Below are 43,949 nucleotides of genomic sequence, written 5' to 3'. Positions count from 1 at the left end.
TCCATGGATAAAAGGATGCCACCGTTTTGTTCCGTCGTTTCGGCGAGGACCTTGCGGACATGATCATTGAGACTGGCGGCCAAAAGAACTTGATACCGTTCATACAGATTTTGCGAATGACGTTCACTGGTTTTAATTCCGCGTTCATTCAAGGCCTCTGTCAATTCTTTGACCGTCAGATGGTGCTTGAATCGTAGCTCACCAACCAGATATGCTTTACAATGAACTGCATCCCCAAAGGGGATAGCGCTGGAGGAGCCGGATGCGATGACCCGCATGTCCGGATCTGTGAGAGGCCCATGCGATTACGTATGGGCCTACTCGATTTATGAATGGGCTCCTCTTTGTCTCTTATGATCGCTATCCCGGTCGCACAGGAGAGTAGCGTATCCTCGAGTGCAAATGGATCGATGCAGATGGATTGTGTCTGGCCGTGAAGACGGAGGCCAACCCGTTTGGCGAAATCACACCGGAAGAGTACGAGAAGATTACGGGGAAAGAATTTCCGACACAGCAATAAGCGCCTGCTCATAGCACGGCGTTTTTATTATGCCCCCACGCTGCCGTGGGGGCTATTTCATTTGAGGAGGATCAACTCATTGAAAGATTGGATTTAGTTTTGAAATCAGCCTTCGCGGCTGCAGGAGGGGCGGCGTCATTTTTGTTCGGGGGCTGGCCGGCGCTGTTGAATGTGCTGCTGACTGCCGTGGCGATTGATTACGTGACGGGCGTCATGGCGGCCGGGGCCGAAGGGCGGCTGCGCAGCAAGATCGGAATGACAGGCATTGCGCGGAAGGTGTTCATTTTTCTTGTCGTGGCCGTTGTTCTGGAACGGCTATTGAAGCAGTTAGGGGATAAAGCCTAATTTTCTTTTATTGGGTTCAAGCCAAGTCAAAACCCGGCTCATCTCATATGATATGAGTACCTAAAAGAGAGGAGGTTGGCTTATGAGCGGTGTTGTTGGAGGGGTTGGAGGTTCGTGTGGCCTCGGAGGTCTCTGGACTTCAACGGGGGTAATCTTGGTTCTGTTTATCTTGCTTGTAATTATTTCTCGTGCATGTATCTGGTAAGATCACTGGCAAGACCTGCGTCTAGAGAAACCATTGGTTTAGTTAAGGGACTTGTCATTACCGCCTAATTTTTGCTTTATGGGCTTTAGCCAAATCAACCTTGAAATTAACCCAATATAATGGTGATGTATTTGATAAAGAAAAGAATTAAAATCAGCCGATAAGAGGATTGGGTGCTTGGGCCTCTCAGTATCCGTGCTTATAGGTCGTCTTTTTAATGCCCTGCTGGCGGAGCAGGGCTCTTTTTGATTTTCCAAAACGGCCACGTGCATCGGCGAATCAGTAGCCGGCCAGCTTATCGGCGGCAGTGCATACGCCCATGTCCAGGCGGTCGCTGAGGAGTAACACCGTGAGCTGTAGGAACATGACTCCCTACGGCTATTTTTACAAATATCGAGACCATTTTCTTCTGTCAAATAAGCGTTTATCTCGCACTTGTCTCCTTACGTATCAGCCTCTGCTACCGAGAGTCAGGGCGGAGCGGATGGCTGGGAACTGGCCATAATGAATGACTTGAAGTATTCCATGGGCTTGAAGCTCTGCAAGGCATGCGACAACCTGTGGATCAACGAAGACGAGCAATTCCTCTTCCCTGGCCGTCGTCCAAGTGGATAGCCGGCGGACGTCATCGTCAACATAGCCAGGATGGCATAAGAGCTCGGTTATTCCTTCCGGGATTTTGCGTAGCAGGCTCAAGAGGTGGGGGACGCCTGTCTAACTATCGTAGGTATACATAAATAGTTCATCTGTGACCCACGGAAGCTCAGGGTCTGGGCGACTGGAGGACAGCCGCAAAGGAAGTTCTTCGTACTGCACGAGCTTTTTAACCAGAGAATACACGACCGGATTGTCCAAATGAATATGGTGGTGCGAATCGACATGCGTAGGGCGGAGCCCATGCTTCAGCATTCGACCGTATTGGGTATAGAGTTCACGTGCAATATCTCGAAATGTCCATTTCGCGTGATTCCCGTGAACGGAGCCTCCATCGCGAACAAGGGAGGGAACAAGAAGAGGATTCGTCGCGGATGTTCCATATGTTAAGTTGAAATGCAATCCCACTCCTAATGACGGAGTAGCTTTCGCCAATGAAACGGCTTCAAGGAAGCCTGGGGTATTAACCATTAAAGAAGCGCTGCTTACTGTTCCGAGACGATGTGGTTCCATAATTCCGCGATTAATGCTGCACGACAGACCGAAGTCGTCTGCATTAATAATAATGTACCGAGGCAATTCAATCCCACCTTACTGTATTTTCTAACTAATAGTAAATACATCACGGGAGCAATCGTTAGTGTATTTATCCTAAGTGAATGAAATGCCCCGGATTACTTTACTCCGAGGCTTTTTTCTTGCAGGTATATGCGGGGTGGAGCATGGTTCGACGGGTGCTCCACAAAAATGAGTAATTACCAAAAATGTCTTTCACAACAATGTCTTCTCCGTTTTTTGCACACGATCAGCACTTTCTGCCCTTTTTTAAGAATAACTTTGATTGCTTTACGATGACGTCTCATTTAAGCCACCTCCTTTTCTAAAATACAATATGAGAAAGTACTTCAAATGATTGGACCAGTATCACGACCAGTTAATTAGGGCATACCTATTATGGTTCCTTGCCTCCTTATCAGTGGGCCGTCTGTGTACGGCTATGATCGTCTTTACCCTTATGTGCCCAAGGGGAGAAAAGCAGTATATGAAGCAGCGGCAAAAGCAAGCGGATTGAGTTTAAATGATTTTATCACTAAGGCCATCGAGGAGAAGATTGAACGCGAAGGCCTGGAAAGTCCGTAATAAATGAAAAGAGCCTGGGGCATAGTCCCGAGGCTCTTTTCATTACTCATCCCCTCATGGTAACATCTACCTACAAGGAGTGACGATGGAACTGCCTGCCCTGACCCGATGGGATATTGAACATAAGGAGCGAAAAAGGAACTGCCTGCCCTGAGCAGACGGGATATTGAACATAAGGAGCAATAGTGGAACTGCCCGCCCTGACCAGACGGGATATTGAGCATAAGGAGCGAAAAAGGAACTGTCCGCCCTGACCAAATGGGATCTTGAGCATAAGGTCATCAATGGTTACTGCATGAGCGGGAAAAAGCCGTTGAGCCGACTCATAGGAAATGGATCGACCCCGGTTGGAGAGGCAGATGTGATGTATAATACATCTAAACGAAGGGGTTCCTGCTTAGTTTTGACCTTCCTCCCGCGTTGTTCCCTTCGTAGAACGTTGAAGATGCAAGGGGGTAGGCGGACATGAACCTGATTCGGAAGCCTCGTTCTTTTCATATCGCTTTGTTTTGGCGGCATTTTGCCATTTACTTCGTTATCATTCTCATTCCTGTCATTGTCGCCTGCGCGTTGGCCCACTTCCTGGTCGTCTCGCTGATTGAGAAGGATGCGCAGAAGCTGAATAACGTTGTCTTAAGCCATTTTTCCGAACAGACGGACACGGCCTTGAATGGCTTGAAAACGAATATGATCAATATGCTCAGCACCTCCAATATTCGGAGTTTGTTAAGGGACGAAGCGTCCGGGGACCGTCAGCGGCGCATGGAGCTGATCCACTCGTTGCGGGAGCAGTTAATGAAGCTGCAGTCCGACGAGCTGGTGACGAGGGCGTATCTGTTTTTTGTTCATCATGATTTGGTCATTGACGCGGATACGTATACGGATAAGGCGTATTATTTCGATTTCCGCTATCCGATGAATGAGGCGGAGAAGGCCGCTTATTTGGCCCAATTTACGAATAAAAAAATGATGGAGTTCACGAAGCCGGACAGCAGCAGCTTGTCGGCTCTGATGAGCTATCCGTTCAATACCCCGCTTCCCGATGTGTACCTGGTCGTGGATGTGGACGGCGACAAATTGAAGCATCTGATTCATATCCGGGAGAGCTGGGTTGCCGGGACAGCTATCCTGGGGAGCGGGGGAGACCTCCTCAGTCAGAACGGGCTTGTTGCGGACGGGATTCGCCGCCTCTCGCTGCCGCTGACGGACGGAACATCCCATTTTCTTATTGCGGAAGATAAAGCCATTTCCTTGGTGAAATCCCGGTTCGACGATTCTTCTTATTACTTGAGTCTCGTGGATCTGCCCACTCTGATGAAGCCTGCTCAGGTGACGCGGCTTATTAGCTGGCTCTTCCTTGCCTTTTTCGCGGTCGTGGGAAGCTTGGTCTCATACTATTTAAGCCGGCGGGTTTATCAGCCTATTGCGGAAATCAAGGAAGGCCTGAAATCCCACCGGGCGGCTGAACCGCCGCAGCTAGGCGAGGGGAACGATTATGATGTGATAAAGCGCTATTCCCGGCTCATTATCTCGGAAAATAAAGAGCTGTCTCAAAGGGTGACCGGCATGCTGCCGATCGTGCAGGAGCATTTTGTCACCAAAATGGTGCAAGGCGAATACAGAGACGCTCTGTCCATCGAGACGTACGCCGCCGAAATTGATTTCGTGTATGCGAATAAAGCGGCGCGGACCGTGCTGGCCATTGCCCTGCATTTCGATCCGCAGGTGTATGGGCCGCTGTCGGAGACGTCCAAATCATTTTTGATGGCGGAGCTGAAGGAGCGCATCATACAGCTCGTCCCTTCACCGACGTGGATCTGTCAGATGAAGCCCGATCTGCTGGCCTGCGTCATTCACAAGGATCCGCTTCTGAACCTGAGCCCGGAGGAGGATGCGAACATTATCAAGGTTGCTCTCCAATTGTATGCCAGCTATTTCAGAGCGACGATCGGCATCGGGAGCACGGTGCATGGGATGGAGGAACTGCACCTGTCTTATGAGCATGCGGTCTTGATGCTGCAGCGCCGGGGGCTGTATGCCGATGTGGAGATCTGCAGCGGACAAAGCACGTGGGATGCGCCCCCGTTCGATACGTTTTTGAGCGTACAGGAAGTGAACCGGATTCTGAACCAGCACAAAACACGGGAATATGACAAGCTGCTCCAATCGGCGTGCGACATGGTGGAGGAAGGCGTCCGCCAACGGGCCACGGCCAGTCAGATCAAATATTTGTGCACGGATATTTTGAACACATGGGTGCGTGCCGTAGAGACGGATCGCAAAGATTTCAACGTGCCTTTTTACGCGGGATGGTTCGAACGAGTGAATGCCTGCATGACGGTGGAAGAAGTCAAGCGCTGCTTCCGGGAGTTCCATGGACTGCTGTTCGAGTCGGCCCGGCCGGATGAACGCTCCCGCAGGTTGACCGATATTTTGGCCTATATTCATGATCACTATGATGAAGAATTGTCGATCGAGCAGTTCGCCGCGTCGATGAACATGTCGGCCGGCCATTTTAGCCGCATCTTTAAGGAGGAGGTCGGGGAAAAGTATGTGGAATATATCGCCAAATACCGGTTGACCAAAGCGAAAGAGCTGCTCCTGCAAACGGATTTGAAAATTGACGATATCGCCGCAAAAGTCGGCTATTGGGGCCGGAACTCGTTCATTCGCATGTTCCGTAAATATGAAGGCATTACCCCGGCGAAGTACCGTGCGCTTCATCAGTAACACGCAAGAGAGACTCCTTATTTTCCGGAGTCTCTTTTTTTTCGTAAAAGGACGTGGAAAGCCCGGCTGGCGCGGCATCCGGGAAAATGAAGCCCGGTACAAATACGGGCGCTTTACGGGGGCGGGCAAGGTTCCTTATAGTTAGGCCATCTCTCCATTTTTTTGTAAGCGCTTACTTGAAAGGAGGAAGGCCATGACGAAGAAGGCCCGATTCTGGTATCTCGTCAAAAAACATAAAGTGCTCTATCTGCTGATGCTTCCGGGAATTTTATACTACATTATCTTCAAGTATGTACCCATGTACGGCATCATTATCGCATTTCAGGACTTTTCCATTGGCAAAGGGATTCTCGGCAGCAAGTTCGTCGGGCTGAAGCATTTCATTGAATTTTTCTATGTCACGCCGGACTCCTGGAAGCTGATTCGGAACACGATCATGCTGAACGTGTACGATCTGCTGTTTCATTTTCCGTCTCCGATTATTTTGGCGATTTTGTTCCATGAGCTGCGCAACAAATGGTTCAAAGGGTTTGTCCAGAGCATCAGCTATATGCCCCATTTCCTCTCTACGGTCGTTATCGCGGGAATTCTGGTTACCTTTTTGTCGCCGACGACCGGGGTGGTCAATCACCTGCTCGCGAAGGTGTTCGGGATGGAGCCGATTATGTTCCTCGGCCTGCCCGAATGGTTCCGGGCCATCTATGTCGGGTCCGAGATCTGGCAGAAAATCGGCTGGGGCACGATTTTGTATCTGGCTGCCATTGCCGGCATTGATCCTACGCTGTATGAAGCGGCCAAAATGGACGGAGCGAACCGGTTCCAGCAAATCCGGCATATTACGCTGGTCGGAATGCTGCCGGTCATGATCGTCCTGTTCGTGCTGACGCTCGGCCATTTTATGGAGACGGGATTCCAGAAGATTCTGCTGCTGTACAACTCCATGAATTATGAGACATCGGATGTTATCAACACCTTTGTCTACCGCCGGGGGATTCTGGATGCCGATTTCAGCTTCGCGACGGCCGTTGGGCTGTTCCAGTCTGCGATCGGACTCGTTCTGGTCGTGACGGCGAACCGGATCGTCCGCAAATATTCCGAGACGAGTCTGTGGTAGAGGGGGGGATTTCGTGAAAATCAAAGCCAGTCTGGGTTCCCGGATTTTCGACGCCATTAATATCATGCTCATGGTTCTGCTTGTCATCATCATGATGTATCCGATGGTCTATGTGTTCTCGGCTTCGATCTCCGACAATGCGCTGGTGGCCAGCGGAGAGGTGCTCCTCTTCCCGAAGCGGGTGACGCTGGTGGCGTATGAGCGGCTGATCGCCAACCCCGATCTGTGGATCAGCTACTGGAACACGATCCGCTATACCGTTGTGCAGGTGGCGCTAACGCTTATCGTGACGGCGGCCATGGCCTATCCGCTATCGAAAAAATGGCTGCCGGGCCGGCGGACGATTCTCCTGTTGGCCGCCTTCACCCTGTTATTCAGCGGCGGGATGATTCCGACGTTCCTGGTCGTGCAAAAGCTGGGACTGCTCGATACGATCTGGGCGATCGTGCTTCCGTCCCTCATCTCGACATGGTACTTGTTCATCATGCGGACGTTCTTCGAGGCGCTGCCCGAGGAGCTGGAGGATGCCGCCACGATTGACGGCTGCAATTCCCTTCAGGTGTTATTGCGGATCGTGCTGCCGCTGTCGATGCCGGTCATGGTTACCATCGGCCTGTTCACGGCGGTGAACCAGTGGAACGCGTTCTTCGACGCGCTGATCTATCTGAATGACCGGAGCATGTACCCGCTGCAGATTATGCTCCGGAATATTCTCATCGCCGGAACGAATGTGCAGGGCGAAGGGGATATGAATCATCTGGAGACACTCAAGTACGCCATGATCATCATCGCTACGCTTCCGATTTTGTGCGTCTATCCGTTTATCCAGAAATATTTTGTGCAGGGCAGCATGATTGGGGGCATCAAGGGCTAGACGGACCGGGGAGTCCGGAAGGCAAGGAGAAGCTTGGAAGGATGAAGATATAGGAGGTTCGGACATGAAAAAGAGACCGATCGCAATGATGTTGACTGTCGCGCTGCTTGCCATCGTGGCTGCGGCAGGCTGCTCCGCCAAGGACAAAGAAGCTTCGCCGGGCGAAACCGCCGGATCGGATGGCAAGAGCCCGATCCAATTTTCCTGGCTGGCGTATGACCGGGTGGAGGGGAAGGTGCGGCAGGATTGGGAGATTTTCAAGGAGATCGAGGCGAAGACCGGCGTTAGCGTCGATTTTCAAATTGTCAGCCAGGAGGGACTCACCGAGAAAAGACAGATTATGATCGCGACGAACTCGGTCACCGATTTCATTCAGGTCACCACCCAGGAGGGGCGGGATCATGGACCTGACAACGTATTCCTGAATTTGAGGGACTATCTGGAGCAGGCTCCGAATTTGAAGGCGTTTTACGAAAAGTATCCGGAGGCCGCGGCTGTCGCCACTGGCGCGGACGGGGGCATCTATACGGTGCCCGTCATTGAAGGGGATGCGGAAGGCAAAGGCTTCAACTTCATCTGGTATGCCCGCAAGGACATCATGGATCAGCACGGGCTGAAGGCGCCGGAGACGATGGATGAATTTTACCAGTTCCTGAAGGTGCTTAAAGAAAAAGAACCGGACTCCTACCCGCTTATTTCGAACGGGATCGTCGGCGACACGGGATTGTACACGGTATTCGGCCGGGCGTTTACCGGCATTCAGGGTTTCTTCAACATCGATCCGGCCACCGATAAATATGCGTTTGCGCCGTATCGCGACGGCTATAAAGAGTCGCTTATCTTTTTGAATAAGCTGTATGCGGAAAAGCTGCTTGACCCGGAATATTCCCTGCTGACGCAGGCGCAGTGGGAGGAACGCATGCTGAAGGGCAAGTCGTTCGTGACGTATTTCTGGAAAGCGGACTTGGAATCTCTGACGGAAAAGGGACGCAAGGCAAGCACCGCCTCATTCGAACTCGACGCGATTCCGCAGGTGGCTGCAGACGGCATCAAGAACTACCAGTTCTCCCGTCCGGTCATTGGAGCGATGGGGCGCGCGATATCCGCCAAGGTCAAGGATAAGGAAAGGGCGGTCCAGTTCCTGGATTATCTCGTCAGCGAGGAGGGCTCGAACTATTTGTCGCTCGGCATTGAGGGCAAGACGTACACGATGGAGAACGGGAAGCCGGTATATATGAAGGAATTCGGCACTTCCCCGTTCAATACGCTCCGCAAGGATTGGGGCGTATGGTATGACCTGATTGCGCTGGACAATGCCAAGTCGCGCGAGGTATGGGAACGCGGGTTGAGCGACAAGAGCAAAGAGATCAACAAGATGTATGAACCGTACATCGTGCCGGCGCCGAAGCAAATCGTGAAGACGGAGGAAGAGCTGGAGCTCGAAAAATCAAAGCTCAACAATCTCAATAAATATTTGGAGCAAAAATTGACCGAGTTCGTCACCGGCAAAACGCCAATCAATGACGAGACGTACCGGCAATTCCTCGATCAGGCGAAGAAGCTCGGCGCGGATGAGCTGCTCCGCATGTATGATACGGCTTATACCCGGACGTACGGCAAGAAATAAGCCCGCGCCTGGAGAGCGCGGGAACGAAGGAGGAAGCGCTATGGGAGCTGGAGAAGCATTCAAGGTCATTGATACGGATGTTCACAATGAGCAGGACGATTCGGCCCTGGTGCCCTATTTGCCGGAGCCGTGGAAGTCGAGGGTCGCGTCATCGGGCATCGGGTATGCGGGCTCCGGCTATTATTCGCCGATCGGCGTCATGAAGAAGGACTCGATCCCACCGGGGGGCGGCAAGGCCGGCTCCGATCCCGACCTCCTCGTCAAGCAGTTGATCGAGGGGTACGATATCGAGTACGCCATTTTGACGGGAGTCGTCTATAATATCTCGGCGACCCATGACCCGGATTATGCGGCGGCCATCTGCTCCGCCTACAACGACTTCCTGATTGCCGAATGGCTGGGCAGGCATCCGGCGTTCAAAGGCGCGATCGCGGTGTCCACGCTGGACCCGCATCTCGCCGCCAAGGAAATCGATCGTGTCGGGGATCATCCCGACATCGTCGAAGTGATTATATCCAGCGCCGCGCGCTGGCCGCTGGGGCACCGCTTCTATCATCCGATCTATGAAGCGGCCGAACGGCACGGGCTGCCCGTCGCGATTCATCCGGGGGCGGAAGGCGGGGGAAGCTCCACCGCTCCGACGGCAGCCGGCTACCCGGCGAGATACATCGAGTGGCACACCTGTCTCTCCCAAATGTTCATGGCCCACCTGGTCAGCCTTGTATGCGAAGGGGTCTTCGTCAAGTTCCCCCGGCTGAAGGTGGTGCTCGTCGAGGGCGGCATTGCCTGGCTGCCGCCGCTGATGTGGCGGCTCGACAAAAATTACAAGGCGCTCCGATCCACCGTGCCGTGGCTGGCGAAAATGCCGAGCCAATATGTCGCGGAGCATTGCTTCCTGACGACGCAGCCGATCGAGGAGCCGGATAACCCGCAGCATCTGGTTGACCTGTTCAATATGTTCGATGCGGAGAACATGATTCTCTACTCCAGCGATTATCCGCATTGGGATTTCGATGCGCCGGACAGGATTCTGCGCAAGCTGAAGCCGGAAGCCCGGCGCAAAATCTTTTACGAGAACGCGAAAAAGCTCTATAACTTACCGTAAACGGAGGCAAGGTGTCATGGGGGTACATTATGTGCTGGATACGGCGGATGTTCCCGAAGGCGGTCATGCCGTCGTCCAGGTGGAAGGCCGCGAAATCGGAATTTTCCGGATCGACGGGGAGTTCTATGCGCTCCATAATTATTGTCCGCATCAGGGGGCGCCGATGTGCTCCGGTCTGGTCTCCGGCACGAATCTTCCATCGGGCGTCTATGAGTACGAATACAGCCGGAAGGGCGAGATTTTGCGCTGTCCGTGGCACGGGTGGGAGTTCGATATCAAGACCGGGAAGTCGCTGTTCAGCGACCGGACGCGGGTGAAGACGTATGAGCTGGAGGTGGCGAACGGGAAAATCGGCGTCGTGCTGGGGAAGTAAGCGCACGGCGTCTCGTTTGCGCCTGGCGCGCCCCGGGCGGCTCATTGCCAGACGGCTACAAATGATATAACATATATGTTATATCAACAAGTAAGGATGGATTGGAATGGGCTATGATTCTCGTTCGCCATTATATGTGCAGGTGCACCGGTACATCGAAGAACGAATTCGTCGAGGCGTGTTGAAGCCGAATGACCGGATTCCGACGGAAAAGGAACTGATGGAGCAATTCAAGGTCAGCCGGATCACGGTAGTGAATGCACTTTCGGCTCTTGTCAAGGATGGCTGGATCTACCGCGTTCCCGGCAGAGGAAGCTTCGTCGCCAATGACCTGCCGGCCGAGCTGAACGGGGAAGCGTCCGAAGCGGCGGCCTTGGCCGTTCCGGCGGAAGGACAGCCGAACCGGACCGAGCCTGTTCCGGGCCGAACGATCGGCTTTGTGATGCCGACGTTGGAGGATTATTTCGCGATGCGTCTCATCAATGCGGTTCAAGATACGCTGCGGACGCACGGGTATTCGCTCGTGATCGCATTAAGCGGCGGCTCCAAGGAGCGGGAGGAGCAGCAGATCCGCGATTTTATCGCGATGGGCGTCAGAGGCCTGCTGCTGTTCCCGGCCGATGAAGAAACTTATAATGAAGAAATTTTGTCGTTGAAGGTCAACGGCTTTCCGTTTGTGCTGATCGATCGGTATTTGCGGGGCGTCGAGACGCATTTTGTCTGCTCGGACAATCGGGCCGGAGCCCGGATGGCGGTCGATCATCTGTGGGAGAACGGCCATCGCCATATCGCGATCTGCACGAATGCGTATCGGGAATGCGTCAGCGTGCATGATCGGATCTCCGGGTATATGAGCGCCTTTGAACGGCATGGCGGCATGATCAACCCGTCGCTTATCGTGACCGGCTTCTCGCTCCCTGCCGGGGAGGAAGGGGACGATTCGGAGCTGGCGCGCCATATGAAGAGCGGGATCGCGAGCGCGTATATCGCGCTGGACGGGAAGCTGGGCATCCGGATGACGCAGATGGCGAAGCGGTTCGGCTTGCGGGTGCCTGAAGATATTTCGATCCTCACCTTCGACAATCCGGAGAACGATGAAGATGAGGAGAGCTTTTTCACTTATATTTATCAAAATGAAATGGAAATCGGGCGGCAGGCAGCGACGATTCTGACTGAGATCATCGAGCGGCGGGAGACGGACGGCGAGTACCGCAAAGTCATTCTCCAGCCTGAGCTGATCATCGGCCGTTCGACCGGGCCTTGCTTGCGTCCGAATCATGCGCGCCCCTAAAAAAATCGCCAATCCCGTGAACGAGATTGGCGAAGCTTGCTTTTGCCGTCGGATTCATGGCCTTCAAGCGGTCTTCATATTTGCACCAAGGTCAGCACGGCGAAGAAATGGGCGACCGAGCCGGCTAACACGAATAAATGCCAAATCATATGATGAAACGGAAAGCCCCGCCACACATAGAATACGGTGCCCGCCGTATAGAGCAGCCCTCCTGTAACAAGCAGGGTCAACCCGGTTCCGGGCATTGCCGCCGACAGCGGGTTCCATGCCATTACGATAAGCCAGCCCATGGCGATATAGAGAAAGGTCGACAGGAAGAGAAAGCGCTTCGTGAAGAAGGCCTTGAACACGATCCCGGCCACGGCCAGCGTCCAGACGACCGCGAACAGGCTCCAGCCCAGCATCTTCGGCAAGGCGATGAGGACAAACGGAGTGTACGTTCCGGCGATAAAGACGTAGATCGAGGCGTGATCGAACGTCTCGAACAGATCCTTCACCCGGCCTTCCGGAAAGCTGTGCACCAAGGTCGACGATGTATAGAGCAGCAGCATGGAAATGCCGTAAATCGTAAAGCTGACGACGTGAATCGGTTCGCCATACAATGCGGCGAAGACGATAAGCAGGGTCAAGGCGGCAACGCTAAGAACGGCGCCGATGCCATGGGTAATGGCGTTGGCGATCTCTTCCCCCCGCGTATAGGTATGGGTATTGGCCATAAGCGAATCTTCCTCTCTGCCCGCTGGTATTCGATACCTTCATTGTATAAGACGACAGTGGCGTCTGCAAATCCTTGCGAACGGCTTTACTTATTTTTTAACGATCCAAAGATGGATATGTATGTTGTTAGCGGAAACGTAGCGTTCAGGCTGGATACTCTGGAGAGGAGGACATGGATGAGCAGACTGGTTATAGGAACGGCAATCGGTTGTGCCGCAGCGATGGCGCTAATAATCATGTATTCGTACATCGGAGAGTTCGCCTACTTCATTGGAATCGGAGCGATGATCGGAATGATTAGCGTTGTGCTGATGAATCAGCGTGGGGAGGTCCATGCGAAGCAGCGTCAAGCGATGCGGCGGCAGGAATGGATGGAACGGAACCGGAGCCGCGTGGAGCAGGAATCGGCAGAAAAATAAGGAACAGCGCCCCCGCCCTTCCGGCAGGCCATTCGGCGCTGTTCGGCTTTCTTATTCGGCACAATCTGGGTGTGCGGCTTGCGTGTCCACGTGTTGCGGACGATGTCGGGGTTGATGCCGCCGGAACGCTCGATTTTGCGGCGTTGGCGTTTGGCTTTGCTCATGGGAGCAGCCTCCTTTACAATATACATAGAATAGGAAGAACGAAAAAATCCTCCATGCTTCAGAGTAACTCACTTTGAAAGGCAATTCAAGCAAAATGGCAGTCAGATTCGCAAAAGGAGCGTTAGGCCATGATTATGCGTACACGGAATGGGGAACGGGTTCTTATTCAACAGCATGACCACGGATTTATTTCCGGAGAAGCGGCAAAGCATTTCGATCCTGCCTTGGCCGGGGGAACGGAGCGCTGGGAGGAGGTCGTATTGGCCGCCTACGAGCATGATCGCAGTTGGATCGGTCTCGATCATACGCCGGTATGGAACGATGCGGATGCGGAGCCTTTTACGTTTATGGATTACCCGATTGTGCCGAAGCTGGCCTTTTATCGGATTGGGCTGGACGAGATCGAACGGATGAATGCGTATGCGGCGCTACTGTGCAGCCTGCATTTCGTGTCTTTCTTCCGTACGGAGGAGCAGCCCGAGATTATCCAGTTTTTGCGGCATGAACGGTCTCGTCAGGCGCGGATTCGCGAGCAGCTGGGCGGGCTTGACGATCAAGCGGTGACGGAGCATTTTCGGCTGCTGCAGTTCTGCGACGATCTCTCCTTATATGTCTGCCTGAATGAGCCCGGGACAGCCAAGGAAGACGAATTTCCTTGGTACCAGGACGGCTTCGAGCGGACGGAGGCGTTCAATCCGGAGACGGGGACCCAGCTCGTCGCGGAGTGGGCCAGCGAGACGGAGGTGCGGGTCACGCCGTTCCCGTTCATCGCGCCGTTCACGACGAAGCTGCGTTCCAAGACGGTGCCGGACGCGCTGGTGGAAGCGATGGGCATCGGCAAGGCTTACCGCCAGACCGAATGGACCGAGCAGACGTTGAGTTTTATCCGGTAAGAGGGAAGTCTTTTAATGGAATGATCGTTTTCTTATGAATACGGCTTAATGACGGCAAGAACCCGCTGCTATGGGAGGACGGCAGAGGGTTCTTTGTGTTTAGAAGAGGTTCGGCTTTCTGTTCGAATCTATTTTTCCAGTAATAAGGAAGAGCTTCAACCAGCGGCCCTTGTATAGATGGATGAGTTAAAGAGAAATATAGATGAATATGGAAGCTTCAGCAGTTTAGACTGCGGCGTAGTCGTCCGGCGCGACTTCGCCCGATCGCCGTGCTTCGATCGTGAATTTATTGTACAATAAAGGAAACTCTACCTGACGCGCGGACATGCCTGACCTGATCGCCGGGTATTCTTGTCTTCGGCCCGATAAGGGGGGGCGTCCGAGGCTAGTGTGAAGCGTCAAGTTCTGTTTCTATTGCGACCCGACCGGTGTGGTTCATCAGCTTACCGGGTACGAGGTCATCCATTCCACGGAAAGGAAGGAGAAACACCGATGAACAAAGAACAAATGGAGCGAATTCATACGGGAAAGGGTTTTATTGCAGCGTTGGACCAGAGCGGAGGAAGCACGCCAAAGGCGCTGCTGCAATATGGCATTAAGGAAGACAGCTACTCGAATGACGAAGAAATGTTCGAGCTGGTTCATGCCATGAGAACGCGGATTATTAAAAGTCCGGCATTTGATTCTAAGTATATTTTGGGCGCCATCTTGTTCGAGAATACGATGGATCGCAAGATTGATGATCAATTTACCGCCGACTACCTATGGGAAAAGAAAGGGATTGTCCCTTTTTTGAAGGTCGATAAGGGACTGGCCGAGCTGGAGAATGGCGTTCAGTTGATGAAGCCGATCCCGGATTTGAACGACCTGTTAAAGCGGGCGGTGGATAAGCATATTTTTGGGACAAAAATGCGTTCGGTGATTAAAGAGGCCAACGAGGATGGAATTCGCAACGTCGTCGAGCAGCAGTTCGACATCGGCAAACAAATCTTGGCGATGGGGCTCGTGCCGATTATTGAGCCTGAGGTCGATATTTACAGCAAGGATAAGCAGCAATCGGAGCAAATCCTGAAAGATGAGCTGCTCAAGCAATTGTCCGCTCTCGATAAGGACGTACGCGTGATGCTGAAGCTGTCCATACCGACCGAAGATAATTTTTATCGCGAGCTGATCGAGGAGCCGCATGTGCTTCGGATTGTCGCTTTGTCGGGCGGTTACGATCAAAGGGAAGCGAATGAAAAACTGGCCCGGAATCACGGCTTGATCGCCAGCTTCTCGCGCGCCTTGTCGGAAGGCTTGACAGCCCAGCAGACCGACGAAGAATTCAATGCGACGCTGTCCCGATCCATCCAAGCCATTTACGAAGCATCCATAAGCTGATGCTTGCCAGAGAGTTATCCTATTAAGTGTAAACACGCCTATCCAGGCGTGTTTTTTTCGCTTGCGGGCTCTAAGGAGCGGGAGCTGAAGCATCGGGTCAAAGGTACGTTTTTGTTGGAACATTCCTAAATCCAGACCGTAGTAGTAAGTATAGAGTGTTAACTGCTGGACCTTATTCATCTAACTACGTTAATTATAAAGGTGGGGGTGGGAACATGTCGGAACGTTTTTGGAAGAAGCTGTTGAAAAAGGGGTTCTCGGTTGAATTGGATCGACTCCCCCAAAATAAGCAGGAGTTTTTAGATGAAATTGAGCGCTATTGCATCAAAGAAAAGGTGACTTACGAATTTATCGAACGCGATAAACCGGCGATTATTTCGATAGACAATGTCGTATATCAATGCCAGGTGGAAAACGCGGGACGCCCCGGTTTTGTGCTCCATTTCAAAGAAATGTAAAATAGAACGCATCCTAATATGGCTGCGCCAGACTGTCTACAAAGTCCCGTCGATAGTTATTTTCTTAGGATGGGTGGGGTCGGGGAAGGCAGAACAGGTTAGGTTAGGGCAAGTTGGTCCGCGCATGAAGCAAGCTGTTCCCCGCATGAAATTGCTGCACAGGCGCAGCATTTTTAACCTCAAGAGGCTAAATTCCGAGAAAATCCTGCAAAATTACATTATTTCGCCATTTTTGATGCTATTTATGCCTTGCCGTAGGGTAATTGCTGTATTTTTGCAGCAATCCTATTTTCGCATCCTCGTCTCAATGAAATTGCTGCATTCTTGCAGTATTGGCGGAGCAGATGACTAGAGTGGCGGGAGAGACTGCAGCTTTAGAGGAGTGGATCACCGGAGCTGCGGACGTTCTGGGCGGGAACGATGGAAGAAAGAGAGGTATTTGCGAACTTATCGGACCTTGAAGGGCGTTTCGGAGCGGTTGCACGCCCGAGCGGATCATCACCATCCGCTCGCCGCGGCTGAATGATGAATTTTTTGCGTTCTGCCGCAGCAATCCGTGTCTGCCGGACTTCATCCCGCTTCATTTCTATCCGCATGACCATATCGAGGAGGGGGCTTCCCGCCGAACCGCGCGCTCCGCTGCGGCTCCCGTTGCATCCGTACCGCCAAATATTGGAGGAGTTCATGGGGACTCTTCCTAATCCGGATGATTTGCGGGATATGCTTGCGCAGGTGATGAGGCTGCTGGCCGAGCAAGGGCTGTCTGACAAGGAATTGGTTCTCACGGAATGGAATTCGGCCGCCTATCGGGGAATTGACGATGACACCGTGTATAAGGCGGCCTATCTCGCCAAAACCATTGTCGACAGTCTGACGGAGCCTAATACGGCTGCGCTTTTTTTGTGTCTAAAAGGATGAACCCGCTGCCCAAACAGCCGGCCCTACTGTTTTTGTTCTCCTCTTATGTGAATATCCGATAGGGCCTCGAAGCACAATTTGGGCTGATCCATCATGAGCATATGTCCGGCATTCGGGATGAGATATAAATTTTTGTCTGGAGCGGTTATCTCCGCAAAATAGTTCTCGGCAATGACAAATGGAGCCTGCCAATCGCGGCCGCCCAATAAATAGTAAACGGGCACCTGATACTCTGCGGCTTCCAAGGTCAGATCAAAGTCGGCTAAATAATCGAACAGTTGTTGATTGGTCTGGAATGCCTTTTTAAAGGAAGAGATATCGGACAGCTTGAAAATCGGACTTGTCAGAGCGGTTAGCCAGATCCCGAAATCGATCTTTAGCGCTAACTTATACTGGGCCTGAAGCTTTCGCACCGCGTCGCATTTTTGCAGAAAAGCCCGGTCAAACACGATTTTGCTGCCGGGATATTCCCCTATTTTCGCCAGCTTCTTCAGAGATTTTTTGTCGCCGGCCTGTTCGATCATTTCTTTCACCTTGTTGTAGCCGACCTGCTCATTTTGAAGCATATTCACGACCTGCGCGGCTCCGATATAATAGGCCACGTCTTCGGGGTGACGCCGAATATATACGGACCCCAACACACTTCCCCAGGAGTGGCCGAATACAACGATTTTTTGCTTGTTGTAGTTCTCCTTCAAATAGCGGATAACCTCGGATACATCCTGAAGCATCAAATCTATGGTAGGAAGCTTGGCGGGATTTCGAGTCAAGGTCTTTCCCGTTCCGCGTTGATCCCAATGGACTACCGTATAGATTTCCTCCCATTTTTCCTGAAAGACCCGCGTGAACAACGATTTCGCTGCTCCGGGCCCCCCGTGCAAAAACAGCATGACCGGATTATCGCAGCTTGCTCCCGAGTGAAACAGAAATTGATCGATACCATTGATCGATACATACTCGGTGTAAAAAATCTCCCTTTTCAACCTGTTTTTCATCTGATCACCCTCCAATTAGACATTATACTGTCTATTATGGAGGTAAAATTTGGAGTGCTCAAGAAGAATAAGCTATGATATACCTTAAGAAAAAAATGACTGGAGGCAGAACCCGATGATGAAGCCGCGGATTACGGTACTAACCTTAGGTGTGGCTTCAGTTCGTCTGAAATGGGCAGGGGGGCGCTGCGTCTCATCTTTTCGAAGGAGAGTTCATCTCTCTAGGGGGAGCGTAGACGCTCTTTTTATATGTGACAATTATGAAAACAATTTCAAAATGACGTCATAAATAATTAGATGCCGCCAATATGCTTTTATATATTGCGTATTATATGTTTATATTATACATTAATTCGTAAGGATAAAATATACAACTTTGTTTTTGGGGGAGTCGAGATGAATCAAGAACTGGGTAGCAGCGGAATGGGGAGGATAACCGTGATCACGAAAAACAAGGAAAAAACTCAATTAGCCAATGTGCATGTGGACGAATCTCACCGAAATATGGCGGTTGCCAAGCTGGTGGAGTCCGCTCTCCTGAACGGGGAAGGACATCTCACTTCGACAGGCGCGCTGCAAGTGACAACAGGTAAATATACGGGACGTTCTCCGAAGGATAAGTTCATCGTCAGGGAGCCGGGCACGGCTGACCATGTTGCTTGGGGAGAAGTGAATCAGGCTCTCACCCCCGAGCAGTTCGATTCGCTGTATAACAAAACGATCAACTATATGAAGAGCCGCAATCTCTTCGTGTTCGACGGCTTTGCAGGGGCAGACCGGGCCTATCGCCTGCCTGTCCGCTTTATCAACGAATACGCATGGCAAAATTTATTCGTTCGCCAGTTGTTTATCCGTCCAACGGCAGAGGAATTGATGTCGTATGAACCTGAATTTACCGTGATTGCGATGCCGGGCATGAAGGCGGAACCGGCTGTAGACGGCACGAATTCCGAGACGTTCATTTCCATTTCCTTCGAAAGAAAGACGGTCCTCATTGGCGGCACGCACTATGCGGGCGAGATGAAGAAGTCGATTTTCAGCGTGCTGAACTATTTGCTTCCCTTCCGCGGCGTCATGCCGATGCACTGTTCGGCGAATGTAGGGGAGGCTGGAGATACGGCGTTGTTTTTCGGATTATCGGGAACGGGGAAGACGACGCTGTCGGCCGACCCGGATCGCCGCTTAATCGGCGATGACGAGCATGGCTGGTCGGATACGGGCGTATTCAACTTCGAAGGCGGCTGCTATGCCAAATGCATCGGGCTGACGCAGGAGAAAGAGCCGCAAATCTGGAATGCGATCCGATTCGGCGCTGTGTTGGAAAACGTGTGGATTGACGGCAGAACCCGCGTGGCGGACTACAAGAATAACGCACTGACGGAGAATACGCGGGCCGCTTATCCGATCGATTATATTGAAGACTCGATCATACCCGGAACCGCCGGTCATCCGAATGTCATTATCTTTTTGACCGCGGATGCCTTTGGCGTGCTGCCGCCGGTATCCAAGCTGACCAAGGAGCAGGCGATGTATCACTTCCTGTCCGGCTATACCTCCAAGCTGGCGGGTACGGAACGCGGCGTAGCCGAACCGGAAGCGACATTCTCGACCTGCTTCGGCGGTCCTTTTCTTCCGTTGAGACCGAATGTGTATGCGGAGATGCTCGGCGACAAAATCACGAAGCACGGCGTGAAGGTTTATTTGGTCAATACAGGGTGGAGCGGCGGTCCTTACGGAATTGGCGAGCGGATGAATCTTGCGTTCACAAGAGCCATGGTCAAGGCGATTATGAATGGAAGCATCGAGAAGGCCTCCTTCGCTCCTCATCCTGTATTCGGCATGCTTATCCCCGATGCGGTTCCGTTCGTTCCCCAAGAACTGCTCGATCCGAGGAACGTATGGGCGGATAAAGCGGCCTATGATCGCAAAGCGAAGCAGCTCGCGCAGCTCTTTGCCCAAAATTTCGAAAAATTCAGTGGTATAGCGGACGCAATCAAGCATGCCGGCCCGCGGTTGTAGCTGCCGTAAGAAGGGGCTGTCTCCGACGTCATGACAATGACGCAGAGACAGCCCCGATTCATTTCTATGCAAAGAGACGAAGGCCGGTGGATATTGTCATACGTAAAAGGGCGGCGACATATCTTGAAATGATGTTTACCGGTCGGGAACACGATAATTTTGACGGCTTGAACTGCTGCATCACGGTGTAGCCGTCGAGGAAGGAGGCAGTCAGGATGTGTTGTCAGGAAGATGGCGTGCTTGCCGTCGGTTCCGGCCCGATTCTGCACTCTCTTGTTGAAGCATGGTATGAATCCGGATTATCCAAGCTCGCGGTCTGGGTCATCAACCCGGACCCTGCAGACCCGGCTGAACTCGAGAAGCTGCGGGGGCATGCGCTTCGCAGCAACCCGGACGCTTCGCTGCATATTGTTGCCGCAGCCGAAGGCGAGGAAGCGGAGTGGAGGCCGCTCATTCAGCCGTATCGTTTTATTTTGTATGTGTCGCAGCATGGCGATGTGGAGGAGCTTCGGCGGCTTCAGCAAGCCTGTATCGAGGAGCGGAAGCCGATGCTTCCTGCCGTGGCCTTGCAGGGAAGAGGGATGGCCGGCCCGCTGCTTCAACCTGACGGGGAGGGGCGATGGGACTCGGCATGGCGGGGCATCCATTCGTCCATGTTCCCCGTGGAGCGGGACCCGCAGCGCTTCCCGGCTGCGGCTGCAGCCGTGTTATCGAATCTTCTCGTGCATCAATGGCATAAAGCGGTGGCCGAAGAGAACGAAACGGACTGCAGAAATCAATGTTATATCCTGGACCCGGACACGTTAACGGGACTCTGGCATCCCATCCGCCCGCATCCCCTTGTCTCCGGGGTGGAGACGGCCCGTCTGGCGAAAAATATCGAGGAGAGCCTGCAAACAAGTCATGAACCGGCGGATCCGGGAGAATGGTTTTCTTATCTGAGCCGCTTGACTTCTCCGGCAACCGGTCTCTTTCATCTATGGGAGGAGGCGGATATCATCCAGCTTCCGCTGGCGCAGTGTCTTGTTCAAGCGGTTGACCCGATGTCGGAAGGGCCTGCGCAGCTGCTGCCGGCTATCATCCGCGGCGGGCTTACGCACGAAGAAGCGCGGCGGGAGGCGGGACTGGCGGGATTGGAGGCCTATGCCGCCCGCCTGATGCCGCTGCTGTTCCCCGGCTTGCTCTCCTCGCAGCGGGAGGATATCGGCATCGGGGCAGGATGCTCCATCGCCGAAGCGGTGGAACGGGGGTTCAGAGCTTGTCTAACCACGGCATGGAGCAGGCGGATGCGAATGCTTGCGGATAAGCCGGCCGTGGCGCGCATCGAATGCGGGCAGATCGAAGATGTCCGGTGCCGGTATTATTTGCAAGCGCTGCGCATGACAGAGGGAGAGCCTCAGCTTGCCGCCGGCGAGCCGCTGCTCGGCTGTCCGGTCGTGTGGGTTCATTCCGGTTCGTCATGGTATGGCAGCCCAGACCTTGAGCTCACTTTGGCTCTTCGCCATTCCTTGCTGAAAGCATTGACGAAGACGGAGGGCGTGGCCGCTTCTTCTGTCATGTGGAAGGAGGAGAAGGCGCTCCGCATCACGGTAACCAATAGCGATCCGCCCCAGCATGCGCCGCGGATATTAGCGGCCGTTCAGAGATTGAGCCGGCGCCAGCGGCGCCTTGAGGTGTTCGATATGCGGAGCGAATCTTTTCTGGGCACGGGACCGTTCGTAATCTATGGAGTGAGACTCGGAGAGGAGGAATCCCCTTGAGCACTGTCGTTGTCATTGGGGAGGGGATGCTTGCGGACATGGTCTGCCGACGTCTGTCCGGCTTCGCCGTAGCCCGCCGATTGGATTTCAGCGGAGGCATTCCAGAGGCAGAGCTCGCGTTGGTGCTTCAGGATCAAGACAACTCCAGCTTGCATCTTGAAGCGGATGCGGCGCTGCGGCCGCTCGCTATTCCTTGGTTATGCGCTTATGTCTTTTTGGGAGAAGGGGTGATAGGGCCGCTTATGCGTCCGGGAACGGCCGGATGCTTTCAGTGCGCGGAAACGCGGCTCTCTTTGGCGGGAAGCAGCCGCAAAGAGGTGGAGGAAATGTTGATGAAGCTGGTCGCGCCGGATTATGTTCCGGAATATACGGCTGAGATATCCCCGGCGGGATTTCGTTATATGGCGCATATCATCGCGGCAGAAACGGCCAAAGCGCTGCGGGGCGGCACAGCGAATTCGGAAGGACATATTTATTTAATCAACTTCGATAATTTGAGCAGCACCCTCCATTTTGTCCTGCCCAATGGGACTTGTCCGGTCTGCGGCCGCTTGCCGGATGATTCGCCGGAAGCGGCTGAAATAACGCTGAGGCCGTCCCCTAAGCTTGATAACAGCTACCGCTGCCGGCCGCTTAACGAGCTGCGGGAGAGCTTGCTCCGGGATTATTGGGACAGCCGCATCGGAATGTTCAATGACAAGAAATTCGATCTCGTATCCGCCTTTGCCGGCGCGGCCGTCAATCTTCCGCTGGGCTATTATGACGAGGTGACGGGAGGCCGTTCGCATTCGTACGCGGATAGCCAGCTGGCAGCGATACTGGAAGGGTTGGAGCGATTTTGCGGCACGACGCCCCGCGGCAAGCGCACGGTCGTGATCGACAGCTATACCCGACTTCGGGATACGGCGATGGATCCGTCCAGGGCGGGGTTTCATGCGAAGGAGCAATTCGAGCTTCCCGATTTTTCGTTCACGCCATTCGATCCCGAAGCTCCGATGGAATGGGTGTGGGGCTATTCGTTCCTGCAGGAACGCCCCATCCTTGTTCCCCATCTGTTGGCTTATTACAGCCTGGGCTACGGAGGAGGCTTTGCATATGAAACCTCGAACGGGTGCGCGGTCGGAGGAAGCCTGGAGGAGGCGATTTTGTACGGGATTTTCGAAGTGGTCGAGCGGGATTCCTTCCTGATGACCTGGTACGCGAGACTGCCTGTTCCGCGGCTCGATCCCGACTCGTCGGGAGACCGCGAGTTGTCGATGATGCTCCATCGTGTACGGGCGGTCACGGGATATGAGGTGTTGCTGTACAATACGACGATGGAGAACGGAATTCCGAGCATATGGGCGATAGCGAAGGGAAGGGCGGAGCATCACGTGAACCTCGTCTGTGCCGCGGGCGCTCACCTCGACCCGGTCCGGGCGGCGAAGGGGGCCATTTACGAGCTCGCCGGCATGATCCCGGCGGCGGAAGGGCGCTGGAAAAAGCGGGGGCCGGAAGCGGAAGCCATGCTCCAGGATTCGTACCGGGTGCAGCAAATGGAGGATCATGCGCTGCTGTACAGCCTGCCGCAAGCCGAGGAAAGACTCCGATTTTTGCTGGACGAACATCGCCCTGTCCGAACCTTCGCCGAGGAGTTCCCTTCCGTGCAGGCGCATGAAGATTTGCGGGATGATTTGGAGCAGATTCTACAGGTGTTCCGCAGCCTTCAGTTGGATGTGATTGTCGTCGACCAGTCGTCCAGCGAGACGCTCCGCAACGGGCTGCGCTGCGTGAAGGTGCTGATTCCGGGAATGCTGCCTATGACGTTCGGCCATCATCTCCGCCGCCTGGAGGGCCTTGACAGGGTCCTGGAGGTGCCGATGAAGCTCGGGTATGTCAATCGCCGGCTGACGCCGCCGGAGCTTAATCCTTATCCGCATCCGTTCCCGTAACCAATGGCGGAAGTCCCTCTGGATACCTGGAACTCTGCTTCATGAATAGCCAGCCATGGCATGCTTTTTTGTGTGCGGCGGAGCCGCTTATGCGGAGATTCATCGCTCCTCCGCCTCCATCGCCAGTCCAATGGCCCGCATCTGATTGACGCCATGCGTCATCTCTTCCTCCGACAGGCGGGGGAAAGTTCATCCAGGCCGCCAGCGTGCGCTGCTCCAGCAGGTTGCTCGGATGCGGCTCGTACAATGTCTTGGCTCTGGCGAACAACGGGGTCAAGGCTGGAGGCAGCACGGCGTAGCCGATGCGCACATGGGGAAGCAGCGTGCTGCTGAAGCTCCCGACGTAGATGACGCGTCCCTCGCGGTCCAGCACTTTGAACGGCTCCAGCGATTTGCCCCGGTGGCGGAATACGCTGTCGTAACCATCTTCCAGGATAAGAGAATTCGCTCGGCGGCCCAGACCAGCAATTGCTGCCGCCGTTCCAATGTCAGTACCGCCCCGGTTGGATACTGGCGGTTCGGCGTAACCATAAGCAGCTTGGCCTCCCAGTCGTCCGGAATAACCCCTTGCCCATCGACGGGAGCATGGATACAGATTCCGCCTGCGGCTTCAAACGCTCTGGCCGCTCCCGCATAGCCCGGATTCTCCATTACAACCCGGTCTCCGGGGTTGAGCAGCAGCTGGGCGGCCAGGGCGATCGCTTGCATAGAGCCATTGAAGACCGCGATCTGGCTCGCATCGGCCGCGATACCACGGGCCCGCCTTATATATTGGGCAATGCTGTCCCGAAGCCCGGCATCCCCCAGGCTGGAATGGCCGACTTGCTGCTGCTCGCTGCCGGCAAGCATTCTGGCCTGCGCATATAAGCAGCGATTCCATTCTTTGATCGGGAACCATTGCGAATCGGGGCCGGAGGCCTGAAAATCGGCTATTCTTCTCCGTTCCCCGCCGCAGCCGGCCGCATTGTCTTCCCTCCCGTCCGGCTGTTCGTTCAGCCGCTTCCCCCAGTCGGACAGCCTATAGATATCCTGACGGGATAATTCAGCCCGCCCCGGCTCCAGCGGCTGGAACGTGACGAAGGTTCCGCGCCCCACGCCGCTCGTCACATACCCCTCCGAAGATAGCATGTCGTATACTTCGTTGACGGTCCCGCGGGACAGGCCATACAAATGCGGCCATTTCCCGGCTTGAATGCAGTCTTGTACCGGTGACGAGCACTCCCGAGGCGATACAGTCGCGAATGGCAGAATAGAGCGCGAGACGCTTGGACGGATACTTCCGGGTGTACATATGGTAGGGGATATGAAAGTGCATGTCGTGATCCTTTCTCTAAATGGTCTAATAAAATGAATGTAAATTGGCTCTTTTTCCTTGTCAATAAGTGGAGTAAGCTGGATCCTAATAAAGAGATGTCATGGCGAAGCCGGAGGGAGAAGAGCGTATGCGCAGAAAAGAATTTGAAGTGATGGACAGGGCCGAGACGGAACGATTTTTACAGGAGATGAGCTTCGGCATCCTGGGAACGATCCATCCGGATGGCTGGCCGGAGCTTACTCCGCTTAATTTTGTCTACCATAACGATTGCTTGTACTTTCACGGCAGCGCCGGACAAAAAATGAAAAATATGAAAGCCGACCAGAGAGTGACGTTTGCCGTAGCCAAGGAATACGCCATCGTGCCGTCCTATTTTACGAATCCGGAGCTGGCGTGCCCCGCGACCGCTTTTTTTAAGTCCGTGCTCATTAAGGGGTATGCGGAAATATTGACGGATCTTGCCGAAAAAGCGGAGGCGCTCTCGGCGTTTATGCGCAAGCTTCAGCCGGAAGGGGGCTATGATCCGATTGATCCGGAGAACCCGGCTTATACCGGACAGATCAAAAGCACCTCGGTTGTCCGGATCACGGTTCATGAGCTGTCGGCCAAGTACAAATTCGGGCAAAATATGAAGCCGTCCGCTTTCGAAAAGGTGACCGCCGGCTTGCTTGAACGGGATAAGGGGTTGGACCGGGATACTGTGGCCCTGATGGAAGCCTTGTGTCCGCATCATCGAAAAAATGGCGGCAATGAAAACGAAGCAAGGCGAGAATAGCGGATAGCGCGATAGAAGGAAGCATAGGACCCGGCAGGGAATCCGATTGGGACGGATTGCTCTTGCCGGGTATGTGCGTTGCGCAGTCATCCGTATCCGGGTCCGCTGAAGCACGTATAACAAATCTTAAATATGAAGTCCGTCGAACCAGAAAGAGGTTCAATCTGATACAATAGCAGTAGTGTTAATGTTATACAGGGAGTGGGATACATATCCAATGACGAATACAGTCCGAAGTTTTCGAGTTAAAATGATTTTATTTTTTGGGTTGAGCATGCTTTTATCGGGCGTGCTTTCCTTTATGCTCTATAAGATCCTCCAGATCTATTATCTTTCGATCAAATATGAATATCCGCGATTGACACGAATTCGACACTATATGAGAGAGATTGGGGATATGAACTGCTTTTTGCTTGTTTTTATTCCGCTCTCGTTCTTGTTGTTCTTTCTCCTGACCCGACGCTATGCAGCTTATTTTCGCGTCATTTCCAACGGAATCAATCAGCTTGCGAACGGCGACTTCAATAGCCGCATCGAGATTCGATCCAAGGATGAGCTCGGGGGCCTTGCGAGAGACGTCAACTTGGCAAGCGAAAAGCTGCAGCAAGGTTTGGCAAGGGGAGATCTCGCGGAAAACGGCAAGGAGCAAGCGGTATTGAATTTGATCAATGATTTGCGTACGCCGCTGACCTCCGCGGTGAGTCATTTGAACTTGATTCTGCAGGACGAACAGATGTCTGCCGCACAAATGAGACTTTATGCGACCAATGCGATGACGAAATCTCAACGGCTGGAAAAGCTGATCGATGAACTGGACGAAATTATGCGAGTGTGTTACGGCAAGGTGGCAGTCGACAAAAAAACAGTCGATCTGAGCGAGCTTCTCATCCGGTTGAATGAGCAATTATCTCCCTTGTTCAAGAAATACCGGCTCAAAATGCGCATGAATGTGACTCCGCATGTCACGGTGCGGGGCGATGGCGAGATGTTGCAGCGCGTTTTTGAAAATTTGCTGACGAATGCCGCCCACTATGGCAAAAAGGGCGTGTTCATCGATATTCATTGCGGTATCGACGCAAGCGATGCTGTCGTTCAAGCGGTCACTTATGGAGACGGCATTCCCCCGGAGGAGCTGCCGCATATTTTCGATATCTCTTACAACCGCGATAAAGCGCAACCGGATGAGGAGGAGAGTAGCGGTCTTGGCTTGTTCATTGCTAAAAATATTGTGACGCAGCATCAAGGCACCATCACAGCGCAAAGCAATGTCATTCGGACGCTCATTGAAGTCCGGCTTCCGCGGAAAGGCGCGCCTGAGGGGCATCATTAATGTTCCTTTTTTACGAGACGTTATTTGGTTGGGTTGCATCCGATGGGAAGAGCCGGCAAGCCGGAAGAGGCGGCGAAAGCGGTTCTGTTCTTAGCCAGCGATGACGCCTCCTTCATTACGGGCACGACCTTGCTCGTAGATGGAGGATATACCGCGGTCTAAAATAAAGGCACCCCGGAGGGTGCCTTTTTTCATGACACAAAAAAACCAAGCGCTGAAGAGCCGCAGCTTGGTTGGTTCATTTACAGGTAAAAATTAGGTTATTCGTATGACCTTTTTTGGACCCACGATAAAAATATAATACTACAAAGAAAAGGTTAAGTCTATATTTTTTTTGGTTTTTCTCTATACTTATCGGTATTCTCATATAGAAAAGAGGGAGACTATGATCACGAATAAAACGGAAGCGGAAGAAAGAGAGCATTTAGGCAGGACGTTGACCTGGATCCGGAAGGCGCTGCAGGCGATCGATCACAAGATAAGCGCGGCTCGGCAAGACATCATCGAAGCGAAAAAATATGTCTGGAGCAACCTGTCTCAGCTTGATCCGGCCGAAAGGGCGGCGAACCGAGTGGACATATCGCTAACCATCGATCACGGGGAAAAGGCGGTTGAAAAACAAAGAAGACTCCGCAAATTGCTGGATGCCCCTTATTTCGGCAGAGTTGACTTCGCTGCTGACGACGCGGCGGAAAGCGGCACGTATTATATCGGGGTCCATTCCTTCAGTGACGAAGACAGCCAACAGAATGTCATTTTTGATTGGCGTTCCTCGATCGCCGGCATGTTTTATGATTTTCAGATCGGCAGGGCCGGTTATTCCTCTCCCGGAGGCGACATCGAGGGGGAAATTCAGGTCAAGAGGCAGTATAAAATCAAAGACGGCGCAATGGAGTATATGCTCGAAAGCGATATGAACATCCGTGACGAGGTGCTGCAAAAAGAACTCAGCCGCGCATCGGATGAGCGGATGAAAAATATTGCGGCCACCATTCAAAGGGAGCAAAATGCCATTATCCGAAATGAGCGTTCCCATGAGCTGATCATTCAAGGGGTTGCCGGCTCCGGGAAAACCTCTGTCGCGCTGCACCGGATTGCCTTCCTCTTGTATCGGTATAAAGGAACGTTAACGTCTCAAAATATATTGATTCTCTCCCCGAATAAAGTGTTTTCCGACTATATTTCCAATGTGCTGCCGGAGCTGGGGGAAGAAAACATCATGGAGATGGGCTTTGAAGAGCTCGCCGCCAGGGAGCTGAAGGGCGTATGCGAGTTTCAGACCTTCAACGAGCAGGTGGCGGAGCTTGCGGCCTCGGCAGAGGAAGCGGTGATTGAGCGTATCCGAAGCAAAGCCCGCATCGATTTTGTGCATGAACTGGAACGGTTTGCAGCGCATGTGGGCGAGACCTATTTCGTCCCGAGCGATGTATCGTTTGACACCGTGCAAGTAGCCAAAGAGGAGATACAGAGCGCCTATCAAGCGGCCGGCAAGCTGCCATTCACACAACGGGTGGCAAAAACGGCGGCGATGGTTGCGGGAAGCGCCCGGGATGAATATGGATAAAAGCTAAAGCCCGCGGCGGTTCATAAAATCAAATCGGCGGTAAAAAAGATGTGCCGAACGCAAAATATGCTTGTCATTTATAAAGATTTCTATGATTATATGGGCAAGCCGGAATGGTTCAAGCTCAAAAAACCGAAAATGCTTGAGTTTTCGGATGTGTTTCCACTCGTTTATTTGAAGCTTCTCTTGGAAGGGGCAGCCGATTATCAAGATATCAAGCATGCCGATCAATTCCATGAAGGGATTATCGTGAGTTCCTCGCATATGGCCAAAGGATTGGAGTTCGATCACGTTCTCGTGCCTTTTAGCGACGCCGGGAATTACAGGACAGAGATGGATCGGGGCTTGCTGTATATCGCCTGCACAAGAGCTATGCATATGCTGACGCTCACTTATTCCGGAGAAGCTTCTCCGTTCTTGCCGGAAATGGCGTAGATAAATAGAAATAAAAGAATGAAGGGATGTCCCCGGGGGCCGTCGTCTAATCCGGCGTAAAGCTGCGATGCATTATTGAATATATAATAATAGATGAAGGAAAGCAGGGGATCGCATTGCAAAAACAAAGCTTCGGCGGCATGCTGCTCATTGCCGCAGGGTCACTGATCATTCTGATGCATATGCTGCAGAACGGCGAGATGAGGCTGAGTGATCCGGGGTATGTGTTCGGGTATTTCTGGCCCGCCATTTTTGTCATTCCGCTTGGCATTTTATTTCATGTCATGTATTTCGGGATGACCCGGGGAAGGGCTCCGGGACTGCTTATCCCCGGCGGAATTTTGTGCATGGCTGGAGTCGTCTGCCAGATCTCGATGCTGTTCGACGCCTGGTCCTGGATGTGGCCGGGCTTCCCGTTAGCCGTAGCCTTCGGCCTCTTCGATTTCTATCTGTTCGGCGGGCGCAATAAATGGCTGCTTGTTCCGGTTTATATATTGGGCAGCATGTCGGTGATCTTCTTCCTACTGTTCGGCATCGGGACGGTGCTCGGGGCAGCCGGCGGCGGTTCTCTCGCGGCGATGCTGCTGATCGGATCGGGATTGTATGTCCTGCTGCGCCGCAATCACAGCGCGATAGGGTGACGGGCCCCAGGGCCGCCTTGCGAGGCGGCCTTTGGCATGCTTGCAAAGGGCTCTGTATTGACAATGGAGGCTAGTTGTAACTATAATGGTTGCATGAAAGGGTGAGCCAGATGAAGATAAGCAGCCGGTTTAGTGTGGCCGTTCATATACTGTCCTTGCTGACGTTGGAGCCGCAAGCTCATCATACTTCCGAATGGCTGGCCGGCAGCGTGAACACGAATCCGGTGGTCATTCGCAGAGTGACCTCCCAGTTGAAGAAGGCCGGTCTCGTGGCGGTCCGTCCCGGAACGGGCGGGGCTACTTTGGTGCGTCCGGCGGGCGAGATTACGCTGCTCGATGTGTACCGCGCCGTAGAAGCGGTAGAGGAAGGGGAATTGTTCGGCATGCACGAGCATCCGAATCCGCAGTGTCCGGTCGGCGCCAATATCGAAGCGGTGCTGCAGATCATCATGGCCCAGGCGCAGTCCGCGATGGAACGCGTGCTGGAAGGGATTACGCTGGAGCAGGTCGCCCTGAATCTGAAAATGCACATGAATGCGGAAGAAGAATAGCTGGAGACATGTATTGCGAGCAGACATGCATGGCGGCGGATAGCCCCATGCATGTTTTTTTCGGCAGAACAGATGGCAAATTATAGGTCTAAATACCCATTTATTAGGTCTCGGAAATATTGATCTAAAATATTTGTCGAATCATCACGATATATATTTATGGATTTTTACGAGGAAGAAATACGGAATTAGCAAACGGTTATCAATCCGCCGGTTCGGAATGGATGAAAGACGCCCGTATTTTTCCCGCTTACATCTGAGGGGGCGAACGCATGAGAAACAAGAGTTTAGTATTTAAATCGGTGTTGGTGCTGTCCGCGCTGATTACGGTCATGTCGGTTGTGTTTACCAGCTTTTCCTATATCTCCGAACGAAGCATCTATTACGATGAGCTGTTAAATATACATACTTCCCTTGATCAGCAAATTAGCTTGGAAATAGAAGGCATTGCCAAGGCGCAGAAAAAAATGAAAACGATGAGTTACGACCAGTATATGGAAGATCAAGAAATGGACTGGATCCAGTCGAATTTGCAGGGCATGACGCGCGAGGGCTATATTTCCAACAGCTACCTGATAAAGCCGGAGCTGATCGAAAAAGACGGAAAAGTGTTTATGTCGGTCATTCAGGCGAACAATAATATGATTGAGCATGGCAACAAGCCGCTAAGCGATGTGGAGATGACGGAAGAGTTCCGCCAGGCTTATTATGACATGAAGAACGATGGTATCGGTATCTCTGCGGTCTATGCCGATTCGATGGGCGAATGGATTACGATATTGTCTCCAATTGAAGATAAACAAAATAACACGATCGCGCTTTTGGGGATTGATTTTAACTATTCGAAAATCAACGACGATCTGAACCAGCTGCTGTGGAGAAATATAGCCGTCGGCGCCGTGACCGGCATTGCTTTTATTCTTCTCATCCTGTGGCTCATCCGCAAGACAATCCGTCCGTTGAATGAGTTGGCGCAGTTGGCCAAGCGGGCGGCCAAGGGCGATTTGACGGTTCAAATCCCGGTCACTACGCAGGATGAAATCGGTGTGCTGTCAACGAGCTTCAATGAAATGATAAAGGATATCCGCGAGTTGATCGGAAGCATGAAGCAGACGGCAAGCCACGTGACGGAGGCTTCGAACCATCTGACCGTCATCTCGCAGCAGACGGCGCAATCGACGCACGAGATCTCCAGCGCCATTCAAGAGGTGGCGTCCGGCTCGGAGACGCAGCTCACGGGAACGGAAGAAAGCAAGATCGCGATGGGCGAGATGGCTGTCGGCATCCAGCGGATTGCGGAATCGGCCTCGAACGTGTCCGAGTACAGCGTAGCGGCCGCTCAAGCCGCGAAGCAGGGGAATGAAGTCGTTCAGCAGACGATCGCGCAGATGAACAGCATCCACTCCTCCGTGAATGAGTCGGTAACGATGGTGCGGAAGCTGGCCGAGCAATCCAATGAGATCGAGCAAATCGTATCGGTGATCGGCAATCTAGCCACGCAGACGAATCTGTTGGCGCTGAACGCTTCGATTGAAGCGGCCCGGGCCGGCGAGCATGGGCGGGGCTTCGGGGTCGTCGCGAAGGAAGTGCGATCGCTTGCCGAGCAAGCGAAGGTATCGACGGAGCAGATCGCGGAGCTGCTGCAATCCGTCGTAGCGAACACAAGACATGTGGCCGGCACGATGGAATCCGCGTCGGCGGATGTGCAGGAAGGGACTCAAATTGCGCAAATAGCCGGGGAGACCTTCCAGAAGGTATGGAATTCTATCCAGGAAGTATCCGATCAAATTCAAGAAGTATCTGCGGCTTCGGAAGAAATGTCTGCCGGCAGCGAGCAGGTAGCCGCTGTGCTTGATAACCTGGCGGAGCTCGCGAAGAACGCCTCTGAGAGCTCGCAGAGCGTGGCCGCTTCCTCTGAGGAGCAGCTGGCTATTGTGGAGGAGATCGCCGATTCCGCGGCCGTGATGAGCGCCAAAATGAAAGAGCTGGATCAGGAAATGAAGAAATTTATCATCTAAGCCACAACTCGCCATAAGGAAGCAAATGAACACAAACCTCCGTGAAAGAAGAAATGTATCTTCCGGAGGTTTGTGTTTTATTGTATCGTCATTGTCGAATTGGGAGCACAGCCGCTTGCAATGAAAAGCGCCTCGTGAGATGCTCATACTAGCGCATCGCGCGCCGCCTTTGGCGCAGGATGCGAACCCGAGAGGCTGCATAAGGAGGACGAACGATGAATCGGATGTTGCTATGGCCGCAAGGCGCGCCATTATCTATGGGGGAGCCGCGGGTCGGCATTCTCGGCTTCTCGGCAGGCGGGCATCTTGCCTCAACGGCGGGAACCCGGTATGACCTCGGTTCGCCGCATGCCGCCGATCCGATCGACAGGGAGAGCTGCCGCCCCGATGCGATGGTGCTCTGCTACCCGGTCATTACGATGGGAGAGACCGGGCATCCCGGCTCGCGCGAGAATCTGCTCGGTCCCAATGCGGATCCGCAGCTCATCGAGGCGCTGTCCAACGAGCGCCATGTGACGGAGGATACGCCCCCGGCCTTTTTGTGGCATACGGCCGAGGATGACGTGAAGGTGGAGAACAGCCTCCAGTTCGCCTTGTCGCTCAGCCGGAAGGCGGTCCCTTTCGATCTCCATGTCTACGACAAGGGGCCGCATGGACTAGGTCTGGCCTTGTCCGACCCGTATGTCGGCGGGTGGACGGCCCAATGCGGCAAGTGGCTGAAGAAGATCGGCTTCTAACCGGCCGGGTATCGGGCAAGGAAGGGACAGAACAGCCTCCAGCACGGCGCGGGAGCGCGGGATGGAGGCACGGATCGCGGATTGGACAGGGAAGCGGCTGCTGCGTAAGCGGCCGCTTTTCCATGCTTATATGACATGTTGCGACGCGATGCGACAAAACGATGGACAAGGGAGCCGGTAAAGGGTATAAAGAGAAAAAGAAACTATGCAAGCAGATCGGACTGACTTACGATGACGTCATGGGATGACCCGCCTGTCCGTTACCTACAGAAGGAGGCACGCCGTCTTGCAGAATCGCTCCTGTCCCTTTTCCAACGCCAGCGGGCTCTGGCTTGATGAACCTTGGAAGGATTCAGATGACGCCCAGCTGCACTTGGATGAAAAAATAACCGCGCAAATGAACATGATCGAATTAACGGAAAAGGATCTGGAGATTGTGCGTTCGATTCGCCCGCTCGTGCTGGAGCATATCGACGACATCGTGGATTCTTTCTATGATTCGGTGCTGCGCATACATATATTGAAACAATTGATCATTGATCACAGCCATATCGAAAAGCTTCGCAAAACGCTGAAGGGGCATTTGATCGAAATGTTCAGCGGCCGGATCGACCGGGAATTTATCGATAAGCGGATGCGGATCGCGATCGTCCATGAACGAATCGGCTTGAAAACCCGCTGGTATATGGGCGCGTTCCAAAATCTGCAAAATGCGTTCATCCATATGCTGAACCTTCATTTGCCCGACAAGGACCGGATGCTGACCGTCTGCTTGTCGATTACGAAGCTGTTGAACCTGGAGCAGCAGCTCGTGCTGGAAGCCTATGAGAAGCGGGCGAATGAGAAAATCCAGCATCAGGCGTTCCATGATGAGCTGACCGGGCTGCCGAACCGCCGGATGCTGCAGCAGCGGCTGCAGGAGCGGATCGAGCTTGGAGCGGAGGCGCAGAGCCGGTTCGCGGTCATGGTGCTGGATATCGACCGGTTCAAAATGATCAATGATTCGCTGGGGCATGCCTATGGCGATCAATTTTTGAAGATGGTCAGCTCCCGGCTGCAGGAGGCGGCCGGCGAGGAGAGCAGCTTCATCGCCCGGATGGGCGGAGATGAATTCGCCGTGCTGTGCGCGGCGGATGCGGAGCATGATCCCGCCGGCTTGGCCTTGCGCATGATCGAGCAGATCCGGCTGCCGTACCAGTTGAACCGGACCGAGTTTTTTGTGACGACGAGCATCGGCATCGCCATCTATCCGGAGCATGGCATGACCGCTTCCGAATTGCTTCGCAATGCGGACAAGGCGATGTATGAAGTGAAGAAGGACGGCAAGAACGCCTTCCAGTTCTATTCCGCGGCATTCGACGCCCATTTGCAGGAGAAGATCGAGCTGGAGAATGATTTGCGCAAAGCGGTGGCCCGCCAAGAGCTGGTCGTTCATTATCAGCCGCAATATACGCTGAAGGAGAATCAATTGATCGGCGTTGAAGTGCTGGTGCGCTGGAACCATCCGCGCAAGGGCCTTCTCGATCCGTCCGTCTTTATTCCGATCGCGGAGGAGACGGGAATGATTTACGAGATGGGCGCCTGGATTTTGCGGGAGGCCTGCCGCCAGATGCGGGCATGGCATGATGCCGGCGGGCCGAAAATCCGCGTGTCGGTCAATCTGTCGACCCAGCAATTCCATCAGTCCAATCTATGCGAGACGATTCGCGGCATTTTGGAAGAGACCGGTTTGCCGCCGGAATATTTGGAGCTGGAGATTACGGAAAGCATGATGATGGACGTCACCCGCTCGACGAAAATTTTGCAGGAGCTGACGGCCCTCGGCATGTATATCAGCATGGACGATTTCGGCACGGGGTACAGCTCGCTCAGCTATTTGAAGCTGTTTCCGATTCGCAAGCTGAAGATCGACCGCTCGTTCATGAAGGATGTGACGAGCAATCCGAATGACAAGGCGATCGTGGCGACGATTATTTCAATGGCCCATCATTTGAACATGCGCGTGATCGCCGAAGGCGTCGAGACGGAGGACCAGCTTCATTATTTAAGCGAGAACGGGTGCGATGACATTCAGGGCTTCTTTTTCAGCCCGCCGGTGACCGCAGACCAATTGCAGAACATGATTCTAAGCGGAAAATAGGCCAAGGGGTACGCGTCTCCCGCGGCAAAAAAAGGCTGTGCATCCGGCCTTGCTGCCGGTGCACAGCCTTGCTTCTCGTTCGGGCTTCCTGCCGCACGCTCCTGCATCTACCAGTTCGACCCGCCAGAGGAATTATTGTTCTTGCTCCAGCTGGAACCGCCGGAGGAGGAGCTCCCGCTTCCCCAACCGGAGCCGCCCGACGAATTCGATGTCCTGCGCTCCTGGGCCCGCCTCGCTTCTTCCGCCCGCCGCTCATCCCGCAGCACATCGTTATACGCCGATTCCATGGCCGCGATAATTCCAGTCATGGCCGCTGCGGTGCGCGCAGCTTCGTCATAGGCCCCTCGCCGCATCAGATCGCTGGCCTCGCGGTGGATCGAAGCGAAGCGGGAATCGAATGGCGAGACGTTGATTTTGCTTCTCGCCCGGGAATACGCGCGCCGGTATTGGCTGGCCGCCCGATCAAGCTCCCGTTCCGCATTGCGCTTCTGTACGGCGGCCCGTTCGATGACGCCCAGGTATGCATTGGCTTCGTCAACGAATTCCCCGCTCACCTCGTTCATCAGGCCGACATCATAGGGCGGATCGGCGACGAGGTTCCGAAGCCCGGACTGCAGCCGCTCCAGACGATGCTCCCGCTCTCCCCACAGCTGGGCGAGATGCTGGCGGGATAGGATGCGTTGGGCTTTGGCGAAGGCCGCTTCGCCCGCCGCCTGCTTCCGCAGCGCCTGCTTCCGCAGCGCCTCCTTGTGCGCGCTGTCCAGTTCTCTTACCTGGCGCTCATACCGCTCGATGGCATGATCCAGCTCGGCCAGCCGCAGCAGCATCCGATCCAGCTCTTCCCGTGCCATGTCGTATTCCTGCACATCGATGCCGGACCAATACTCGGCCTGGCCCAGCGCCGGCCCGACATCGGACAGGCACTGATATTTCTCGCGATACAGATGCCATAGCTGCTCCCAATGCTTCGTCCGGTAGGCGGCCTGCACGCGCACGGTCACCTCGGACAGTTCCTGATCCCGGCGGAGGTACCCGTCCAGTCTCGACTTGAGCTGGGCGATGTCCTTGGCATTCTTGACCTGCAAATCCGCCTGCCGCTGCGTCATGTTCACTGCATCGGCCAGCAATTGCCTCATCAGCTCGACACGCTGGATCGCCGCCGGGATATCTCCATGCCGCAGCAGCTCCTGCATCTGCTCGTTGACCTGTCCCGTCTGCTCGATATTGCCATACGGATCGATGCGCACGAGCTTCAGCCGGAATTCCTGCGCGATGGTCTGAACGCGCTCCCGGCTCTCCGCCATCTGCTGCGGAGTCCGGCGGTAGATCTCCGCCAGCTCGGCGATGCTTGCGATGTCGTTCTCCAGCCGCCGCAGCTCCTCATTCGCGTGCTCGACGCGGTGCTCGGCGCCCAGCGGGTCGAAAATCTCCAGCTGCTTGCTCTCCGCCAGCTCCGCCTTGACCGCGTGGTGGCGGCGCCGCAGCTCATCGAGCGGCCAGCCTCGCGCCTGAATTTCCGCCGCGATGTCGCGGTCGGCGGTCTGCAGCCGTTCCTCCGCATCCGCAATCGTCTGCTTCAATGTCCGGTCTAGCTGTTCGATATGGCCGATTGCGGCGACATGCCGTTCCGCATCCGCCGTGCGCTCCTTCAGCTCGGCGGCCGCGGCCGCAACCTGCTTGCGCAGGGACGGCATGAGCCATTGCCGCTTCGGAATGGCCCGGAGCTCCTGCTGTCTGGCGTTCAGCCAGATGAGAATGTCCGCCAATTCCCGATCGGCGGTCCTGGCCGCCTGCTGCGTCTCGCCCTGGGACAGATCGAGATAGGTCTTGTTCTTCTCCAGCGCCTGGTTTACCCGCACCATCAACGCGGGCTGACGCCGGCGGATCAGCCGCAGCCGGATCCACAGTTCCCCGCGCTCCCCGGCGACGGCGAGGATAAGCAGCCCGCCAGCGCACAGCAGCACAAGCTGCCAGTCGATCGAGAGCGGCATCGCGGGAGGCGGCTCCTGCTGCGCCGCGTCCTGCTGCGCCGCGTCCTGCTGCGCCTCGTCCGGATCGGTCTCGGCGGCGACGGGCGCCAGCGGCTTCAAGGCATGCGTCGCCTTCATCAATGCGATGGATGCCGCGGCGAAATCGCCTTCCTTCGCCTTCGGGATAAAGTGAGCGTCCAGCCATGCCTTCAGGCTGCCCGGCACGTCGCCGCGGATGCCGGTCTCGGCATCGATCTTGTCCTGGAGGGCGGGGTTGTTGAAATTCATCTCCACCCGCCGCTCCTGCTTGGAGATGAGGAGGAGGATGTCATCCGCTCCCAGTTCCCATTGATCGTACACGTCGTTGGCATAGTCGGCCGGGGACGTTCCATTCAAGCTGTCCACGGTCAGGAGGTAGAAGGTGTACAGCTTCCCTTTGGCCGCCTTCTCGATGGAGGCGATTGACTTCTTCGACAGCATCTGCGCCGTATCCTGAACCAGTCCCTCCTTGGCCGGAACTCCCTCCGCCCTCGCCGTTCCCGGAGCGGCGGATATCACAATGACAAGAAAAAGCATAATGATGCGCAGCGCATATTGCACGTTGAACCCTCCCGTTGTCTCTCCCCGATAGTCTATTTCCAGTATAACGGAATTACGGCGGACTTGGGGGAAAGTTCCTGCAAAGTTCGCGCCGGATCTGTCGGGGGAAAAGCGCAATAAGTATCAAGTGTGTCCCGCTGCCGGTTGGTAAGATGGATGGGAGCGAATCAGGATACGTAAAGGAGAGGGTATTGCATGCAAGAGAAAACGGGGTATTTTGTACACTTGAAGGGCACGAGCCGGGAGGCGGGCCGGCAGCAGGGACGATTCGCGGCGGAGCATCCGGCATGGATGCCGATGCTCGTCCTTCCGGAGCCGCTGCCGGAAGCGCGGATGCGGGAGACGATGCGGCTGCTGGACGACTACTGTCCCGGCATCAATGACGAACTGCTCGGGGCGGCCGAGCAGCTTGGCGTCGAGCCGGGCCGGATGGTCTATTACGCGGGGACCGACATTCAGGCGGGCTGCAGCCACTGCGCCGTCCTGCCCGGGAAGACGGCAGACGGGCGGACGTATGTGCTGCGCAATTACGATCTGTCCCCGGAGCTTGCCGACATGCGGCTCTGCGATACCGCGATTCACGGGCGGTACCGGCATATCGGGTTCTCGACCCTCCTGTTCGGACGAACGGAAGGAATGAACGAGCACGGGCTGTGCGTCACCTTCTCGGCCTGCGGCCAGCCGGTCGGCAATATGGAGGGCATGCGGCCGGCGAAGGCGAGCGGCCTGCAGTTCTGGGCGGTCGTGCGTACGGTGCTCGAACGCTGCCGGACGGCCGCGGAGGCCGTCGCCGCCATACGCGAGATGCCGATTGCATCGAACATGAATCTGATTATTGCGGACGCCTCCGGACATGCCGCGCTGCTGGAGACGTTCGACGGCGAGGTGGCGGTCAAGGAAGCGGACGGGACGGCAGAGCCTTATGTGACAGCGACGAACCATCCGCTGTTCCCGGAAGTCGCCCGGCTGGAGCCGCGCCGTCTGTATCACTCCGTCGTGCGCCATGAGCTGTTGAACGAGGCGCTCGGAGGAAGCGCGCCGATCGGCAAGGACGAGCTGCGCGGGCTGGTACAGCGGGAATATCCGCATGGATTGACCGTGCACAATTACCGCCAATGGTTCGGCACGCTCTATTCAATGCTGTTCGATGTGAACGAACGCACGCTGGATGTCTGCTTCGGTTCGCCGCTCCAGAATCCATGGTATACTGTGCGTATCGGGGAACCGTTCCCGCTGGAGCAGGTGAAGGTGCGGATGGAGCATCGCGATCCGGAGCCCGGCTTCTGGCAGATGGTCTGATGCGATGCGGCAGTCAACCTGTGGCGGCGAGGAGGCCCGGCCCCCGGCCCGGATGTGCGGCACGGCCGTTCCGAAGGGAGCGGCGCTGGATGAGGTGCAAGGAACCAATGAACGGATGACGGGGGAGACGATCGGAGACTATATCCGCAAGCGGAGCCTGACGGAAGCGTCGCTGGAACTGATGGGAACGCGGCGGCCGATACTGGACATCGCCGTCGATATCAGTTCGAGTCGCATGAAGCCTTCAGCCGCGCCTTCAAAAAGGTGTTCGGCCTGTCTCCGCACGCCTTCCGCCGCAAGGGGATACGGCCGGTCGTCAACAGCAAAGGAGCGCTGATCGGCCCGCGGCTGCGGCATCGCGTCAGCAGCATCTGCCTCGAGCCGGAGATCGTCGAGCTGGAGCGGAGCATTACAGTCGTCGGGCTGCAGGGCCGCAGCAATCTGCGCGACAATCATATCCCGGCCATGTGGTCCGAATTGCTGCTGCAGCGCCGGGAGGCTCCGGCCGGGAGCTTGGGTTCGGCGGCTTACGGCATTTGCCAGGCGATGGGGGCGATGCCCGTCCATGATCTGAGCGAGGAGACGATGTTCGGGCAATTCGTCGGCTTCGAGGCGGCCGGAGACGGGACGCCTCCGCCGGGGATGGCCGCTTATGTGATTCGCCCCGGCTTGTATGCGGTCTTCCGCCACCGGGGTCCAACCTCCTTGCTGCGCAGCAGCTATGAGTACATTTGGGGCACATGGCTGCAAGCCTCTGCTTGGGAGCTGGACGCTCGCGACGATTTCGAACAGTATGGAGAAGACTTTTGCGGAACGGAGCATAAGGATTCCATCATTCGGATCTACATCCCGGTCAAGCCGGGGGACGGCGCATGCGGCTAAGGGCGGAGGTCACGAGAGATGTATCCAGGGCGCAGAACATAGAACGCAGAACACACGCATAAGCAGGACACCTAACGCAGAGCGCGTAACGCTCAGCAGAGTGCGACATGGAAGAACGGCTAACCCAGAAGGCAGAACGCGGGGCGTCACACAGAGAAGGCAGAACGTGGAGCATAACTCAGAATGCACAACGCTTATGCATGACACTGAGTGGATAACACTGAATGCATAAGAATGAGTGCAGAACACTGAATGCATAACGCTGCATGCGGAACGCAGAAGGCAGAACATAGAATGCAGAATGTAGAACGCTGAATGCATAATGCACACGCTCCAAGCAGAGAACGATCTTTTTCCGCCATGTGCGGAAAAGGTCGTTTTTGTGCTGGCGGCCGCCCTGGCCGCAACGAGAACAGAAGCGTGTTCCATTTGATCCCGCCCTCCACGGTGAACTCGTTGTATAATATAGGTATCAAGGCAAGGAGGAACTTATCAAGTGACATTAATCAAGCAACTTACGAATCAGGACGAGTTTATCGGCTTTTATTTGTTGAAGGAACTGGAGGTCAAGCAGACGAACGGCAATCCGCCGAAGGACTATTTGGACATCGTCCTGTGCGATGCGACCGGGCAGCTCCCTGCTAAATACTGGGATGCCTCCCCGACCGATAAGGAGACGTTTTTCCCGATGGGGCTCGTAAAGGTGCGCGGCATCGTGCAGACCTATCGGGAGAGGCTGCAGGTGAAAATCCTGCAAATCCGGCCGGCGAGGGAAGAGGACGGGGTGACGTTGACCGATTTCATCCGCTCCGCGCCGATCCGTCCCATCGACCTGATTCATGCGATCAAGCAGGCCATCGCCAGCATTTCCGATAAAGAGATTCGCGCGCTTGTCAGCTTCTGCGTAGGGAAGGTGGAGGAGAAGCTGATGCACTACCCGGCGGCGAAAACCCATCACCATGCCTATTTTGCGGGCTTGGCCTACCATATGGTGCGCATGCTGGAAATCGGGGATTTTTTGTGCCGTCAGCGGCCGTTCCTGAATCCGGATCTGCTGAAGGCGGGCATCATTCTTCATGATATAGCGAAGCCGGAGGAAATGGTGGCCCAGCTCGGCATCGTCTCGGAATACAGCGTTCAGGGCAAGCTGGTCGGCCATATCTCGATGGCATCGAACTGGATTACGGAGGCGGCCCTGCGGCTCGACATCGATCTCGACTCGCCGAAGGTGCTCGGCCTGCAGCATCTCGTGCTGTCCCATCATAATCTGGGCGAATGGGGCAGCCCGGTGCAGCCGCAGACGCCGGAGGCGGTGGCGCTCCATCATATCGACGCGCTCGACGCGAAGCTCCAGATGGTCGAGGATGCGCTGGACACGACGCCGGAGACGGAGGAGTGGACGCCGTTCATCCGCGGCTTGGAGAACAAGGCGATATACCGGATGAAGCTGTAGTACATAAGGATAAGCAGCGCCAAGAGGCCGGAAGGCAGCGGATTCATGTTCAGTCATGGACCGGCTGCTTTTTTTGTCCGCTATCTTGCTCAAGGGGGCATATTTAGAGACATTTTAAAGTCGCCTGCTCGGAAAATCTCCCGAGTATAATGAATGTAAGCGCTTTATGTTTTGGGAGGTGGACTTGTTGAGCAACTTCGACACGAAGCTGAATGCAGCCCGCAATCCGAGCAGTATATGGAGGAAATGCTTGCTCCTTCTCGGCCCGGGCTTCATTACCGCCGCAACCGTCCTGGGACCCGGGAGCATCACGGTCAGCAGCAGCGCCGGGGCGCTTATGCAGTACTCGGCGCTGTGGGTGCTTGTCATTGCTGCCGTCTTTATGTCCGCGTTCACCGTCATCGCCGGCAAGATCGGGTGCCTGAACCGCGACTCGCTGCTTTTCATCGTTCAGCGGCAGTACGGGCGCTGGCTGGCGATCCTCATCGGGCTAAGCGTGTTTCTGATCACGGCGGGCTTCCAGACCGGCAACAACATTGGCGTCGGCCTGGCCTTCGACACTGCATTTGGCGGAGGCATCGCGTTGTGGGCCAGCGTCTTTCTCGCGATCGCCCTTGCATGTATTTGGACCTCGAGCAACTTCTACAAGCTATTGGAAAAGGTGATGATGCTGATGGTCATCCTGATGATCATCGCCTTCATCGGGAATCTGTTCCGCATATCGCCGGACCTGGGCGCGCTGGCCGCAGGATTTGTGCCTTCCCCGCCTGCCATCTGGGGGCTGGTCATTGCCATCTCGGCGACCAGCTTCAGCATTGCCGGGGCGGCCGGGCAAGCCTATATGGTTCAGGGCAAAGGATGGCAGCCGCAAGATCTGCGCAAGAGCAACGCGAGCGCCGTCGTCGGGATCGCGGTCCTCTGCGGCCTGACCCTCATCATTATGATTACGTCGGCTGCCGTGCTCGCCCCCCAAGGCATTCAAGTGCAGAGCGCCCTGGATATGGCCATCCAACTGGAGCCGCTGCTGGGGCCGCTGGCGAAATGGCTGTTCCTCCTCGGTCTGTTCGCGGCTTCCTTCTCTTCCTTCGTCGCGAACGCCGTCTTGGGGGGAATGCTGCTGTCGGACGGCTTCGGCTGGGGCCGCACGCTGAACGACAAGAGCGTTAAAATATTCACGTCCCTGCTGCTGGCGGGGAGCACGCTGATCGCGATTTTGGCCGAGGCCAATCCGATTCAATTGATTATCATGGCCCAGGCGACGACGGTGCTTGGAGCGCCGCTTATCGCCATCGTGCTGGTCTTGCTCGGCAACAACAAACAGGTGCTCGGCAGCCGCACGAACGGCTGGTTCACGAATGTCATCGCGGGATTTGCCGCTCTCTGGCTTCTTTATTTATCGGTGATTCAGCTGCTGACCTTCCTGCGGTAGGGCGGCGGCCAGGGGCAGGAGAGAGCAAGATGGAAGGGGGGCATAGGCAGGCATTGCATAATGGGTGGGGTAACGGGTCAACAGAGAATAGGGAGGTGGGAAAAAGTACTCTTTCTTCTCCTTACTTGCAACATAAGAGTCTACTTCTACAGTGACTTCATTGATTGTTATTTGGCTTATCATTGAATCGCCTCCCTCACTACACATTTCGACATAAGGAGGGATATTCCAGCAATAAAAAAACCGCTGAATAATCAGCGACTTTTCCATGTCGTCCATTTATTTCATTGACGCCTTTCCAAATGCCTTACCTAGCTGGTCGTACTAATAAACAATATGCTGAGAACGTTTAGTCTGGTTTAACAATAAATGATTCCCTCCAAGACCATTTATCACCATAACCAGAAATGTCTATGCCTATAGGTTCAATAGAAATACTCATAGTGCTTGGAGTATAAGCATGGCCATATACCGAAGCAAATGCAGCCGTACGCCCCTTGTGCTCTACTGGAATGCGAACTTCTGTTCTAAGTGTGCCGTAGTGTATCCCTTCTATTCCAAATAAATCAACTGTTCCTTTAGTTCCATAAACTGAAGATTGATCAATCTCCTCAAAACCTCTATCGCAACCATTACAGACTAACCCAGTATCAATTACGTAATCACCATGTGATTGTACTCCTACAACATCTCCACCCCAAGAGTGCCCAACACTGTCAGTCCAATAGAAATTTGGGAGTCTGCTCCATTGGAAATGAGTCCGGTAAGTGTACTTAAATTCTTTAGCATTTGCAGTTTTCCCAATATAAATTACACTACTCCATCCCTCGAAAATTCCATCAACTACACCACTAGCAGTTGAGTCCGTATAATTGTGTAAAATAGCTTCTTCCAATAAATGAAGAGAGCCATATTCAAACCCCTCAAGTAGAATGTAGTTGCTGACACAACAAACTAGTGAGGTGGATTTGAAAATGGCTCAATATCAGATTAACGTAGATTCGAATATTTTGCATCAATTATTTATTGGAGATAGTAAGGATGCGGGAGTAGCCAAGCTGCTGGAATCCGTATTGAATCAAGTCTTACAAGCGCAGGTGACCGAACAGTTGGATGCAGAACGTTATGAGCGGGCAGAGGAGCGCAAGGGATATCGAAATGGGACATACCCGCATAA

The 43,949-nt window shown here is 54.4% G+C and carries 43 protein-coding genes and 2 pseudogenes; 35 read left to right on the top strand and 10 right to left on the bottom strand.

Annotated features, from left to right (window positions below; translation table 11 throughout):
• Nucleotides 1–278: pseudogene (locus ABD76_RS29025) on the bottom strand (hypothetical protein); the annotation flags it as partial.
• A 110-nt stretch (nucleotides 279–388) separates the two neighbouring features.
• Between ABD76_RS29025 and ABD76_RS19925 the strand changes: the two are divergent.
• The 3 genes from ABD76_RS19925 (at nucleotide 389) to ABD76_RS29660 (ending at nucleotide 1,070) form a co-directional block, all read left to right on the top strand.
• Nucleotides 389–520: an XkdX family protein gene (locus ABD76_RS19925; RefSeq protein ID WP_197258895.1), complete on the top strand. Its 132-nt coding sequence runs from the start codon at nucleotides 389–391 to the stop codon at nucleotides 518–520.
• A gap of 45 nt (nucleotides 521–565) precedes the next feature.
• Nucleotides 566–865, top strand: coding sequence for a phage holin family protein (locus tag ABD76_RS19920; RefSeq protein WP_420901963.1), 300 nt, complete (start codon nucleotides 566–568; stop codon nucleotides 863–865).
• Nucleotides 866–947: 82 nt separating this feature from the next.
• On the top strand, nucleotides 948–1,070 hold the full coding sequence (locus tag ABD76_RS29660) for a YjcZ family sporulation protein (protein ID WP_242069665.1): 123 nt from the start codon (nucleotides 948–950) through the stop codon (nucleotides 1,068–1,070).
• A 450-nt stretch (nucleotides 1,071–1,520) separates the two neighbouring features.
• Here ABD76_RS29660 and ABD76_RS31025 read toward each other — a convergent pair whose 3' ends face one another.
• Together ABD76_RS31025 and ABD76_RS31020 are read right to left on the bottom strand one after the other, a co-directional pair.
• Nucleotides 1,521–1,766 (bottom strand): hypothetical protein, encoded by a 246-nt coding sequence (locus tag ABD76_RS31025; RefSeq protein ID WP_420901962.1) that lies wholly within the window; start codon nucleotides 1,764–1,766, stop codon nucleotides 1,521–1,523.
• A gap of 18 nt (nucleotides 1,767–1,784) precedes the next feature.
• On the bottom strand, nucleotides 1,785–2,303 hold the full coding sequence (locus tag ABD76_RS31020; protein ID WP_197258892.1) for a ChbG/HpnK family deacetylase: 519 nt from the start codon (nucleotides 2,301–2,303) through the stop codon (nucleotides 1,785–1,787).
• A 408-nt stretch (nucleotides 2,304–2,711) separates the two neighbouring features.
• Between ABD76_RS31020 and ABD76_RS19910 the strand changes: the two genes are divergently transcribed.
• The 8 genes from ABD76_RS19910 (at nucleotide 2,712) to ABD76_RS19875 (ending at nucleotide 11,978) form a co-directional block, all read left to right on the top strand.
• Nucleotides 2,712–2,864, top strand: coding sequence for a transcriptional regulator (locus ABD76_RS19910; protein ID WP_242069664.1), 153 nt, complete (start codon nucleotides 2,712–2,714; stop codon nucleotides 2,862–2,864).
• A gap of 465 nt (nucleotides 2,865–3,329) precedes the next feature.
• On the top strand, nucleotides 3,330–5,594 hold the full coding sequence (locus ABD76_RS19905; RefSeq protein ID WP_197258890.1) for a helix-turn-helix domain-containing protein: 2,265 nt from the start codon (nucleotides 3,330–3,332) through the stop codon (nucleotides 5,592–5,594).
• Nucleotides 5,595–5,787: 193 nt separating this feature from the next.
• On the top strand, nucleotides 5,788–6,708 hold the full coding sequence (locus tag ABD76_RS19900) for an ABC transporter permease (RefSeq protein WP_197258889.1): 921 nt from the start codon (nucleotides 5,788–5,790) through the stop codon (nucleotides 6,706–6,708).
• A gap of 13 nt (nucleotides 6,709–6,721) precedes the next feature.
• Nucleotides 6,722–7,582 carry an ABC transporter permease subunit gene (locus tag ABD76_RS19895; RefSeq protein WP_197258888.1) on the top strand — a complete coding sequence of 287 codons (861 nt, stop codon included), beginning with the start codon at nucleotides 6,722–6,724 and terminating at the stop codon, nucleotides 7,580–7,582.
• 64 nt (nucleotides 7,583–7,646) lie between these two features.
• Entirely contained in the window at nucleotides 7,647–9,209 is a 1,563-nt protein-coding gene (locus ABD76_RS19890; RefSeq protein WP_197258887.1) for an extracellular solute-binding protein, read from the top strand.
• A 40-nt stretch (nucleotides 9,210–9,249) separates the two neighbouring features.
• A complete protein-coding gene (locus tag ABD76_RS19885; protein ID WP_197258886.1) occupies nucleotides 9,250–10,314 on the top strand; it encodes an amidohydrolase family protein in 1,065 nt (354 codons plus the stop codon).
• Nucleotides 10,315–10,330: 16 nt separating this feature from the next.
• Entirely contained in the window at nucleotides 10,331–10,687 is a 357-nt protein-coding gene (locus ABD76_RS19880; RefSeq protein WP_197258885.1) for a Rieske (2Fe-2S) protein, read from the top strand.
• A gap of 106 nt (nucleotides 10,688–10,793) precedes the next feature.
• Nucleotides 10,794–11,978, top strand: a complete 1,185-nt coding sequence (locus ABD76_RS19875) for a GntR family transcriptional regulator (RefSeq protein ID WP_197258884.1) — start codon at nucleotides 10,794–10,796, stop codon at nucleotides 11,976–11,978.
• Nucleotides 11,979–12,052: 74 nt separating this feature from the next.
• On the opposite strand, the gene trhA is transcribed toward ABD76_RS19875, so the two are convergent.
• Nucleotides 12,053–12,694 carry a PAQR family membrane homeostasis protein TrhA gene (trhA, locus tag ABD76_RS19870; RefSeq protein ID WP_197258883.1) on the bottom strand — a complete coding sequence of 214 codons (642 nt, stop codon included), beginning with the start codon at nucleotides 12,692–12,694 and terminating at the stop codon, nucleotides 12,053–12,055.
• Between the two features lie 177 nt (nucleotides 12,695–12,871).
• Here trhA and ABD76_RS19865 point away from each other — a divergent pair, with 177 nt between their 5' ends.
• Entirely contained in the window at nucleotides 12,872–13,114 is a 243-nt protein-coding gene (locus tag ABD76_RS19865; protein ID WP_197258882.1) for a hypothetical protein, read from the top strand.
• Here ABD76_RS19865 and ABD76_RS19860 read toward each other — a convergent pair.
• Nucleotides 13,042–13,278, bottom strand: a complete 237-nt coding sequence (locus tag ABD76_RS19860) for a hypothetical protein (RefSeq protein ID WP_197258881.1) — start codon at nucleotides 13,276–13,278, stop codon at nucleotides 13,042–13,044. The genes ABD76_RS19865 and ABD76_RS19860 overlap by 73 nt on opposite strands.
• Nucleotides 13,279–13,407: 129 nt before the next feature.
• Here ABD76_RS19860 and ABD76_RS19855 point away from each other — a divergent pair, with 129 nt between their 5' ends.
• From ABD76_RS19855 to ABD76_RS19840, 4 genes are all read left to right on the top strand, one after another.
• Nucleotides 13,408–14,172, top strand: a complete 765-nt coding sequence (locus ABD76_RS19855) for a DUF3891 family protein (protein ID WP_197258880.1) — start codon at nucleotides 13,408–13,410, stop codon at nucleotides 14,170–14,172.
• 492 nt (nucleotides 14,173–14,664) lie between these two features.
• Complete coding sequence (locus tag ABD76_RS19850) at nucleotides 14,665–15,552, top strand: fructose bisphosphate aldolase (protein WP_197258879.1); 888 nt, start codon at nucleotides 14,665–14,667, stop codon at nucleotides 15,550–15,552.
• A 215-nt stretch (nucleotides 15,553–15,767) separates the two neighbouring features.
• Nucleotides 15,768–16,010, top strand: a complete 243-nt coding sequence (locus ABD76_RS19845; RefSeq protein WP_197258878.1) for a DUF4318 domain-containing protein — start codon at nucleotides 15,768–15,770, stop codon at nucleotides 16,008–16,010.
• A 684-nt stretch (nucleotides 16,011–16,694) separates the two neighbouring features.
• Nucleotides 16,695–16,928, top strand: a complete 234-nt coding sequence (locus tag ABD76_RS19840) for a hypothetical protein (protein ID WP_197258877.1) — start codon at nucleotides 16,695–16,697, stop codon at nucleotides 16,926–16,928.
• Between the two features lie 23 nt (nucleotides 16,929–16,951).
• On the opposite strand, the gene ABD76_RS19835 is transcribed toward ABD76_RS19840, so the two are convergent.
• Nucleotides 16,952–17,923 (bottom strand): alpha/beta fold hydrolase, encoded by a 972-nt coding sequence (locus ABD76_RS19835; RefSeq protein ID WP_197258876.1) that lies wholly within the window; start codon nucleotides 17,921–17,923, stop codon nucleotides 16,952–16,954.
• 423 nt (nucleotides 17,924–18,346) lie between these two features.
• Between ABD76_RS19835 and pckA the strand changes: the two genes are divergently transcribed.
• From pckA to ABD76_RS19820, 3 genes are all read left to right on the top strand, one after another.
• Nucleotides 18,347–19,942: a phosphoenolpyruvate carboxykinase (ATP) gene (gene pckA / locus ABD76_RS19830; RefSeq protein WP_206765737.1), complete on the top strand. Its 1,596-nt coding sequence runs from the start codon at nucleotides 18,347–18,349 to the stop codon at nucleotides 19,940–19,942.
• 215 nt (nucleotides 19,943–20,157) lie between these two features.
• Nucleotides 20,158–21,702, top strand: coding sequence for a hypothetical protein (locus ABD76_RS19825; RefSeq protein ID WP_197258874.1), 1,545 nt, complete (start codon nucleotides 20,158–20,160; stop codon nucleotides 21,700–21,702).
• Nucleotides 21,699–23,633: a TOMM precursor leader peptide-binding protein gene (locus ABD76_RS19820; protein WP_197258873.1), complete on the top strand. Its 1,935-nt coding sequence runs from the start codon at nucleotides 21,699–21,701 to the stop codon at nucleotides 23,631–23,633. The genes ABD76_RS19825 and ABD76_RS19820 overlap by 4 nt, the downstream gene beginning before the upstream one ends.
• Here the strand turns inward: ABD76_RS19820 and ABD76_RS29655 are convergent.
• Both ABD76_RS29655 and ABD76_RS29650 read right to left on the bottom strand, forming a co-directional pair.
• Nucleotides 23,605–24,006, bottom strand: coding sequence for a hypothetical protein (locus ABD76_RS29655; protein WP_242069663.1), 402 nt, complete (start codon nucleotides 24,004–24,006; stop codon nucleotides 23,605–23,607). The two genes, ABD76_RS19820 and ABD76_RS29655, sit on opposite strands and share 29 nt — an antisense overlap.
• Nucleotides 23,907–24,761: an aminotransferase class I/II-fold pyridoxal phosphate-dependent enzyme gene (locus ABD76_RS29650; protein ID WP_242069662.1), complete on the bottom strand. Its 855-nt coding sequence runs from the start codon at nucleotides 24,759–24,761 to the stop codon at nucleotides 23,907–23,909. Before ABD76_RS29650 ends, ABD76_RS29655 begins: the two co-directional genes overlap by 100 nt.
• 314 nt (nucleotides 24,762–25,075) lie before the next feature.
• Between ABD76_RS29650 and ABD76_RS19810 the strand changes: the two genes are divergently transcribed.
• The 10 genes and pseudogenes from ABD76_RS19810 to ABD76_RS19770 all read left to right on the top strand — a co-directional run bounded on the left by ABD76_RS19810 (nucleotide 25,076) and on the right by ABD76_RS19770 (nucleotide 35,139).
• Nucleotides 25,076–25,723 carry a pyridoxamine 5'-phosphate oxidase family protein gene (locus ABD76_RS19810; RefSeq protein ID WP_197258872.1) on the top strand — a complete coding sequence of 216 codons (648 nt, stop codon included), beginning with the start codon at nucleotides 25,076–25,078 and terminating at the stop codon, nucleotides 25,721–25,723.
• 217 nt (nucleotides 25,724–25,940) lie between these two features.
• Nucleotides 25,941–27,053: a HAMP domain-containing sensor histidine kinase gene (locus ABD76_RS19805; protein ID WP_197258871.1), complete on the top strand. Its 1,113-nt coding sequence runs from the start codon at nucleotides 25,941–25,943 to the stop codon at nucleotides 27,051–27,053.
• An 18-nt stretch (nucleotides 27,054–27,071) separates the two neighbouring features.
• Nucleotides 27,072–27,215, top strand: a pseudogene (locus ABD76_RS19800) (SDR family oxidoreductase); the annotation flags it as partial.
• Nucleotides 27,216–27,438: 223 nt separating this feature from the next.
• A complete protein-coding gene (locus ABD76_RS19795; protein ID WP_338125158.1) occupies nucleotides 27,439–28,617 on the top strand; it encodes a HelD family protein in 1,179 nt (392 codons plus the stop codon).
• A gap of 48 nt (nucleotides 28,618–28,665) precedes the next feature.
• A complete protein-coding gene (locus tag ABD76_RS30480; RefSeq protein ID WP_338125157.1) occupies nucleotides 28,666–29,052 on the top strand; it encodes an ATP-binding domain-containing protein in 387 nt (128 codons plus the stop codon).
• A gap of 116 nt (nucleotides 29,053–29,168) precedes the next feature.
• Nucleotides 29,169–29,693, top strand: coding sequence for a hypothetical protein (locus tag ABD76_RS19790; RefSeq protein WP_197258870.1), 525 nt, complete (start codon nucleotides 29,169–29,171; stop codon nucleotides 29,691–29,693).
• A 110-nt stretch (nucleotides 29,694–29,803) separates the two neighbouring features.
• Nucleotides 29,804–30,244 carry an Rrf2 family transcriptional regulator gene (locus ABD76_RS19785; protein ID WP_197258869.1) on the top strand — a complete coding sequence of 147 codons (441 nt, stop codon included), beginning with the start codon at nucleotides 29,804–29,806 and terminating at the stop codon, nucleotides 30,242–30,244.
• A gap of 272 nt (nucleotides 30,245–30,516) precedes the next feature.
• On the top strand, nucleotides 30,517–32,262 hold the full coding sequence (locus ABD76_RS19780) for a methyl-accepting chemotaxis protein (RefSeq protein WP_197258868.1): 1,746 nt from the start codon (nucleotides 30,517–30,519) through the stop codon (nucleotides 32,260–32,262).
• A gap of 215 nt (nucleotides 32,263–32,477) precedes the next feature.
• Nucleotides 32,478–32,999 carry an alpha/beta hydrolase gene (locus tag ABD76_RS19775; protein WP_197258867.1) on the top strand — a complete coding sequence of 174 codons (522 nt, stop codon included), beginning with the start codon at nucleotides 32,478–32,480 and terminating at the stop codon, nucleotides 32,997–32,999.
• A 286-nt stretch (nucleotides 33,000–33,285) separates the two neighbouring features.
• Nucleotides 33,286–35,139 (top strand): putative bifunctional diguanylate cyclase/phosphodiesterase, encoded by a 1,854-nt coding sequence (locus ABD76_RS19770; RefSeq protein ID WP_242069661.1) that lies wholly within the window; start codon nucleotides 33,286–33,288, stop codon nucleotides 35,137–35,139.
• A 107-nt stretch (nucleotides 35,140–35,246) separates the two neighbouring features.
• Here the strand turns inward: ABD76_RS19770 and ABD76_RS19765 are convergent, their stop codons facing one another.
• A complete protein-coding gene (locus tag ABD76_RS19765) occupies nucleotides 35,247–37,709 on the bottom strand; it encodes a TPM domain-containing protein (RefSeq protein WP_197258866.1) in 2,463 nt (820 codons plus the stop codon).
• Nucleotides 37,710–37,904: 195 nt separating this feature from the next.
• On the opposite strand from ABD76_RS19765, the gene ABD76_RS19760 reads away from it, so the two are divergent.
• The 5 genes from ABD76_RS19760 (at nucleotide 37,905) to ABD76_RS19745 (ending at nucleotide 42,772) form a co-directional block, all read left to right on the top strand.
• The gene (locus tag ABD76_RS19760) at nucleotides 37,905–39,008 is read left to right on the top strand and encodes a C45 family autoproteolytic acyltransferase/hydrolase (RefSeq protein ID WP_197258865.1); all 1,104 of its coding nucleotides are present in this window, start codon (nucleotides 37,905–37,907) and stop codon (nucleotides 39,006–39,008) included.
• 4 nt (nucleotides 39,009–39,012) lie between these two features.
• A complete protein-coding gene (locus tag ABD76_RS29645; protein WP_242069660.1) occupies nucleotides 39,013–39,345 on the top strand; it encodes a hypothetical protein in 333 nt (110 codons plus the stop codon).
• Complete coding sequence (locus ABD76_RS19755) at nucleotides 39,273–39,890, top strand: GyrI-like domain-containing protein (protein ID WP_338125156.1); 618 nt, start codon at nucleotides 39,273–39,275, stop codon at nucleotides 39,888–39,890. The genes ABD76_RS29645 and ABD76_RS19755 overlap by 73 nt, the downstream gene beginning before the upstream one ends.
• A gap of 496 nt (nucleotides 39,891–40,386) precedes the next feature.
• On the top strand, nucleotides 40,387–41,343 hold the full coding sequence (locus ABD76_RS19750; protein WP_197258864.1) for a 3'-5' exoribonuclease YhaM family protein: 957 nt from the start codon (nucleotides 40,387–40,389) through the stop codon (nucleotides 41,341–41,343).
• Nucleotides 41,344–41,530: 187 nt separating this feature from the next.
• Nucleotides 41,531–42,772, top strand: coding sequence for an NRAMP family divalent metal transporter (locus ABD76_RS19745; RefSeq protein WP_197258863.1), 1,242 nt, complete (start codon nucleotides 41,531–41,533; stop codon nucleotides 42,770–42,772).
• 349 nt (nucleotides 42,773–43,121) lie between these two features.
• On the opposite strand, the gene ABD76_RS19740 is transcribed toward ABD76_RS19745, so the two are convergent.
• The gene (locus ABD76_RS19740; RefSeq protein ID WP_197258862.1) at nucleotides 43,122–43,667 is read right to left on the bottom strand and encodes a hypothetical protein; all 546 of its coding nucleotides are present in this window, start codon (nucleotides 43,665–43,667) and stop codon (nucleotides 43,122–43,124) included.
• A 79-nt stretch (nucleotides 43,668–43,746) separates the two neighbouring features.
• Here ABD76_RS19740 and ABD76_RS19735 point away from each other — a divergent pair.
• Nucleotides 43,747–43,949, top strand: a 203-nt coding sequence (locus ABD76_RS19735; RefSeq protein WP_197258859.1) for a transposase, incomplete at its 3' end; no start/stop codon positions are given.

Origin of the sequence: Paenibacillus dendritiformis, assembly GCF_015845845.1 — a bacterium.
Taxonomy (GTDB): domain Bacteria; phylum Bacillota; class Bacilli; order Paenibacillales; family Paenibacillaceae; genus Paenibacillus_B; species Paenibacillus_B dendritiformis_C.
This window is presented reverse-complemented; position numbering and strand designations above follow the sequence as displayed.

What these genes read in the sequence shown, in the direction of transcription:
- ABD76_RS19845 (WP_197258878.1), top strand. Translation starts at nt 15,768, where the DNA reads ATGTCGGAACGTTTTTGGAAGAAGCTGTTGAAAAAGGGGTTCTCGGTT.
- ABD76_RS19810 (WP_197258872.1), top strand. Translation starts at nt 25,076, where the DNA reads ATGCGCAGAAAAGAATTTGAAGTGATGGACAGGGCCGAGACGGAACGA.
- trhA (WP_197258883.1), bottom strand. Translation starts at nt 12,694, where the DNA reads ATGGCCAATACCCATACCTATACGCGGGGGGAAGAGATCGCCAACGCC.
- ABD76_RS19855 (WP_197258880.1), top strand. Translation starts at nt 13,408, where the DNA reads ATGATTATGCGTACACGGAATGGGGAACGGGTTCTTATTCAACAGCAT.
- ABD76_RS19875 (WP_197258884.1), top strand. Translation starts at nt 10,794, where the DNA reads ATGGGCTATGATTCTCGTTCGCCATTATATGTGCAGGTGCACCGGTAC.
- ABD76_RS30480 (WP_338125157.1), top strand. Translation starts at nt 28,666, where the DNA reads ATGTGCCGAACGCAAAATATGCTTGTCATTTATAAAGATTTCTATGAT.
- ABD76_RS19900 (WP_197258889.1), top strand. Translation starts at nt 5,788, where the DNA reads ATGACGAAGAAGGCCCGATTCTGGTATCTCGTCAAAAAACATAAAGTG.
- ABD76_RS29650 (WP_242069662.1), bottom strand. Translation starts at nt 24,761, where the DNA reads ATGCTATCTTCGGAGGGGTATGTGACGAGCGGCGTGGGGCGCGGAACC.
- ABD76_RS19780 (WP_197258868.1), top strand. Translation starts at nt 30,517, where the DNA reads ATGAGAAACAAGAGTTTAGTATTTAAATCGGTGTTGGTGCTGTCCGCG.
- ABD76_RS19835 (WP_197258876.1), bottom strand. Translation starts at nt 17,923, where the DNA reads ATGAAAAACAGGTTGAAAAGGGAGATTTTTTACACCGAGTATGTATCG.
- ABD76_RS19825 (WP_197258874.1), top strand. Translation starts at nt 20,158, where the DNA reads ATGTGTTGTCAGGAAGATGGCGTGCTTGCCGTCGGTTCCGGCCCGATT.
- ABD76_RS19785 (WP_197258869.1), top strand. Translation starts at nt 29,804, where the DNA reads ATGAAGATAAGCAGCCGGTTTAGTGTGGCCGTTCATATACTGTCCTTG.
- pckA (WP_206765737.1), top strand. Translation starts at nt 18,347, where the DNA reads ATGGGGAGGATAACCGTGATCACGAAAAACAAGGAAAAAACTCAATTA.
- ABD76_RS19885 (WP_197258886.1), top strand. Translation starts at nt 9,250, where the DNA reads ATGGGAGCTGGAGAAGCATTCAAGGTCATTGATACGGATGTTCACAAT.
- ABD76_RS19840 (WP_197258877.1), top strand. Translation starts at nt 16,695, where the DNA reads ATGGGGACTCTTCCTAATCCGGATGATTTGCGGGATATGCTTGCGCAG.
- ABD76_RS19865 (WP_197258882.1), top strand. Translation starts at nt 12,872, where the DNA reads ATGAGCAGACTGGTTATAGGAACGGCAATCGGTTGTGCCGCAGCGATG.
- ABD76_RS19760 (WP_197258865.1), top strand. Translation starts at nt 37,905, where the DNA reads ATGCAAGAGAAAACGGGGTATTTTGTACACTTGAAGGGCACGAGCCGG.
- ABD76_RS19860 (WP_197258881.1), bottom strand. Translation starts at nt 13,278, where the DNA reads ATGAGCAAAGCCAAACGCCAACGCCGCAAAATCGAGCGTTCCGGCGGC.
- ABD76_RS19775 (WP_197258867.1), top strand. Translation starts at nt 32,478, where the DNA reads ATGAATCGGATGTTGCTATGGCCGCAAGGCGCGCCATTATCTATGGGG.
- ABD76_RS29645 (WP_242069660.1), top strand. Translation starts at nt 39,013, where the DNA reads ATGCGGCAGTCAACCTGTGGCGGCGAGGAGGCCCGGCCCCCGGCCCGG.
- ABD76_RS19805 (WP_197258871.1), top strand. Translation starts at nt 25,941, where the DNA reads ATGACGAATACAGTCCGAAGTTTTCGAGTTAAAATGATTTTATTTTTT.
- ABD76_RS19890 (WP_197258887.1), top strand. Translation starts at nt 7,647, where the DNA reads ATGAAAAAGAGACCGATCGCAATGATGTTGACTGTCGCGCTGCTTGCC.
- ABD76_RS29660 (WP_242069665.1), top strand. Translation starts at nt 948, where the DNA reads ATGAGCGGTGTTGTTGGAGGGGTTGGAGGTTCGTGTGGCCTCGGAGGT.
- ABD76_RS19880 (WP_197258885.1), top strand. Translation starts at nt 10,331, where the DNA reads ATGGGGGTACATTATGTGCTGGATACGGCGGATGTTCCCGAAGGCGGT.
- ABD76_RS19795 (WP_338125158.1), top strand. Translation starts at nt 27,439, where the DNA reads ATGATCACGAATAAAACGGAAGCGGAAGAAAGAGAGCATTTAGGCAGG.
- ABD76_RS19905 (WP_197258890.1), top strand. Translation starts at nt 3,330, where the DNA reads ATGAACCTGATTCGGAAGCCTCGTTCTTTTCATATCGCTTTGTTTTGG.
- ABD76_RS19850 (WP_197258879.1), top strand. Translation starts at nt 14,665, where the DNA reads ATGAACAAAGAACAAATGGAGCGAATTCATACGGGAAAGGGTTTTATT.